Here is a 57,671-nt window from a genome sequence, read left to right as displayed (position 1 = left end):
ACGGTCCTGCAACTTTCAGGTGTTCCGAACCCGTATGAACTCGCCTTGATGACACATCTCTTTAAATACACCTTTGCCTTCTTAGCGCCGGTTTATGTGCTCCTCCGGCACTTTGCAATCGTTCATTTACTGTTCACCCAGTTCAAGAAGCACAACACGAAAGGATGACCATCATGAAAAGTGCTTCCCGTTTTGAGAAAATCGCCGCACGGATGTGGAACTTATTGAATGAAGGCAAACCCTTCACACCGATTTTTACCGTCGGTGTTTTTCTGAGTTATCTCGTCTTGACTCAAAGCTCGTTCAGCAGTGCCGGGTTCGGTTTCCTGATGACCGTGCCGCTGTTCGTTTTATATTGGAAATTCGACTTTCCGCTGTTTTTACGGAACTATCTGTGGCTTCCGTTGATCGTTTGGTTCTTTATAGAAGGAACCGATTCCCGCCTGTTACCGTTGTTCGCTTACGGAGCCGGGCTGTATTTCTTCTTTACCGTCTTTTTCTGGGGGACGATTTATTACCATCTCCGCATCGGAACGGACTGGCTCAACTTCACACGCTTTTGGAAACTTGTGCTGAAGAACAGTGACTCGACAAGTGGAAACGCGCAGGAACAACTGCCAAAAGTCGGGCTGTTGCTCGCCTACTGGCAAACGGCTTCCATCGAACCGACACTCGACTGGTCGTACCTATGGTTTCCGCTCGGTCTGCTCCTGTTCGCCTGGATCCTGCATCACTACCTGTTTGACTGGAAACCAAAACTGCCAACGGAACCGACCGTCGACGCACCGATTCCGACGTCTGGAAAAGTCTACGTCCTGATTGTCGACGGCATGCGGAAAGACCGTTATATGGCAGCAAATACGCCTTTCCTTGAGCGATTGCGCCAAGAAGGAACGGAGTACACGAACATGGAGACGGTCTATCCGGCCCGAACGGTCGTCTGCTTCAGCTCGATGTTCACAGGTGCGCGTCCGGAAGAACACGGCATTCATTCGAACATGGTCTGGAACACGACCGGTGTCAAAACAGACACCGTCTTCGACCGGTTGCGTGATGTCGGCAAAACCGGCAAGATTCTCGGAATTGCCCATCTTGTCGACGCCTTCGGTGCAACAGATGTTCATACCGTGACGGCAGTCATGCATAACGATGTCGCCGATCGGAACATCATCGACCGGGCCAAACAAATCGTCCGGGACGAGGATCCTGACTTACTGGCGATTCAGCTGATTGGAACCGATCAGACCGGTCACAGCCGCGGGACGCTCTACTCCGAATATGTTCAAAAAATCGAAGAGGCCGACGCTTTGCTGGCTGAATTTTGTGATGAGCTTGATCGTCTCGGGAAACTCGATGATGCGACACTGATCGTCATGGCCGATCACGGTCAGGCCGACGGCATCGGCGGTCACGGACATCTCGATGAAGGCGAACGGTTCGTCCCGTTCTGGATGTACGGGAAACAGATCCATGCGGGACGGAAAGTCGACACACACCGTCATATTCTGTCACTCGGACCAACCGTTGCGAAGCAGCTCGGGGCTGAAATTCCGCAGGACAGCCGGGGTGTCTTATTGACTGAAGCGTTTGAGGAGGAATCGTCATGAAAAAAGTCGTCGTTTTTCTGCCGGCCCATAACGAAGAAGTATCCTTACCCCTCGTCTTAAAACGGATTCCGGCTGAAATTGACGGACTTCCCGTCGAGACGATTGTCATTGATGACGGATCGACCGATACGACTTCGGACATTGCAAAACGCCACGGCGCACATGTCTATCGCTTCTCTGAAAATCAAGGGCTTGGTGCCGCTGTCCGTGAAGGGCTGCTCCGATCTTACGAACACGGAGCGACGGTTGCGGTCATGATTGATGCGGACAATGAGTATCCGGCCGATCAGATTCCGGATGTCGTCCGGCCGATTCTTGCAGATGAAGCGGATTATGTCTTCGGTTCCCGTTTCTTAGGCACCGTTGACGGAATGCGTTTGTACCGCTATATTGGAAATCATGTTTTTACGTGGTTGCAGTGTCTGTTGCTGAAACAACGGATTCACGACGGCCAAAGCGGAATGCGGGCCTTCTCCCGTGCCGCCTGTAAACATGCGGAGATCATCCACGATTATAACTATGCTCAAGTCCTGACCTTGAATCTTGTCCGGAAGGGATTCCGGCTGCACGAAGTTCCGATCCGTTACCGCGTGCGGGAAGCCGGCAAGTCCTTTATCCGTTTGAATTATGTCCAGCGCGTCCTGCCTGCGATTTACCGGGAATGGCGCCGTCCCATCAGCCGCTTATCCGCTGAAGAACGTCTTGAACGAAAGGAGCACCTTGGATGAGAAAACCACTTGTATTGACCCTCATCGCCTTCCTCTTCCTGCTGACCGCACCGCTGTCGGCATCCGCGTACAGTTACGGGGATCCGGGAAAAGAGGCGTTTGCGGAAGCCTATAAACAGTTTGAGGAACAACTCAATCAAAAGGACTACAAACTGGCCCGGGAAACGATTGATGCCTATGATAAAGAGTTCACCCTCTACTTCCCGGAAGCTAAAGAAAAAATCGATGCTGCTTTAGCAGATCAGGATGCAGCGGCGGCCAAACAGGCCTATCGCGTGGCGTTACGTCAAAATATCGAACGCCGTCTGCATTTCGCACAGGAACAATTCGATGATTTCGGTCAGGCTAAGCTGCTGCTCGCAAAAGCACGCGGCACATATGACGTCCTCGCTCCTTACGTCAAGGAAAGTGAGGATGCAAAGACGAGCGATTCCTTGTATACTGCATTTGATGAATCGCTTGCCGCTCTCGGGAATCCCGGATTGTTCGGAGTCGGGAAGAAAGCCAGCGACCGTGAAGCATTTGATCAAAACATCAAACAGATTGAAGATACGATCACCCCGTTATTCGTTTTACCCGGCGAGGAAAAGACCGGTGTCTTCGATGAAGAAGACTCGATATTCGGTCAGTCTTTCGGAACGGATGATATTTGGAAAACGGTCGCCATCAGTCTGGTCATCATCTTAATCGTCATCGTCATCATCGGTCAGCGTAAGAAACGACGCGCTCAATAAGGAGGAAGACACATGGATTTTCAGGCGTTTTTAATCACCCTTCGCGAATGTCTCGAAGCCGTCCTGATCGTCGGCTTGATTCTCGGTTATCTCGATCGACTGAATGCACCACAATATAAAAAATGGGTTTATGCCGGCGTCGGTTTGGCATTACTCGCGAGTTTAGGTGTCGCCTTCTTGTTCCAGGTCGTCTTTACGAGTTTCGCAAGCTTCGGCAGCGATACGTATCTGCGTCTCGGTATCATGATTATCTCCGTCTTCCTCCTGACGCACATGGTCCTGTGGATGGGCAAGGAAGCGAAAGAAAATCAGCAGGCCTCCCAGGCGAAGGTCGCAGCCGCTGTTTCAACCGGCAGTGCGATCACGATGATCGTCCATTCCTTCCTCGTCATCGTCCGGGAAGGGATCGAAACGGTGTTCTTTTTCGCCGCGATTTCCGGCGGTGAAATCGAAAAAGTCCTGACGAGCTACGGTGCTGTCTCCGGTCTTCTGCTCGCCTTAATTTTCGGTTACCTGTTCGTTTCCGGGACGATGAAGATTCCCGTCAAACGCTTTTTCCAAGTGACCGGCGTCTTGATTTTGTTCATCGCGGCCGGAATGCTTGTGCAAACGATCGGTCGGTTCCAGGATCTCGGTTTGCTCGGCAGTCTGTTGACGAATGCGGACGGAACACCGGCTGCGCTTTACAATATCGTCGCTTTCATGCCGGAACACTACATCGATCAAGTCCAGTATTTGCGGGACACGGGCAATACGACCTTGATCAGCGGACAAATCGGGACGTTCATGGGCGCGATGTTCGGCTACAGCCACAATCCATCCCTGGAACAAGTCATCGCCTGGTGGGGATACTTTGCTTTCGCTGGTTTCATGCTGACGCGTCAAAATCGGACGTCAAAAACCGCCAAGAAACTGCAGGAGGTTTCTTGACGGTTCAGAGCGGTCATCCACAACGACGTGGACGATCGCTTTTTTTCATCGTTTGCTTGCTGATGCTCGGTTTTATCGGCATCCGTCTCGCATTCGTCAGCCCTTATGTCGCAAGTTACGATATCGCGAACTTCACGCTTGCTGTCGGACAATATGATTTAGCCAATCTGCAACCGCACTTCCCGGGATATCCGTTTTTCATCCTGCTCGCAACCGGTCTCGCCCGGCTCGGTCTCGATCCGGTCCGGGCACTCGGCATGGTCTCGACACTCGGACTCGCAAGCGGTGTAATACCGCTTTATCTCGTATTCAAACGGTATTCTTTTGATACCGTCCGGTTGCTCGGTGCGTTTACGGTCGTCTCGACGGCTTCGCTCGTTACCTTGGCTGCGACCGGTATGTCGGATGGTCTCGCGCTTGGTGTCCTCTGCTGGTTCATGTGGAGTGTCGAACAGGCCCGGTACAATCGTTTCCGCCTTTTGCCGTACCTCCTGTTCGGACTGTTAATGGCAACCAGGCTGTCCTATGCACCGTTCGGCATCATTCTATTGTTTTTACTCTGGCAGGTCCGGCGCGATTCGTGGCAATGGGTGTCAGAAATCGCCGTATTGTTGCTGGCTCAACTCGCCTGGTTGTTACCGGTGGCATTCTCCGTCGGCGGACCGGCGTCCTTCGCCCGGTTATCGCTCAGTTTCGTGAGCGGACACTTTTCAGATTGGGGCGGTACAGCACAAACGGATGATGCCTCGCTGCTCGAACGGCTTGGGTTAACACTGAAACAAATCTTCTGGCACGGATTCGGATTGGCGACATGGCTCGGTCTCGCTTCTGTTTTATTCTTGTGCGCTCAGCGGATCCGTCCGCTTCCACTTTGGTGGTCCGGAACCGGTTATTTCCTGTGGGTCTGGTTCGCACAAAACATCGATAAGCCGCGGCATACATTACCGCTTATCCTGCTGCTCGTCATTCTGCTCGTCCGCCGACTGTCAGTCCGTTGGCTCGTTCCGTTTTTATGTCTTCAGCTCATAATCGGCAGTATAGCCTTGTATCGACAAGCCCATACTGAACCGGCAACACTTCAGCTGGCAGAAGCCGTCGCCGATTTACCGGCGTCAGCAACGGTCTTTACGGATGAAGAAGACCGGCAATTTTTAATGAAACGACCTGCCGCCACTATCGTTCCGATCGGCTCCGTCAGCAAGTGGCGGGCAGAGCCGAAATCAAAAGAGGTTTACCTGACCGGCCGACTGCTCGATCGGTTACGGGCGGCCGATGTGTCGATTGAAGCGAATGAAGTTTTCCGTTTTACGAGTGATCCTCGATTTGAACCGGAGGATGCAGATGCAAGATTGTATCGGTTGATTTTACATTAAGGAGCGGATTTTGATGGGTGTGATTGGAAGTGGAAACACGGCAATGATTCAGAAAGAAACAGAGACGATTGTTCGAAAACAATTTCACGATTCTATTCCGCTTGCTGCCATTCAACGGGAATTTCAAAATCATCAACGAATTCACCAGGATTTTCCGATGACACCTCAAGTCTATGACTGCGTCGATCAATCCATTCGCATGGAGTATCTGCAAGGAGAATCGCTCGGCGATTTGATGCAACGTCATCCGCTTCGGATTTGGGGTTATATGACAACAATGGTCACGCTGCAAAAACACCTTCATGCCTTACCTATTGACGGTTTGCCGCTTTTGCAAGAACGGTATCCTGGTCATACTGCACGGGTAACAGGACGTTCTTTATGTCACGGTGACTTTCATCCGTACAATTTGTTGCTCGTAAAAAAAGAACTGTATGTCATTGACTGGATGGATGCTTCAATCGGTAATCCAATGATGGACGTAGCTCGTACCTTTTTGTTAATACGATATGGTGGACGAACGTCTTCAGGAAACCCGATAGAGTTTGTTCCCCGATTCATCCTTAGTCATTTATACCGTACCTGTTATTTCAGACGCGTCGGTAAAGTGACCGGATTTAAAGCTTGTTTACAGCTTTGTGCAACTTTCCGCTTGCAAGAGCAGATTACGCCTGTCGAAACAGCTTTGTTACAACGCTTTTTAATCTGATGGATCCCCTTTTTGACTTCAAACGAGTTAAAACTCATCCTTTTATGAAAGCAAATATAAAAAATCACCTGCTTCACGCGCTTTCCTGTAGGAGTCGCGTGAGGCGAGTGATTTTTTGAATCAAGATTCTTAGTGTATCGATCTTAACAGCTCAATAAAACGTCGTTGAGAAGCAGACAAAACGAAGACTCCTGCGGGAAAAGCGGAAAGCGAAGTCTTGTCTGCGTATCAACAAATCTTGAAACGAATTCGAAGTACTTCCCTCATCATTCAAGTTGCATACGATCGTTCCATATAATCAAATTGTCCGCCACTGATTTCAATCGTCTTGACCGGGACGAATCCAAGACGCCGGTACAGGCGTTGCGCACCCGCATTGGTCTGATCCGCATTTAACGTAAACGCCCGTAATCCACGCCGCTCCCCTTCGTCCGCCGCTGCCTGCAACAGCTCAGATCCAATTCCTTTTCCACCGTATGCCGCATCCACCGACAACGTATCCAGATAAAAGACGTTCCCTTCCGTCTCTTGATCAATCTGAATCTCTTGTCCTGTCCACTCGAGCAGCTGGCGTTTAATCGGTTCATCCAACTGTGCCGCATCCATACCTGCGTATGCGATGACGATGCCGACGACATGCCCGTCGAGCTCCTTGACGAGAATGTTCTCGTGACTTAACCGGTTCCCCGTTTGCGTAACAAACTGCGCGAGCCTCTCCAAAATTAATTCCTTCTCCTGTGTTCCGGTCAACGTCTCCGCGATTTCATGAATCGCCTGTTCAATTAACGGTGCGATTTGCTCCGCATCCTTCGCCGTTGCTTGTCTGATCATTGATTAATCTCCCTTCTACTGCTTCTTACTCTATTCTATCGTAAAACAAAATCCCTTCTGATATCAGAAGGGATTTTGTTCATTTCAGTTCAGCTACCGCAGCAGCCGGTGCAGTCACCGGTTCACGTGTCATGACCGAGACGACACGTCCTGCAATCGCGACGGCAAGTAAGGTATACAATGTTAAGCTCAACGGCAAGTAGACGAGTGAAATGAGAAGGACGACGGCATCGAGACCAAATAAAATCGTCCCGATTGATAAGCCGGTCAGCTTACTGAGTCCCATCGATAACAGATCGTCGCCGCCTGTTGCGGCACCGCTTTTCAAGACAAGTCCGAGACCGTAGCCGGTCACGATCCCGCTTGCGATCGCTGCAATCAAGGTTGCCGGCCAAGCCTGCTCCGGAAAATGAAACAGATCCAACCGGTACCACATTTCATAAAATAGTGACAACGCGCCGGCTGAGATCAATGCTTCGCCGACAAACCGTTTGCCTTTAAAATAAAGTGCTCCGATAAAAAACGGAATATCGAGTACAATCATCGAAATCGATGGATTGATGTCAAAAAAGTAGCGTCCGAGCAACGATAAGCCGATAAATCCGCCTTCCGCCAAACCAAACTGTTCATTCAAGGTATAGTAGCCGAACGCCATAAGCAGCGTTCCGGCCAAGATGGTCATAATTCGTTTCATGTGTTGTCCTCTCCCGTATCTTCCATGGGAGAGGGTCTAATTGTCCCGTTTGGGTATTCATCTATTTTCGCTCTCCCTGATTTTTTTCAAGCCATTACCTTCCTGTTCAATGAAGATTGGCGCTGCTAAAAATCAGGTAAGCTGAATAGATGATCGGTCCTCTCGGTATCCATCGGTTTCCACCCTTTCACGTTTTGTCTTTCTTATTATAACCCGAACTTCACAAACTGAAACAGTTTTACGTGTTTTTTACACAAACGACACAGTGCATACCTCATTTGCTCACTTATTCACAGATTAGACAAATCTATGCTCAATAGTGAACAAAGTACTTGAAAATGACTTTGTGAAGTAATACACTAAGAATATCAAATGAATGTGATATTTATCACAAACAAAACAAAAAGGGGACTTTACTCATGAAAGTAGCAGTCATCGGTTGTACACACGCAGGAACAGCAGCAGTTAAAGAATTAACTTCACAGCACGAGCAATTGGATATCACCGTTTACGAACGAAACGATAACGTCTCTTTCCTCTCTTGCGGCATCGCGCTTCACGTCGGTGGCGTCGTCGAGCATGCTGAGTCGCTGTTTTATTCTTCACCGGATGAACTGGCTGAGCTTGGTGCAAACATGCGCTTAAAACATGATGTTCTCGAAATCGACAGCACGAATCAAACGATTGTTGCCAAAAACCTCGTAACGGGTGAAACCGTTTATGATACGTACGATAAATTGATCATGACGACGGGTTCATGGCCGATCATCCCGATGTTACCGGGAATTGAACTCAATCAAATCGAGCTCTGTAAAAACTATCACCATGCACAAACAATCATTAAAAAAGCGACAGATGCAGAGCGGATTACAGTCGTCGGTGCCGGCTACATCGGTGCTGAACTGGTCGAAGCCTTTGAAGCCTACGGTAAAGATGTCACGTTCATCGACAGTGCCGACCGGATTTTAAATAAATACCTGGATCGTTCCTTCACCGACATCATCGAACAGGAACTCACGGACCGCGGTATTCATCTCGAATTGAACCAGACTGTTCAAAGCTTTACCGGTGTTGACGGAAACGTCACACAAGTCGTCACGGATAAAGGAACGTTTGAAACGGATCTCGTCATTCTCTGTGTCGGTTTCCGACCAAGCACGGAACTGTTAAAAGGACAAATCGACATGTTACCGAACGGTGCCATCATCGTCGATGACTATATGCGGACAAGTAATCCGAACATTTTTGCCGCCGGCGACAGCTGTGCTGTCTACTACAATCCGGCCCGGACACACGCGTACATTCCGCTCGCAACGAATGCCGTCCGCATGGGAACACTCGTCGGGAAAAACCTGCTTGCTCCGAAAATCCGTTATCAAGGAACGCAAGGAACATCCGGTCTGCGGTTATACGACTTGAATATCGCGTCAACCGGTCTGACAGAAGATGCCGCGCCATTCTTCGGTTTGGAAGTAGCGAGCACGACGGTTCAGGATGCCTACCGTCCTGAGTTTATGCCGACAGCTGAAAATGTCCAATTGAAACTCGTTTATGAAACAACGACTCACCGTCTTGTCGGAGCGCAAATCATCTCAAAAGTTGATTTGACACAAGCCATGAATACGTTATCGGTGGCCATTCAAAACGACATGACGCTCGAAGAATTGGCGTTCGTCGACTTCTTCTTCCAACCGCATTACAACAAACCATGGAACCTGCTGAACCAAGCAGCTTTACAAGGCATGAATGAACTGACATCGGAACGCGTTTAATGCATCACCTTCCCCTTCTCTCTTCAAATCGGAGTCCACATCCGTGGATTCCGATTTTTTTATTTTTCATCTAATCAATTCCGATAATCTGTTGCGGCTGCTTTGCCCGGTCTCCTTCCACAGCTGCTAAAAACTTCACTCGGTTAATCAATTGACGTTTAGACGTGAAGTGACAGGGAACATACTTCTTATGCAAACGAAACCACTATCACAGGAGGAATCAATTCATGTCACAGTCTAACAATCCACTTACACAATATTTCAATGATGACTTCCCGAAACAATATCAGGAGGCACCGGCTGTCCAGGCAAAAATGGAACCCGTCCCCGATTGTGGTGAAGAAAGCTACAAAGGATCCGGTAAATTAAAAGGCAAAAAAGCTTTGATCACAGGAGGCGATTCCGGAATCGGTCGCGCCGCTGCCATCGCTTATGCCCGTGAAGGTGCCGATGTGTTCCTCAATTATCTTCCGGAAGAACAGCAAGACGCGGAAGAAGTCAAAGCACTCGTCGAAGCAGCCGGACAAAAGGCATACTTACTTGCCGGTGACCTCAGTGACGAAACGTTCTGTCAACAACTCGTCAAAGAAGCACATGATTCACTAGGCGGAATTGATATTTTGGCACTCGTCGCCGGTAAACAACAAGCTGTCGAGGACATCATGGACCTGTCGACGGAACAACTCCGCAAAACATATGAAATCAACGTCTTTTCATTGTTCTGGGTCGTCAAAGCGGCTCTTCCGCTGTTAAAAGAAGGAGCTTCCATCATCACGACGACTTCGGTTCAAGGATACAATCCAAGTGCGAACCTGCTTGACTACGCGTCAACAAAATTTGCCATCAATGGTTTCACACGCGGACTTGCGAAACAAGTCGCGCCAAAAGGCATCCGCGTCAACTCGATTGCACCGGGTCCAATCTGGACACCACTTCAGATTTCAGGAGGACAACCAAGCGAAAACATTCCAGAATTCGGACAGGAAACACCGCTTAAACGAAGCGGTCAACCGGTCGAACTCTCGAGCGTCTATGTCTTCCTCGCTTCGGATGACGCCAGTTATGTAACAGCTCAAATTTATGGTGTCACAGGCGGAATCGAACTCGCTTAATTCAATTTTTTTCAACCAGGCAGCTTTGATGGCGACATCAAAGCTGCTTTTTTGGTTATGAGTTGCTTCTCCCTGCCCGGTTTAGTCTAATGAAGGTATACATATGACAGGAGATGATTCACATGACGGAAAAAGAAAAAATGATTCAAGGTCAATTGTATTTAGCCGGAGATGCGGAACTGGTCGCTGATCGAAAGCGGGCTCAGATGCTTTGTCATCAATTTAATCAACTCAGCATCAACGAGTTACCTGCCCGAAAGTCGCTCCTGCAGGAACTGTTCCAAATCGAGCAGACCGATTTTTACATCGAACCATCTTTTAAATGTGATTACGGCTACAACATTACATTCGGCGCACGGTTTTATGCCAATTACGATTGTGTACTGCTCGACATTTGTCCGATTACGATCGGCGACAACTGTATGCTCGCTCCGGGTGTCCATATATATACGGCGACGCATCCGCTCGATCCGGTCGAACGCAACAGCGGTTATGAATTCGGGAAACCGGTTGTCATCGGGGACAACGTCTGGATCGGCGGACGTGCCGTCATCGCACCGGGCGTAACGATCGGTGACAATGCTGTCATCGCAGCCGGAAGTGTCGTCGTCAAAGATGTTGCTCCGAATACGGTGGTCGGAGGAAATCCGGCCCGCTTCATCAAATCGATTTAATTTCTCATCAAATTTTAATCTAATCCTCAGTCTCCTCTCACGTACGGGCGCTATTCTAAGAATAAGAAAAGCAGCTACCACTACGGAGGAGGAATTATCATGACAAACGAAAAACGTACGGACAAACCTAAAAAAAATATGGTGAAACGCGGGCTCGCTTCAATCGCTATCACAGGGACCGTTTTGACAGGCGCAGGCGCCTTCTTGCTGTTCACCGGTCCAGGACATTCGCTTATCAATTCAACGGTTACGACGTCAGAACAAGTGGAACAAAAAGTCGAAGCCGCTTCAACAAAAGTATCAAGTAACGTCAAACAGTCGCTTCCAAGCTCATTCCGGGATGATGATCAGGAAATGGAAGGAACGTTAAAAGAAGTAACCGACAATTCTGTTACGATTACCCGCAACGGATCGGATCAATCTTATCCGTTCGCTTCATCCGCTGAAATCGAACAGGCACAAGCCGGCGACTGGATTAAAATCGAACTCAATCAGGACGGTCTTGTCCGGGAACTCGAACGCGAAGATGACCGCAACGACCGGGATGGTCGAGAGGATGATTCCGCCGATGACCGCAATGAAGTGAACGGTGTCGTCAAAGAATTATCGAATGAACAAATCGTTTTGACGCAAAACGGTTCCGATCAAACGTACCGCTTCATCGAGCAGGCAGAACTTGAACAGGCGCAAGCCGGGGACCGCGTGAAACTGGAATTGAACGCGGACGGTCTCGTCCGGGAACTCGACCGGGAAGATGCGGATGACCAGGACGCTCGAAGCGATGACCGTCAAGACGATGCGACGGATGACCGAGATATCCGCGGTTCATTGGTTCGTGTGACCGACTCACAAGTCGTCATTGAACAAAACGGTAAAAATGTGACGTTTGAACGGGCACAAAACATGGAACAGGATAATGATGTGCAGATTGATTCACCCGTCGAACTGGAATTGAACGGTTCACAACAAGTGACAGAAATCGACGAACAGTCGTAAGGAGGACAATGTATGACACCTACTATCTTAATCGTCGAGGACGATTCGAAAATCGCCCGATTGCTCGAACTGGAATTAAACCATGCCGGATACGCGACGCAGGTCGCCTTCAACGGTAAAGATGGCTTAGCAGCTGCTGAGACTGACATCGATCTCGTCTTACTCGACGTGATGATGCCGGAGCTCAGCGGCTTCGAGGTGCTTCGCCGGCTCCGAGCAAACGGTAATCCGGTTCCGGTAATCCTGTTGACGGCACGAGGCGAAGTCTATGATAAGGTCGCCGGGCTTGATCTCGGGGCCAATGATTACGTGACGAAACCGTTTGAAATCGAGGAACTGTTGGCACGGATCCGCGGGTTACTCCGTTTGACGATCCGTACAGCGGTCGAAACCAATCAGCTACACTACGCCGATCTCTTACTCGATTTGGACCGGCATGAAGCGTTTCGAAGCGATGTTCCGCTCGATTTGACGCCACGTGAATTCGATTTGTTGTCTTATCTGATGGAAAACAAGGAGCACGTTTTGACCCGTGAGCAAATTCTCAATCGGGTCTGGGGTTATGATTACTTCGGGGAAACGAATATCGTCGATGTTTACATCCGGTATTTACGCAAAAAAATGGACCGCCATCAGCCTTCCCTTATCCAGACGGTTCGGGGAATCGGTTATGTTTTAAGGGAGGAGAAAGGATGAAGTTACGGACGAAACTCGCCTTATCCGTCACATTGTTCACGACCCTTTTATTGCTGTTGTCTTTTTTAGTCGTCACGTATGTCGTCCGTGATCATTTGATTGAATCCCGCTTCACGCAACTCGAACAAGCGGAAGAACTGATGGAGGATGATTCGACGACACGGGCGTTATTGACACTTCATGAAGATTCTGTTGTTCTTTCCCGTAACGACGGACGCTGGGTCATCACGAACGATGAAGAGGAGGATGATTCCGCTACTGTCAACGGTGATGTCCGGGCACGCGATCTTCCCGGTATCCCGACGACCCGCGACGAACCGTTCAAATCCGGCAACTGGTTTGGTGTCGTCCATCAAGATCAGGCGTATCTGTTTGAAGACGATACGGTGGATGATACGGTCTCGACGCTGATTTTCGCCTTTTCGATCGTCCTGATCGCCGCCGTCATCATTGCCTTTCTCAGCAGTTTTTTCATCGCCTATCAAACGTTGCGTCCACTCCGTCAACTCGGTCAGACGATGGAACGGATTTCCGACTCCGGCACACTTGAAACCGTTCCGGAACAGCAAAATGATGAAATCGGACAACTCGGAAAAGTCTTTAACCGGATGATCGGCCGTGTCGATCAAACAATGGAACAGCAACGGCAGTTCGTCGCCGATGTTTCACATGAGATGAAGACACCACTGACCGTCATCGAAGGGTATGCAAAGCTCCTGAAACGCTGGGGTAAAACAAATCCTGACGTCCTTGAAGAATCGATCAGCAATATTCTGAACGAAACGCATACGATGCGGAGTGGACTGATTGAACCGATGCTCGAATTATCACGGCTCGGCTACGGCGAAACGACGACAGAAACCATCGATTTGAAACAGCTCGGCGCCGAGGTCGCGGACCGGATGCACCATGCCTATGCCATCACGATTCCCGTGGATGCGACCGGTACCGTTACGGCCAATCACGAGGCACTCGTCCGGATTTTGACGATTTTCATCGATAATGCGATCAAATACGCCAAAGATCCGGAAATCCGTCTCCGACCGGACCGGCTTGAGGTCCTGGACCGCGGCACCCACTTATCTGACGCGCAGCGCGCTCGTTTGTTTGATCGGTTTTACCGGCTCGATGAAGCACGTGACCGGTCCGGCAGCGGTCTGGGTCTGTCGATTGCGGCCGCTTTGGCGGAACATCATCAGCTGTCGGTCGGCAGTGAGGCCCGCCCGGACGGCGGCAGCTGTTTTTACATCACCTGTCGCTGAACACTCGGAATGAAACCTTCCCTCGTCTTTTGGCGTACACTAGAGACAAGAGTCAGATGAGGAAAGAAGGTTATGAACAATGGCTAAAAAACGTTGGGGAGGCTTAGCCGTCGCCGGAGCATTTCTGCTCTCAAAAGGTAAAGTGCTGCTCGCTCTCTTAAAATTCTCTAAATTTGGCGGAACGTTAATCTCGTTCGGAATTTCGTTATTGTTTTACGCACAAATTTTCGGCGTCTGGTTTGGCGTCGGCTTATTGTATCTGTTGTTCATTCACGAAATGGGGCATCTCGCAGCCGCCAAACGGCTAGGCTTCAAGACAGGGCCGGCCATCTTTGTGCCGTTCATGGGAGCTGTCATCGGAATCAAGGATACATTCCGGACACCGAAACAAGAAGCGATTTTGGCTTACGGGGGACCGTTTGCCGGATTACTTTCCCTCATTCCGCTTTTAATCGGATATGCGGTGACCGGAAACGATTTTTGGCTTGTCATCTTCCACTTGGGTGCCTTGCTGAACCTGTTTAATCTGCTGCCGGTCAGCCCGCTTGACGGCGGACGGATTTTAGCCGGTCTGCCGATTGTCGTCTGGATCGCCGGTCTCGCGGCCTTGATTGCCTATGGTATCACCCATTTCAGCATTATTCTGTTGTTGATTGCTTTCCTTGGCGGAAGTGCAGTCTGGAAACGATATCAGTTCGCTAAACAATACGAGAACAACAAATCGGTTCTGATGTTATACCGGGCAGCCCGCAGCCGTGTTCTGCAGGCGAAAGTCGAGCAGGAACACGCGACCGCAACAGAAACCGGTTCGGACGAAATGATTGATGAAACGGACGACACAACGGTTTCCACTTATGATCCGATTGCCTGGTCACTCCGGCACGACCTCCAGGATTTACGGAGCGCCAGTCCGGAAGACGCAAAAAGTGCCGCCGATGAGTTGCTCCGCTATCAATATGACTCGGCCAATGATTATGATGCTTTGATCCGTCGACTTGACCAACGGATTGAACCGTTACTCGAGGCTGAAAAATCAGTTGAATACCATCAGATGCCAAAGAAACAACAGACGGTTACGCTGTTTGCTTACCTGGCTCTCGGTGCGATTCTCTTCATTGCATTTGAATACTCAAAAGGATATCTTCCGACGCCATCCTAAGCGGTCGCGACATTTAAACAGACACTCCGTCGTTCATATCCGGAGTGTCTGTTAATCGTTTTGCACATTGCTTGATTCGATTACTTGCATCCGTCTGTCGAAGCGACTAATCTGAATGAAAATCCATGTCCCTGTTTCGAAAAAAAGGAGGCTCTCCTGATGATGAATAAAAATACGGCTCGATTGGGAGAAGCACCCATTAACAAACTCCTGATCGGCCTGTCGCTCCCGGCGATGATCGGGATGCTCGTGACCGCTCTCTACAATATTGTCGATACAATCTTTGTCGCCCAGGGAATCGGAACGGTTGCCGTCGCTGCTGTCGGTATCGCTTTTCCCGTCCAGCTTGTCTTGATGGCCATCTCGAACTCGGTCGGAATCGGCGGTGCTGCCATTGCTTCTCAGCGGCTCGGTCAAAAAAATCTGGCAGGTGCCAGTCGGGCCTATGCGAATGTCCTGATGACGGTCTTTGTTGTCAGTATGCTCGCCATTATCACAGCGTTCATCTTCGTCGAACCGTTGTTGCGTGTGTTCGGTGCGACACCGGAGATCATGCCGTACAGTATTGATTTCCTCCGTGTCCTGTTGCTCGGTTCCCCGTTCTTCATGTTGACGATGGCTTCCAGTGCCATGCTTCGGGCAGAAGGACGGGCCAGTTATCAAATGCGGGTCATGCTGACGACGGTCGCGATCAACATCGTCCTGACTCCGCTGTTTATTTTCGGACTCGACTGGGGCATTCAAGGTGCCGCTCTCGGGACAGTTGTTGCACAAATCGTCGGATCCGTCCTGATTTTCCGATTCTTTTTTACGAAATCAAAAAAGACGAGTCTAGTCCTTGACCGGGAAGCGTTCCGGTTTGATCCGAAACTGGTCGGCCGGATGGGACAAATCGGCTCTTCTTCTTTTATCATGCAAGTATCACAGTCGATTTTGTTCATCACCGTCAATCATATGCTCGTCCGTTACGGTGGTACGACAGAACTCGCAACCTTTGCCGTCATCAATAAGTTCATGGCACTCGTCGGAATGCCGATCATGGGCATCGTCCAAGGCATGCAACCGATTGTCGGGTATAATTTCGGATCGAAACAGTTTGACCGGATGTCACAAGCCATCAAACTGGCCATTCGTTACGGCTTGACGTTATCCATCACCCTATGGCTGTTGATTCAGCTGTTTCCCCGTTTTTGGGTCGGGATGTTTACGGAAGACGCGACGTTACTTAACGAAGGTTCGACTGCGATGCGGATTTTATTCGCCATTTCATTCGTGTATGGCATTCAGATGATTGTCAACGGTATGTATCAATCGCTCGCCAAGGCACGGATCGCCCTGTTCCTGTCGCTCTCACGGCAGACCTTATATACGATTCCGCTCGTTCTGATCTTACCGATGTTCTTCGGCGTACAAGGAGTTTGGTTCGCCTTTCCGATCGCCGATTTGATGGCGGTTTTAACGGCAGTTGTCTTTGCCTACCGTGACCGGATCATGCTCTTTAAGCCGGATGAGTATGCAGCACCGGAAGAACAGGAAAAATCGGCACAAGCCAAATAACCAAAAAGTCCGTTCTGTCTTAAAGGCAGACGGACTTTTTGGTTAAAAGAAAAAGACGAACATGCATTCTAAATCAAAATACGGTATGCTGTTTAAAAAGGAGAGATGACATGCCACCTTATACCTTAGCGATTGATTTTGAAACCGCGAACCGAAACAGCCGCAGCATCTGTGCCTTCGGCTGGTCTGTTTTATCCGAAGGACGCGTCGTGACGAGCGAGCAGGTTCTGATTAATCCGGAAGAAGATTTTGATGCCGGCAACATCCGTGTCCACGGCATTCGCCCGAGTGACGTCTGGGATGCACCGGCCTTACCGGAAGCAATGGAAGCACACGGATTGTTTAAGTTAATCGAGAAGGCCGAACTTGTCATTGCCCATAATGCGGCTTTTGATATGGGAGCGCTCCAAAAAGCCGTTCAAAAATATGACTTATATCAAATGCCGACGTTTCAATATGGCTGTACGGTTAAACTGTCACGCAAGCTGTATCCATGGTTACCGAACCATAAGTTAAATACGATGGCGAAATTTTTAAATGTTTCGTTTAAGCACCATGATGCGAAAGAAGATGCCTACATCTGTGCTTTATTACTACAGGATATGTTTGACCGGACGAATATCGAACATCCGGTCGAACTACACCGTTTTTGTGGCGTTCGGATGGGTGAAGTCGCTTACTGATGCTAAAAAAGGAGCCACTCAAAATTCTGAGTGGCTCCTTTTCGTATTTCTTATTTCGTTGTTTGTTTAATCGGGAACCAGCCTGGACGGCTCGTGATTCCCTGCCATAGTGCATCCGGTACGACGAGTTCCGCCTGTGCCGACGGATCGAGTTCTGTCCGGATCGATTCCGTTTCACCAGTTTCGACTTTTTCGACCCATTTCGGTTCCATGATTAACTCACGGCCCAGGGCGACGAGTGGCACGACTTCAAGCGAACGCTCGACTTCTTCCGGTGTATGGAGTGAACCGACACCGATAACTGGAACCTGTTGACCGACACGCTCTTGAACTAAGCTGATTGGCGAACGTGTTTCGTTTTGATCACGAATTGATCCGGCAAAGAAGTCCATCACAGAAACGTGCAGGTAGTCGAGATCTTTTTTCGCAAGTGCATCAACGAGTTGCATCGTATCGTCGAGTGTAATTCCCGGATTTTCAACTTCTTCCGGTGAGAAACGGTAACCGACGATGAACGAAGGATCTTGTTTTGCAACGGCTTCGACCGCATCGACGACGGCTAGTGGGAAAGCAAGACGTTTTTCAAGACTGCCGCCCCATTTGTCCTCACGACGGTTCGAATGCGGAGAAACGAATTGTTGAATTAAGTACGTGTTCGCACCATGAATCTCCACTCCATCAAATCCGGCTTCCATTGCCCGGCGTGTCGCTTGACCGAACGCTTCGATGATCGCTTCGACTTCTGCTTCTTCCAGTGCACGTGGTGTCATTGCGCCTTCACGTTCTGGTGCTACTGCACTTGCGCTGACGGTTTGTCCGCCGACGAGTTCCGGTGGTGCCATACGACCTGCGTGGAAAATTTGCAGAATCGCTTTTGCGCCTTGATCTTGGATCGTTGTCGCGAGACGTTTCAGGCTCGGAATCAATTCATCGCGTTCAGCGCCAAACTCATTCGGAAACCCTTGACCGTCTGCCGTGACATTGGCACAGGCTGTGATGACTGCACCGACTCCACCTGAACGTGCTGCGTAGTAGGCAAGCTCCGCTTCTGAAACTTCACCGTTTTCTTCCGCCGCGTAGTTTGTCATCGGCGCCATCATAATCCGGTTTTTAAGTGTCACTCCGTTTGGAAGTGTAAACGTATCAAACATCTTTTCATTAGCCATTGAAGCATATCCTCCTCTGAAATCTTAACTTGAATATCGTCAGTATACGCCCGCTCTGCTTTAAATGACTAATGATGTGCTTCACTGATGTTCTGTCTGCTGAATGGGGTATCAAATCCGGTACTTCCGTTTCCGCCGTCCGCCCGGCCACCACCAGTTCCAATGTCCGAACAGCTTCATCAACGCCGGAACAAGAAACATCCGGACAATCGTCGCATCAATGAAAATCGCCAAAGCAATTCCGACGCCAAGCTGTTTAATTGGACTAACGCCCGTAAACGCGAAAGCCCCGGTGACGACAATCATGATCAAGGCGGCTGAGGTGATGATTTTACTCGTCTTCGCCAGTCCCATTTCCGTTGCGAGGTCATTATCCCCGGTCTCATCGTAGTATTCTTCCATTCGTGAGACGAGAAATACTTCGTAGTCCATCGACAATCCGAACACAAGCGAGAAGATGAAGACCGGTGTTAAAATACCGATGGTTTCGGCCGGAAAAACCCAACCGGACTCAAACAAAATGACAAGCAACCCGAATGTGGCACCGAGGCTGAGCAGGTTCATCAAAATCGCTTTGATCGGAATCAGGATGGACTGGAATGCAAACAACAGGATGATGAATGTCGCAAGTAAGACAAGGCCTAACGCGAGCGGCATCTTCGAATAGATTTCATCATAAATTTCCTGATTGAAGGCCGCCGGTCCTCCGACCTGATAGCCCTGGTCCCGCACGTCGCGGACCCATTTTTGTGAACTCTTGTCTCCCGGATCTCCCGTCAACTTGACGTTAACCCGGGCAATTCCTGAATCAAAAGCAATCAACGATGCCAACTGTTGTTTCCCTTGTTCACTTGCGGCAATCTGAGTCACGGTCTGTCCGTTCGCTTCCGCCAGTGACGTCGCTGAGATAACGCTGCTGACCCCGGCATCTGCTTCAAGTCGTGTCGTCAATGCTTCCAGTTTTTCGACACCCTGTTCCGTTTGAAAATCAGCTTTCAGCAAGACGACGGCATCGGTCCCGTCGTCCCCGAAGGTTTTTTCCCACGCTTCAAAGGCAAGGCGCGATTCATAATCTTCCGGCAAAGCACTTGCCTGCGGAATATTCAGTTCCAAATCACGCAACGGAATTAAACACGGCAACAGCAATAGAAGCGAAAAGATGGTGATAGCGACCGGACGTTTCATGACGAACCGGGCGAGCTTACGCCACCTGACTTCTCCCTGCTCCGAATCCGCTTTGAAAATCCGGCCCTTTTCCAGACTCCCGCCCAGTAATGCCAGCAAAGCCGGAAGTAAGGTTACGGCGCTGATGACAGCACCAAGCACCGAGACCAATGTTCCGATCGCAACTGCTTGAAAGACGTCGACGTCAATGACAAGTAATCCCGCCAATCCGACAAAAACACAAATCCCGGAAAATAAAATGGATCGTCCAGCCGTCGCCACCGAAACTTCCGCCGTTTCCGTAATCGATCGTCCGGCTGTCCGTTCTTCCCGGAACCGATTGACATACAGCAGGGAAAAATCAATTCCGAGGGCAAGTGAAATCATCGCTACGGCATTTAAGACAAAGATGGATAATTCCTGTTGTCCGGCGATGAAATACAGTGTTCCGGCCCCGAAGATGAATGTGACGAGTCCCATGATGAGCGGCAAGATAGCCGCGAGCGGTGTACCGAAAACGAGAAACAGGACCAGTAAGGCTGCCGGGACGCCAATCAATTCAGCACGGACCAAATCATTTTTGGACGCTGTATTCAAATCGTCAACGATCAACGGCTCCCCTGTCAGTCGAATCGTACTGCCGTCCTGCGGATCGAGTTTTTGTTGTACTGTCTTGACCCAAGAGGAATCAATGTCCGGTATCCCGATCGAGACATATCCTTTCCCGTCTTTGAATGCTTCCGGATTTTCCTGCGGACCGACGACCTGTCCGACACCTTGAATCGTCCGAAACGCTTTGACGTGGCGTTCCATTTCCTGCCGGATGCTTTCTTTTTCCCCTTCAAACAACACGATAATTTGGTGGGGATCCTGCTTGAATTCCTTTTCTAACGTGCGTTCGACTTGTTGAAATTCCCCGTCCCGGGTAAAGCCGTTTCCTTTCAGCTGATCCGGCAGCTGCACTGCAAAATAACCGAGGATCAGCAACAATACCACCCAAGTCACGCTGATGCCTTTTCGAAAACGGACTACGTATCGACCAAAACGTTCCATCTGTCATCTTCCTCCCTGTATACAAGAAACACATCCTTCGCCTGCTGCGACAAAGGATGTGTTTACGTCTTCTGAAAAATTTGGAGCCACGTATTTCCGAAATTTGCCGACGTCGAGACGATGGCCAGTCGTTGCGCCGATTCATCCAGTAAGATCGTCTTTAACAGGATAGATGACTGGCATCCATCAAATTTAAATTTCAGTTGCTCTTTTTCGTACAGATAAAATCGATTGGCATCCGTTACAGAAAACAGATGTTCCCGGCTGTCGACCAGCAAATAATCATCGTACTCGGAAAACGGAATCAATTGTTCCTGTTCCGTAAACGCATCCCAAATGACATAACGCGCTTGATTCACATCATAGGAAATCATCGTTCCCGGTGCCAGCAGACGTTCAAACGCATACTGCGGGTCATACCCCCGTTCAATCAAACGTCCTAATAAAGGAGCTTCGTCATAATCCGAAAAAGTTCCTTCCTGTTTTTCAAAATCATAACGTACGACATCGGTTTCAGCCGAATACATAAAAATTTGTTTGCCTCGCCATTCATAAAGATTACTGAACCAAGCGTCCGTAAAGTGGCTGGGACGATTCATATATTGGAGACGTCCGTCTCTTAAATCGAGTAAACCAAACAATGAAGTTTCTTCAAAAACGATGAACACACGGTATCCGTCCGGTTCAAAGAACCAGGTAAACGGAACATACGCACATGCTGTCTCCCACCGTATTCTCAAATCCAAATCACATTTTGTAAATCCGCCTTGATCCCGGTATAAAACCAGATCATCACCGAATCGGTCAAAAAGTGAAACAGATTCATGGAACAACAGCTCAGCGGCTGGTTTATACATACGCATCACTTCCTACTCCCTACGGTATCAACCTTCTTCATTTCTAGCTACTGTCGATGCGCTCGAAGAGCATGTCCTGTATACTTAAAGGAAACAAAAAGGAGGTCTACACACAATGAAACCCCTACAACTGTCTGCTGATACAGCTGTTGAACTTTCGAAACGTCTCAATGTGCCGCTCGAACAGTTAATGCATATGCCGCGGCATATTTTAATACAAAAACTGGTCGAATTAGAAGCGGAACAATCCGACTCTTCTTCTGTAGATGATACATCTTCAGAAGATAAATGATACAAATATGCCCTTCTTTCGTGCGCTGGCCGCATAAAAGAAGGGCATTGTTCTTTATAGAATCAAGATTGTGGATTATATTCGGACTTTCCATAACGGAAAACATTAACAATCGCTTTTCCATCACTCGGATAACCGTTCGGATGATCGATCGGAAATAACGAGAAGAAAATGAAATAGAACGAGAAATAGGCGAATTGATACGTAAAGATTGAAGCCTCGAAAACACCCGCATAAATCAGACCGTTTACGATCAGGATACTCGCCAGATTGAAGATGGCTCCACCGGCGTAAACCATGATGTTCGTAAACTTATTTTCGTGACGAAGCGCCTCGTACTGACACCACCCGTCCCAGAAATAAACGCGGTTCAAGCGGATGGGACCGACGCGTAACAAGGATTTTCCCGATCCGATATTGATTTCCATGTTACCGCCAAACAGACGTGCGAAAAAGTAATGACCCATCTCATGAATTAACGTGACGATTGGTAAGAGTAAAAAAAACGAGAAGAAAAATTTCCAGATATCATTGAAGCCAAACATACGATACATCCTTTCAAAAAACCAGCACTCTAAATACTACTTATAGTATGTTCCCGGAAGTCATGAATTAAAACAGTAAACTTAGAAATTCATTAAGTCATTCTGATGACACCGCAACACGACTGTCACGTCATGCACTACGGCTAAATCAAAAAAAGAATCGGCGTCCACATCAGTGAACCCCGATTCTTCCAAGCGTCTTATACATCATTTATTATTTTTACGTCGTTTGTTCGCTGCATAGAGCAAACCAAGAATCGTCAGTGCGGCACCGCCTGCCACTGCATATTTCTTATAGTCTGCTTTTCGTTCGGCAATCACCGTCGTCGATAAGGCTTTCACGACAAGTTGTTTTTCTTCGTGTAAACGGGGGGCGTGGATTTTTACGACCCCTTCTTCGACAAGAATTTCGAACTCGCCGCTCGGTAACTCGATTGTCACATCATGGTCCGTCGCATTGTGATACACCCGCTGACGCTCCACATATCCTTCGTACGTCCGCTTCAATTCATACGCAATGATACCTTCCTCTTCCTCGAGGAAGCGGAGATGTTTCCGGATCATTGCTGTATTTTCCAGACGGAACATCGGATACTGGCGCCGCAGGGCAATCAATCCTTTGACATATTCGACGCCGGCACGGAATTGTTCCGCGCGCTCATAATCCAATTGATTCACGACTTCTCCGGAATTAAAACTGTCCCGAATCCCGTTTTTCGTCCGGAAAAACTCCTGCCCTGCATGTAAAAACGGAATACCTTGGCCGGTTAAGATAATCGCATTCGCTAGCATTTGCCGCTTTCGACGGATTTCATCCGTATCTTCCGGTTTTGACACGGACAATTTGTCCCAAATCGTTAAATCATCATGGGCTTCAACGTACGAAACGACCTGATTCGGTTCCTCCGCAAAGCCTTGCGAAGAGACGTTTCCGGCGATTCCCCGTTTGACTTCATTCGTCCGCTCGAACGCCCCGCTGATGAATCCCCGGTCAGCCGGTGTTTGAACGTCACCTTTGACACCGTCACGTAATCCGTTGTTGAAATGAGCGATTCCCGGCATCTGCGGCGCATTAAAGTAGTTGGCCTTTTGATCGGCTGCGAGTGGTGTGTCAAGATCCCACCCTTCCCCGATAATTAAAATCGACGGGTCAATCCGGTCAAGGGCATGACGAACCTGATTCATCGTTTCGACGTCATGTAAGCCCATCAAATCGAACCGGAATCCGTCCAGATGATACTCTTTCGCCCAATAAGTCACACAATCAAGAATGAATTTCCGCATCATAAAGCGTTCTGATGCTGTGTCGTTCCCGCAGAAACTTCCGTTTGAAAGTGTTCCGTCCGCTGCCTGCCGGAAAAAGTAACCCGGAACGAATTGTCCAAGTGGTGCCGTTTCCGCATCATAGACATGATTAAAAACGACGTCCATTACAACGCGAATGCCTCGATCGTGTAAGGCTTGAATCAAGGCTTTTAATTCCCGGATCCGTGCTGCCGGATCATCCGGGTTCGACGAATAGGAACCTTCCGGCGCAAAGTAATTGACGGGATCATATCCCCAGTTGTAGTTATCCGGATCATTTGGTGCCGCCTCATTGACTGAACCGAAATCATAAATGGGAAGAAGTTGGACATGCGTCACACCTAGGTCCGTCAGATAATCAAGACCCGTCAATCCGCCTGCCGGTGTCCGTGTTCCCGCTTCCGTTAATCCGCGGAATGTGCCCCGCTCGATGACCCCACTCGCCGGATGGCTCGTCGCGTCCCGAACATGCAATTCATAGATGACAGCGTCTTGTGACGAATGGAACAAAGGACGTTCCTCAATCCAACGTTCCGGGTGAATCGCCGACGGATCGATTAATGCCCCCCGTTTGCCGTTCGTCCCGACTGCTTTCGCGTACGGATCGACTGCTTCGACTTTCTGTCCGTTGATGCTGGCTTGAAACGTATAAAAGTAACCTTCATACACAGCGCGATCCAGTTCGACGACGAATGTCCCCTGCTGATCTGCCGTCAATTCAAGTTCTTCAACTTTCCTTGCCCGCAATGTCCGGTACAAACGAATTACGACACGTTCCGCCGTCGGTGCCCATAAACGGACACGTATCGTATGCTCATCAAACGTCGCTCCTAAATCCGATCCTTTATAGGCATAGCGCTCATCCAACTCTTCCGGTGTGAGCGTCAACATATCTGCTGTTTGTTTCAAAGCCATGCACCCCTTTCATTTCATGGTTTTCATTATAACAAAATTTCATCCGGATGAACGATTCGACTCTCTTCCTTGTTTTTTCTTTGCCGAAAATTCAACCTGAAGTCAAAGCATTTCCGAGCAAATATGCTAAAATGGTTGTGGAACGAAAGGGGAGATTCTTATGGCAGCAAAAGACAATTCATTTGATATCGTGTCACAAATCAACATCGAAGAAGTTAAAAACGCGATGCAGGTTGCACTAAAGGAAATTACGAACCGCTTTGATTTCAAAGGATCAAAAAGCGACATGAAACTCGAGAAAGAAGATTTGATTCTGATCTCAGATGACGACTTTAAACTCGATCAAGTCAAAGATGTCCTGACAGCTAAACTCATCAAACGGGAAGTCCCGACGAAAAACCTGCAATACGAAAAAGTCGAGCAGGCAGCCGGAAATACTGTCCGTCAACGCGTTATTCTCAAAAGCGGAATCGATCGTGATGATGCTAAAAAAATCAATAACGCCGTCAAGGAATCAAAACTCAAGGTGAAAACTCAGATTCAAGACGATCAAATCCGTGTTACGGGAAAATCGCGCGATGACTTACAGCAAGTTATGCAAATCGTCCGTGAGTTGCCGTTATCGGTCGACGTCCAGTTCATTAATTTCCGTTAAGCATAAAAAATCCCTTGCTCCGGTTGGAGGAAGGGATTTTTTATGCTTATTGAGCGGTATATCCGCCGTCAAGAACGACCGCTTGACCGGTGACACCGGCTGCTTTGTCACTTGCGAGGAAGATCGCGTAGTCGGCAATCTCTTTGACTTGCAGTAAGCGATGTTGCGGAACGAGCGGGTAGATGACTTCTTCAAGTACCCGGTCGAGCGGCACATTCCGTGTTTCGGCAAGCGAAGACAATTGTTTTTGGACAAGCGGTGTATCAACATAACCCGGACAAATCGCATTGACGGTAATACCGGACGTTGCCCCTTCTAGTGCGGCAACTTTCGTCAAACCGATGACACCGTGTTTCGCACTGTTGTAAGCGGCTTTACCGGCAAATCCGATCAAACCGTTAATGGATGACATGTTCAGGATACGACCGAATCCTTGTTTTTTCATGATCGGGAACACGTATTTCGTATAGAGGAACGGTGCCCGTAACATGATGCTTTGAAGTAAATCAAATTTTTCAGTCGAGAACTCTTCGATTGGTGAAACATGTTGCATGCCGGCATTGTTGATGACGATATCGATCCGTCCGTAGTGACTCATCGTTTGTTCAATGCTTGACTGAATCGCCGCTTCACTTGTGACGTCCCCTGCGACAGCAAAGGCTTCGAATCCTTTACTTTGAAGTGTTTCCGCCGCCTGCTTGGCTGCATTCTCCTGTAAATCGACGATGACGACTTTTGCGCCTTCCTGTGCGAACTCTTCTGCAATTTCGAGACCGATTCCGCTTGCTGCTCCGGTAATTAATGCGACTTTTCCTTCAAGTTGTTTCATCTTCATCTACTCCTCTTTACTCGTTTGTTTCTTTTACTGTACGCTTAGGCAATAAATAATAAAAATGAATACTTGTTATGATAGATATAACAAAAACGAATAGGAGTGAATCAGATGGATTTTCGCCAGTTGGAATATTTTACGGAAGTCGCCCGCTTCAAAAGCTTTACAAAGGCGGCGGATCACCTGCACGTCACTCAGCCGACCCTCAGTAAGATGGTCCGCCATTTGGAAGAAGAACTCGATATTGAACTGTTCGATCGAAGTAAACGGCAAATCGTCTTAACGGATGCCGGCGAAACGTTACTTATCGAAGGCGAAAAGATACTCAATCAGCTCGCTGATCTGCCGTCTCATCTTTACGACGTCATGCACTTGACGAAAGGAACACTCCGAATCGGTGTCCCACCTTTGATCGGTTCCTTGTTTTTCCCGCGTCTGCTCCGTCTGTTCCGTGAACGGTATCCGATGGTGACGATTAACATTACGGAAGCCGGCGGACATGCACTTGAAAAGGCCGTCGTTGCCGGCGAAGTTGATTTGATTGCGACAGTCTTTCCAGCCGATGAACATTTGACGGTGTATCCCTTTATTGAAGAAGAACTACATTTGTTCTTACCGGAACACCATCCCCTCGCTGAGCAGTCATCGATTGCACTGGCGGATGTTGCCGACATGCCGTTCGTTCTTTTTAATGAAACGTTCTCTCTTCACGACGTCGTTTTACAGGCCTGTGACACAGCAGGATTTCAGCCGGCCGTCGCCCATGTCAGCTCGCAGTGGGACTTCTTGTGTCTGCTCGTCGCGGAAGGAAATGCCGTGACTGTTCTTCCGCGGTCTTTGGCACAGCAAATGACGATCAAAGGTGTGAAAACCATTCCGCTCGATGTCCGTGTACCGTGGCAGATCGGTGTCGCTGTCCCGACCGGACGCTATCAGTCTTATGTGACACGTGAATGGATTCGCTTCATTCAAGAAAATCATTCTTAAAATGAATGACACATATAAAAACCATGTATTTGTAGCATGAGTATTCTTCCTTTAAGATAAACCGTATCGTTCATAACAGAAAGGAAGTTATTCATCATGGCTACACACTTAAACAACCGACACGAAGTAGGACTTAAAAAATTAAACGAATTTACCGATACGAATTCTGCGCAATCAACACACGAAAAAATCGCCGAATCGTTAAAAGATATCGCTCCGGCAGTTGGTGAATGGATCACCGATTTTGCTTACGGGGAAGTATACAGCCGCAATGGGCTCGTCAATCGCGACCGCGCGATCGTCACGATCGCAACACTTGTCACCCAAGGAACTGAACCACAACTCGCGCTTCATATTAATACCGGATTAACGGCCGGATTAACAGGAAACGAAATCGTCGAAGCCATCATGCACCTTGTTCCTTATACCGGCTTCCCGCGTGTCCTTAACGCACTCGAAGTCGCAAAAGTTGTTTTCGCTGAACGCGGCGTGACCGTCGACCCGGCTTAATTAAAAACAGGATGAGCCGCATGAAACGCGGGGTATACTCTTATTACAAGGGAGCGATGCCACATGCAGTATGCACTCATCACCGATCTGCACAGTTCATTATCCGATACACGTGCTGTGTTGACAGCTATTCAACGGACGGCTCCGCAAGCAATTGTTTTTTCGCTCGGAGACGTCCACGAATGTCATATCGGAAAAAAACGGGCCAAGCGGTATACGTTTGAAGAAATCGAACAAGTCGTGACGCTTGATCCGGATTTTTTGAAGCTGCTGTTTTTTGAAACGTTGCTCGGAAATCAGGAAGAACGGTTGTTTTCATTGATTCCGACAGGCGTATCCCATTATCTCGATCAGCTGCGCTCATCGGATCGGACAAAACAAACGGATTCTGCTTTGTTCATTCATGGTGATCAATTGAAATGGAGTTATGATTTGACGCCCGACACCTCTTCTTATCCGGACCGGCTCTTATTTTTCGGTCACAGTCATGTACGCGGATTGTTTAAAGAGGGCAAACGATTAACCGTTCATCATGATATTCCGATTTCGATCAAACGCGGCCGTTACGCCATCAACGTCGGACCGGTTCTGGTCGAACGGGAATGGTTGCTGTACGATACGACGACCGAAACCATCACGTTTTATCGAGCCAAATGACTGCCTGACATGAAAAATCCCCCGTTCCTTCACAATTCGTGAAGGAACGGGGGATTTTGAGTTATCCGCTGTTACAGATAACGGACAAGAGAAGCACGAACTAAATCCACTTGTGTGAACTCTGTCTTATCGGCAAACTGGTTGACGACGTGACGGACTTCACCTTGACGACGGACGAAGCTTGTCGGAACCGGTGTTTTCCGGACCAATTGTTCGTATAACGTCGTCAACTGATGATCATCGATGACCGTCGTCATCTGATCAAGGAATAACAGGACATGGAGACGGTTCAAATAGTCCCACGGCTTGTCTTCCGAACGAAATTCATTGCGGGCCAACCATTTCTTCAAACCGATCGCATCAATCTGGTTCAACGTCTCTTTTGTACGGGGTGCTTTCCATAACGCCAGCAACTCACCGAGTTTTTTGCGTGTCTGCTTTTTCGTCATGAAGAACTCAAAGTTGGTTTTCGTATCGAGTGCGTCACCGCTGATTGGAGCAATTTGATCAGCTCCTGGTGCTGTCACGAAATCGAATACGAAATCAACTGATTCGCCCGGAAGCCATGCAGCGACTTTTCCGTGAAAGTCAGCAATAAAAGCGATCGATGCAGCTAAGTCTTCCTGGTTCATTTGTGTAGATGCGTGCTGTAACCGTTCCATTGTCTCTTTGTTCATATGATAACCCCATCTTTAATCTGATTTATTTTACATTTCTTCCGGAGCGCCGACGCCAAGCAGGCGTAATCCTTCCGTCAATACAATCGTAACCGATTTTACGAGTGCGAGGCGAGATTGTTTTTCCGCATCGTCTTCGAGGACACGAACCTGTCCGTAGTATTTATTGAAGCTTTGAGCCAAATCAAGGACATAACGGCTGATGATCGACGGTTCGCGGCGTGTAAACGCCCGGTCAATGACAGCCGAGAACTGGTTCAGCATCGATACGACACCCCATGAATAATCATCCGCACTTCCGTTGAACGCTGATCCGTCATAAGCACCTTTACGAAGCAGTGAATTTGCCCGTGCATTCGTATATTGGACGTATGGACCGGTTTCTCCTTCAAATTTCAACATCTGCTCGAGATCAAACTCAATGTTGTTCATGCGTTCATTTTTTAAATCATGGAAAATGACGGCGCCGACACCGACTTCGCGTGCTGTCTGTTCTGCATTGGCAAGGTTCGGATTTTTTTCAGCGATGTTTTGTTTGGCAACGTTAATTGCATCTTGAAGCACTTCTTCAAGCAGAACAATCCGTCCTTTACGTGTCGACATCTTTTTCCCGTCTTTCATGATTAAACCAAACGGAACATGGTGCATGCCGTCAACATTTTCAAATCCGAGTTTCTTCAGGACAGCAAACAGTTGTTTGAAGTGAAGGGCTTGTTCGCCGCCGACCACATAAAACGCCTGTTCGAAGCCGTAAGTCTCAAGACGATACACGGCAGCCGCCAAATCACGTGTCGCATACAGTGTCGCACCGTCTTTTTTCTTGATCAAGGCAGGAGGCATGCCTTCTGCTTCAAGGTCGACGACCATTGCGCCTTCCGACTCGACGAGCAAATCTTTTTCTTCCAATAAGTCGATGACGTGTTGCATTTTATCATTATAGAAGGCTTCTCCGTTTAAGCTGTCAAAGCTGACACCAAGCATTTCATATACACGGCTGAACTCGACGAGTGAGACTTCACGGAACCATGTCCAAAGTGCTGTCGCCTGTTCGTCCCCCTGCTCGAGTTTTTTGAACCAAGCCCGACCTTCGTCTTCTAAGCCTGGGTTTTCTTCCGCTTCTTCGTGGAAACGAACGTACAGTTTCAGCAATTCTTTGATCGGCTCAGAGCGGACATCTTCTTCTTTCCCCCACATATTGTAGGCAACCATCAATTTACCGAACTGAGTTCCCCAGTCTCCTAAATGGTTGATGCCGACGACCTCATATCCTTTTTTCCGTGAAATCTGGTTCAATGCATTTCCGATGACCGTCGAACGCAAATGTCCCATCGAGAATGGTTTTGCGATGTTCGGAGATGAGAAATCCGTGACGATCGTTTTTCCGTTCGGTTCGCTTGATCCGTATGCCTGTTGTTCTTCTAAGACACGTTTAATGATTTCACGCGAAACCACTTCCCGGTTCAGAAAGACGTTTACATACGGTCCGGCTGCCTGGACGTTTGAAAACAGCGGGTTATCGATTTTTTCAGCCAGTTCCGTCGCAATCATCATTGGAGCTTTGCGGAAGGCTTTTGCGAGTTGGAAACATGGGAAAGCCAGGTCTCCGTGATCCTCGTGCTTCGGCTGTTCGATCAGTTGTTCAATCTCTTCTTGTGACAGGGCGTCACCGATCACATCGTGTAATACTTGGGCATACTGTTGCTTGTAACTCATTTTATTTCCTCCAAACAATTATTTTTTCCAATAAAAAACGCCCTTTGCGCAACACGCAAAGAGACGGAAAGACCGCGGTACCACTCTTCTTGGTGTCGACGGTACGACACCCACTTTGACGGGGATAACGGGGTTCCCCCGGCTAGGCCTGATCACATGGATTCGGATAGCATCTCGGAAGTGCGTTTCACGATGGTCTAATCTGTTCAGGCTTCCACCATTCCCTGATTCGCTGGTCGATTACATCCTATCGTTACTTTCTTCGTCATCGATTGTCTGATATCTTTCACATTATACGCAATTCACCCCATTCTCTCAACCTTATTTTTTTGTAAATCTCTTATCATAATTTCCACAAAACGGGTATAAGTAGGGAAGGACTGTTAAAGGAGGGGGACGCACCATGGTCTACTATCAAAAAGTGGCACGAAACAGTTGGCTCGTCTTGTGTCTCGTCGCCAGCCTGCTTACCTTCACTTTACTTACACATCCGACACTCATTGACTTCCCACTCTCACTTGGCAATGCCGCCTACCTTCTCGCACTCATCATCCTGTTTCAGTTCGACAACATCCGGCGGGGAGGCATTTATTATACGTTTCAGGAAGGAATCATCTTATTCATCTTCCTTAACTACGGATTAGCGCCGTCTATCCTTCTCAGTCAGATTGGTATCATCATTTTTCAATATTTTTCTCACAAAAAAGAAATTCGCCGTCAACGCTTTTTATACTTGTATCCAATCAACGTTCTGTTTGATTTGGTTTATCTCGCCTGTCCATCCCTTGTCTATTTAGCACTCGGTGGACCGATTGGGACCGGTTTTACTTACTCGAAAGCGCTCCTTCCGCTTCTCGGATATTTAACGACCGTGATGCTCGTTTCCTATCTCCAGTGCCGGTTCGTCAATCGGATCCTCTACTTAAAATATGATTGGGTCCGCCTTGTCCGCCTGCAGACGCTGGTCTACGGTATCAGCATCTTATGTGCCCTGCTCGGAATCTGGTTTTACGATGAGAATCCGCTCATCGCCGCATCTGTCTCGACACTGATTTTATTTTTATTCAAACGTTTGCTCCAACAACGCGTGGAGACGATTGAAGCGAATGAGAAAGCCAAACGGTTTGATGACGCAAAAGAACACCTGCTGATTTCCCGGTTTGAACAAGAAACGATTGATTCCTTATTATGCGACTTGCCACACCTGATTGATTTCTCAGAAGGATGGATATCGATTCAGCAACAGCGTAAGCAAACGATCTACAACATACGAACGAAGACAATCATTGACGTGTTGCCTCTATTCCATTCCCTGTCGGCCGAACAGTTACACACCCCAATCATCCACGGTCTCCGATGCGATTGGGGCTCGGATATTCAAATCGATTTACCCGTTGACCGTCATTCGATGATTGCCATTCCGTCGATTACGAACGAAGATGTCGATGTATCGATCGTTCTGTTCCATCAAATTGCCGATGCCTATGATGCGACAAGTGCAGACGAGCTTTCGCGTTTGTTACGCATTTTTTGCCGGGTGGTGCACCGTTCACGGGAAACGTATCAACTGTACGCCGAAAGCCGGACGGATGCCTTGACGGAACTCGCCAACAGCCGTGCTTTTTATGAGGAAGGGGCCCAACAGTTTGCTTCCGACCGTTATCCGTTGTCGATTGTTTTATTTGATATCGACCACTTTAAGTATGTCAACGATACGTACGGGCATAAGGTCGGTGACCTCGTCCTGCGTGAACTCGGTCGCAGAATCCGGTCCATCCAGCAGAAAAAGCACAATGTCTTCGCAGCACGGTACGGCGGGGAGGAATTTGTCCTGTTACTTCATCAGTCTCCACAGAATCAGGCCATCGATGTCGCAGAAGAGGTCCGGCATGCTGTACTCGATCGACCGTTCGTCGTCGACGGACATCGTTTATCCATCACCATCAGCCTCGGCGTCGATACCGTCGAATATCAGTCGGAACGATCGTTTGAAGAATCGCTTCGTCAAGCGGATCATGCCCTTTATGTCGGAGGCAAACACAACGGTCGCAATTGTACTGCTCATTACGCTAATCTTTGAAAGGTCGTGACTATCTTGTCGATTACTGAAATTGAACGATTGGTTCCTACACTTGAAATGCCCCGAACGATCCGAATTTATCGTCCGACTGAACTCCCGGCCGATGAAGCACTCCCGGTCATCTATATGCACGATGGACAAAATGTATTCAGCGGTGAAACCGCCTCTTTCGGAAAAGGCTGGGAAGTCCATCATGCTTTACACACCGTTCAGTTACACGCGATGATCGTCGCCATCGACAGTCCGGATGACGGGATGGACCGTTACGATGAATATGCCCCCTGGACAGATGAAGCCCTTTTGATGCGCACTGCATATCCGTCTCATCGCAAGACGATCGGCGGTAACGGAAAACAATACATGCACTGGATTGTTCATGAATTAAAACCGTATATCGATGCGCAGTATGCGACGATTCCGACGGATACGACCATGATCGGCAGTTCCATGGGAGGTGTCATTTCACTGTACGGCCTATTTGCTTATCCGGAAGTCTTCACACGTGTGGCTGCTTTATCGACGGCCGGTTGGGCGAATTTTTCTTCTTTACTGGAATTCATCGAGCGCAGTCCGGGTTTATCAGAGGACCATCGTTGTTACATGGACGTCGGTACGAAGGAAGTCAGCGGACCGATGACAGAAAATGACTATCTGCATACGAACGAGGTTTTGGCGAAAGCGGTGCAGAAAAAAGTTCAACAAGCGGCTTATGAAATCATTCCGGGTGCCGTCCATCATGAAACCGAATGGGCAAAACGGATGCCGGATATTCTCCGCTTCTTATTTTCATCCTAAAAAAACAGGCTGACAAAATCCAGAATCCGGATTTTGTCAGCCTGTTTTATTTATACGCCGTCACTTTACCAATTCTTCCATCTGCTCTTTCACATAACGGTTGCGCGGGTGTTCCCGGCATTCGTCTGAACAAGATCGCATGACTTTCGGTTCACACTCTTCACAGCAGAAGTGTTGACGATTACATTCCGGATTTGCACAATTCACGTAACGTGTTTCGTCTTTCCCACAGTAATAGCATGTTGAGACGACGGTTGGATTCACTTCGTTGACCGGTACTTGGATGCGTTCGTCGAACACATACAATTCCCCTTCCCAGTCTTCTCCGCGTGTCGCTTCATCTTTCCCGTACATGACGACGCCGCCTTTAAGGTGGAAGATGTCATCACTGTTTTGACGTTTACGGAAATACGCTGTGAATTTCTCACAACGAACACCACCCGTGCAGTACGTCAGGACTTTTTTTCCTTCAAACAAGTGTTCATTTTCATCGAGCCATTGCGGAAACTCACGTGACGCATCGACATCGACCTTGACGGCATTTTTAAAATGACCGAGATCGTATTCGTAGTTGTTCCGAACATCGAGAATGACGACATCTTCATTTTGCATCATGTTTTTCCATTCGGCCGGTTCAAGATACGCGGCATGTTCTTCCGGGACGTTGAACTCGTCTTCAAAACGCCATGTGACCAGTTCGCTTTTATAACGAACGAAGATTTTTTTGAAGGCATGTTCGTCGACCTCATCGATTTTAAATTCGATATCATTAAACCGTGGGTCGGCAAGCAGGTCTTGCATGTATTGATCGGTTTGTTCGACTGTTCCGGATAAAGTACCGTTGATTCCTTCCGGAGCAATCAAGATTCTTCCTTTGATGCCGAGCTCTTTGCAATAAGCAAGGTGCTCTTTTGTTAATTGTTCCGCATTGTCGATCGGAACATACTTATAAAATAATAGTACGCGATAAGGTTTCATAATCCTCATTGGCCCCCATGTCAGTTTTTTGCAGTAAAACGAACGTTGGCGAACGAAGCGTCATAGCTATAAGCTAGCTGGGAACGCCTGCAAAACGCACCCATTTAAGTATAATACCAACTTCATTTGAAATGCACAATTACTAGTTTCAGAAGAAGCTCCGGACAAACTTTCTCCCTTTCTGGCGGGGAAAGAGTTAAAATAGAAATTAGCAGTTTATATTGTAAGGAGGATTCCGAATGCTCCAAACCGTCCGTCAGTGGATTGAACAGATGATTACGTTTCTCCAGGATCTTCCGGGTGGTGCTGCGACCGGATTGATCGCACCCTTTTTGGAATCACTTTTTCCGTTCCTCCCACTTGTTCTGATCATTTCCGCCAATGCCGCCACTTATGGATTTTGGATGGGTGTGCTCGTCTCTTGGGTCGGAAGCATGCTCGGCTCACTTGTTGTCTTTGCCTGTATCCGTTATTTATTCCGTCGCCCTGTCACGAGGTGGCTTGAACAACATAAAGCCGCTCAACAGTGGATTGAACGGGTTCGCCATATGAGTCCGATTTCGCTCGGTTTTTTCTTTTCCCTTCCGTTCATGCCGGCGTTCATCATTACAGCCATCTCCGCCATGATTCAACTGTCGCTTCGGACGTATTTGATTGCTGCCGGAGCAGGACGACTGATCGTCGTCATCATCTTCTCCTTAATCGGTAAAGAATGGTCGACATTTTTGGAACGGCCGATCCGGCTTGTTTTTCTGTTCCTGATTTTACTCGCCATCTGGGGAGTCAGCCGCGGCGTCGAAGAAATCATCAAGCGCCGTGCCTTGGCACGACGTTCGAAGTCATTACGTGAGCTTGAACAAGAAATCGAGCACAATAACAAATGATTTACCTCTAAAGATACATCCTGATGAAGGGTGTGTCTTTTAATTATGCTGTTTCATCACGCTTTTCTAAGGTTTGAATCCATTTTCCAGAGCAGGACTTTTGAATCATTTTTTGAAATCAATATGTTATTAAAATAACGTTCACATTTTGTTCACCATTGAAAACGCTTACAATTAATTGGTAAGACCAATACTAGTATAATATCTCTGTTTCCCCCTTCTAAATTAGGATAGATTTTCCAAAGTAAGTGTCTCTATAATGAATTTAAATTCATTTTCAAAGGAGGCGTCCCATGCATCAGGTATCCGAAACAGCTAAGACGGAAACAACACGCTCTGCTGAAGCGATTGTCGAAAGTCCATCATTTAAACAATTGATGCGAGAAAAAAAGGCATTCATCTTACCTGCTATTCTATTTTGTCTCATTTTTTATTTTACGTTGCCTATCATGACCAGCTATTTTACCTTCTTGAATCGGCCGTTGCTTGGTGATATTACAGGAGCTTGGGTATTCGCTTTCCTGCAGTTCATCATGACGTGGACGTTCTGTACCCTTTACAGCAAAAAAGCGCGTTCGTTTGATCGGTTGGTCGAACAAATCAAGGAGGAATCGAAATGAACTATACAGCTGTCGCCCTATTCGCCGCGATTGTCGGGTTGACACTCGTCATTACATACTTCGCCGCCCGTAAAACGAAGACGGCAAACGATTTTTATACCGCGGACGGTGGTTTGACCGGTGCCCAAAACGGAATTGCCATTGCCGGCGACTATATGTCAGCTGCTTCTTTCCTTGGAATTGCCGGAATGATTGCCTTGGCCGGATTTGACGGATTCTTTTATTCGATCGGTTTCCTGGTCGCCTACCTCGTCGTTCTTTACCTTGTCGCCGAACCGTTGCGTAATTTAGGAAAATATACGATGGCAGATATGATTGCTGCCCGCTTTAATGCCTCGAAAGTTCGGGGTGTCGCAGCGATGAACTCCATCGTCATCTCCATTTTCTATATGATTGCCCAGTTGGTCGGAGCCGGTGCCCTCATTGAGTTATTACTCGGGATTCCTTATACGACAAGTGTCATCATCGTCGGTATTTTGATGACGGTGTACGTTGTGTTCGGCGGGATGACGGCCACTTCCTGGGTGCAAATCATCAAAGCCATTCTGTTGATGGCCGGAACAGCTGTTATTTCCTTTATGGTATTTGCTAAATTCGACTTCTCAGTCATGAAGATGTTTTCGGAAGTGAAACAAGCAACGCCGCTCGGTGATTCATTCCTGAACCCCGGTAATAAGTTTAAGTTGCCGCTCGATACGATTTCCTTAAACTTGGCACTTGTTCTCGGAACAGCCGGCTTGCCGCATATCTTAATCCGCTTCTTTACGGTTAAAGATGCACCGACTGCCCGGAAATCAGTAGTGTATGCGACCTGGATCATCGGTGCGTTTTATATCTTAACGATTTTCCTCGGCTTTGGAGCCGCAGCTTTCGTCGGAGCAGATGACATCATTGCTGCGAATGCTGCCGGTAACATGGCGGCCCCTCTCCTTGCGCAGGCGCTTGGCGGAGACTTACTGTTCGCCTTTGTTGCAGCTGTTGCTTTTGCGACCATCCTTGCCGTCGTCGCCGGACTCGTTTTATCGGCTGCTTCCGCCTTTGCCCATGATTTCTACAGTCACATCCTGCGCAAAGGACAAGCGACGGAAAAAGAACAAATGACGGCTGCCCGTCTCGCCTCCATTGCCGTCGCACTCGTTTCGATGGTACTGGCATTATTCGCGCAATCGATGAATGTCGCGTTCCTCGTTTCACTGGCCTTTGCAGTTGCAGCCAGTGCTAACCTGCCCGTCATTTTGCTGACGATTTTCTGGCGCCGTTTCAATACTGGCGGAGCTGTCACAGGTATGGTCGTCGGTCTTTTCTCTTCACTGCTTCTAGTCGCGCTCAGTCCTAACATCTGGGCAGTCGACGGTTCAGCCTTATTCGTCGGGGAAGCGTTATTCCCACTGTCGAATCCGGGAATTGTTTCGATTCCACTTGGTTTTCTAGGTGCGATCATCGGAACACTTGTTACGAAATCGGACGAAGTGGCCGGTAACTTCGAACGTATTCTTGTCAAAGCCAATACCGGTATTGATACCGCAACTGAAGTTGCGGCATCAAAAGAATAATCCCCTTAACGGCTCCTTCAACCCCCTTGAAGGAGCCGTTCCCTTTTACATTTTGCGAAGGGATTGCCATACTAACCGTATGAAAGAACGTGAAAGGAATGTCTCAAATGGAATTTTATTATTTTTTACCGCTCGGCTTTTTCATTGGTATCATCTCCGGTTTCTTCGGAATCGGCGGCGGCATCATCTTAACACCGCTTTTGCTGATTCTCGGTTTTGCCCCGAGCGTCGCCATCGCGACCAGCTTAATGTTGACGCTCGGCTCGACCGTATCTGGTACGCTCTCACACTTGCGCCTTAAAAATGTGGTCTGGCGTGACAGTCTGGTCGTCGGTCTCGTCGGGATCATCGGTTCTACCATCGCAACGCCGATCGTTCTCCGCTTGGAAGAAGTGAACGGTGCCCATCTCGTCATCTCGATCGTCTATATTGGTTTGCTGCTGTATTTCGCCAATAAATTTTTACGTCCCAAAACAACGACCGGATCACAGACCGGTTGGAAAAACCGTTACCTGGCGCTTGGATTCATCGGATTGTTTGCCGGATTCATCTCGTCGTTACTCGGTGTCAGCGGCGGTTTCATCATCACGCCGCTCCTCGTCGGTATCGCCGGATATGAGTTGAAGCGTGCAGTCGGAACAAGTATTGCTTCCGCTTTACTGATCGTCCTGTCCGGTCTCGTCAACTATACGGTCGCAAGTACCGATGTCGATCTGCTCGTCGGAGTTATGCTGATCATCGGAGCGTTACTCGGTGCACCGATCGGGGCCAAACAATTGGCGCATTTCGACAGCCCGTTCGTCAAAAAATATCTCGGTATTTTTTATCTGACCGTTGCAACAAGCGTTCTTCTTGAGGTCCTTCATTTCAATACGGCTTCACTGATTGTCTTGATTGTCCTCAGTCTTGTCTTCTTGCTGACACTTGTCGTCTACAGTCGTAAACGCTCTGTCCGCCGCTGATTCTTTGTATAATCTCGCCTTCCGACAGTTCCCCGGTAAATCCGGTTAACTGTCGGGAGGTTTTTTGTGTCTGATTTTGACGTGGAGTCGTTTTGTATTTTGTTAAAATTTACAACTTACAGGAATTTCTTTGTGCTTGTACACAACCAAAGATATACTTACTTCAATAGGATTTTTTAAATAGAGAAAGAAGGTCTGATTTTTATGTTGGAAGCGACGTATCATTCCCTTGAGGATTTAGCCGAAGCGATTGGTGTCGCACTGAGTGCTCCCATTACGATCGAGGACCGGAATCACCGGTTACTTGCCTACAGCACACACACAGCTGATACGGATCCGGCCCGGATTGCAACGATTATCGGGCGGCGCGTCCCCGAATCGGTCATCGATCAACTGTGGAAAGACGAAGTCATCCAGAATCTTGCTGCGCAAGACGAACCTTTAATCATTTCAGCCCGGACGGGTGTCGGATTGAATGACCGCGTCGCGATTGCAATCAAACAGGACACAGAAATTTTAGGGTATATTTGGTCGATTGCCCGCAGCACTCCCTTTTCGGAAACGGAGTTATCCGATTTAAAAAAAGGAGCGTTGCTTGCCCAGCGCCAGTTGCTCGCGATCGACATGCAAAAGAAACGCCAGGAAGAAAAAACGGAACAATTCTTTTTTGAACTACTGCATGAAGACATGCCCGAATCGGAAATTTTAAAGACCTTCTCTAAGTTACATGTTGCGCCACCCGGAATCAGCCGTCTGATGGTGATCCGGTTTTCAGAAGCCATCACGCCGCGACTCGCGGATCGTTTACGCTATTTGCTGACTATCCAGCAAACCGTCCGACCGCTTTTGTACGCATATGATGAAACTGATTTTATTTTGTGGATCAGCACAAACGATCAAGATGCCCATCATGAACGACTCCAGTTCGATGCGTTCATCCAGTCATTCCGACAGATGCTCGCGGAACGGTTTAATTATACGAACTTCATCTCTGCCAGCAGCGAAGTGTTTACCGGCGTCCAATCGATTCCGGAACGGTACGAGGAAACCGGCATCGTTCTGCGGTTAAAAGATGCTTTTCCGTTTGAACTCAGTACGGTTACACGATATGAACGTCTTGGTCTGTTTCAACTCTTGCCGATTTTTTCCGAACGGTTGCGCAGAAGAACTGTCCGCTTGGAAGAAATCGAACGCTTGCGTTCCTATGACGAGAAGCATGCCGCTTCACTTTGCGAGACGTTGGAATGGTTCCTTCATTATGACGGAAACGTCAAACAGGTCGCTTCCCATCTTCATGTCCACCCGAACACGATTTTATACCGGATGCGAAGAATCGAAGAAGAAGCCGGTATTCGGATGGAGTCGCTTCCGGAACGGGCCCTTCTCTACCTATACCTAAAAGCAGACCGTTATCCTTTGTGATTTTTCACAAAGGATTGCTTGTATTTTTGAAATCGCCGATAAAGTAGAACGCTTTCATTTCTCGTATACTGAAGAAGAAGTGACACACTGTTTGTTTATTCGCGAAAGGGGATCGCATTTATGATCATCGGAGTATTAAAGGAAATCAAAAACAATGAAAACCGTGTCGCGTTAACGCCTGCTGGGGTAGCAGCATTAACGGGTCAAGGACATACGGTCATCGTCGAAACAACTGCTGGTATGGGGAGCGGCTTTACAAACGAAGAGTACACGCAAGCAGGGGCACAAATCATCGAGACAGCGGCTGAAGTTTGGGCGACTGCAGAACTCGCACTGAAAGTGAAAGAACCGGTTGCTTCAGAATATCAATACTTCCGTCCGGAACTGACACTGTTCACATATCTTCACCTGGCTGCAGAACCTGAATTGACACGCGCACTCGTCGATTCAAAAATTACAGCTATCGCATACGAAACGGTCGAAAAAAACCGGACATTACCACTCTTGACACCAATGAGCGAAGTCGCCGGCCGGATGGCATCACAAATCGGAGCGCAGTTCCTCGAAAAACCACACGGCGGCATGGGAATCCTGCTCGCAGGTGTTCCGGGTGTCCGTCGCGGTAAAGTAACGGTCATCGGCGGTGGTGTCGTTGGAACAAACGCAGCGAAACTTGCGGTTGGTCTCGGTGCAGACGTAACAATCATCGATGTCAGTCCGGAACGTCTTCGTCAACTCGATGATATTTTCGGTAATTCCATCAACACATTGATTTCAAACCCGTATACGATCGCAGAAGCTGTCGCTGAAAGTGATCTCGTTGTCGGTGCCGTCTTGATTCCTGGAGCAAAAGCTCCGAAACTTGTCACGGCTGAAATGGTCGAGCGGATGAAACCGGGTTCTGTCATCGTTGACGTAGCGATCGACCAAGGTGGAATCTTCGAAACAGTCGATCGTATTTCGACACACGATGATCCGACATATGAGAAGTTCGGTGTCGTTCACTATGCGGTCGCCAACATGCCAGGTGCAGTTCCACGCACATCGACACTCGCTTTGACGAACGCGACACTTCCTTATGTATTAGAGCTTGCGAACAAAGGCACGCATCGCGCGCTGGCTGAAAACGCCGCTCTTGAAAAAGGTCTGAACGTTGCCCAAGGATTCGTCACGTACGAAGCAGTTGCACGCGATCTTGGATACACGTACAAATCGGTGGAAGATGTGCTTCATCTACACGCTTAAGCCTATCTGATAAAGACAAGAAACAGCCCGTTGCTGAAGCAATGGGCTGTTTCTTGTCTTCTCTTTCCATTATCATGAAGATATCACATGACATAAGGTGGTCTTCACATGATCCATACGTTACAAGCACAATCAAATGAGATTACAATCCCTTTCGCAGAGCTTGATCTGTTGTCGCATTTGACGTCTGAATTTGAACCCAAGCTGTTTCAGCAAAAAATTGAACGCCTGCACCAGTTGGACCCTGGGCATCCGCTTCCCGGGATTGCCAAAGCCTATGCTTTCTTTCACGAACAAAACTTTTCAGCCGCACGTCGACAACTTGAACAGGCACGTTCCGAAACCGGTGATCATGTCCGGGCGCACCTGCTGCTCGGTTTGATGAGTGAAGTCGAAAACTTTCAACATGAGGCCGAACGGCATTTCCTGGATGCGTTGTCGCTTTTTCCGGAGGAGCCGAGTGTGCATCGTCATTTAGCCGTTCATTATCACGAACGGGAATTTTTCGGCGAGGCCGCGTCTCATGCACTCCAATACCTGAAAAAAATCGGTCCCGGTGGAGAAGGGACCTTGATGACCATCGATATGATGCAGTCGATGCCGGGGCATGATGAACATGTGCTGGAGTCTCTTTACTCATTGCTGTTCGAAATTCCGGAACACCACCACGATATGGTGTTCCATTCGATTGCCGCCAACAATGCGGAAATGCGTTATGAGTTATTCCATCAGGCACTGGACGGCGAACCGGATGAAGCAACCGTCTTTCGGCTCGATTCCATGCTTTCCCTGATGGTCGAACACAGCATGTGGGCAGCCGTCTACGATCAGACGAAAGACCGGATGTGTCGGACCGTTTTTGATACGCTTTGCCGTGACTTGACGTATCGCCATGCCGGAATCCGGTCCATTCCGCTCTACCTGACGATCCGGTCCCGGTATTTCATGCGTTGTCTGTTGCACCGTTCGTAATTCACAGGGCGAATGCGACAAGAGCTCCGATCGTCAGCGGAATCAACAGGTTATCGGTATCCCGGTAAGAGACCGCTTCGATCAAGGCCGCAATGTTGGCCAGTAAAAAACCGTAACTGACGGCAAGCCAAGCCGGTTCTTCATACAATAGGAAGGTCACTGTCAACACAAGAAACGAGGCGAGAAACATCGCGATGCTACCTTCGAACGAACGACGGATTTTTCCGCGGGTGTAGAATGTTTTCCCAAAGCGTTTTCCGACGAGGGCGGCTAATCCGTCTCCCCAGGCAAGGACCATACTTCCTGCGACAAGCGCCATCGGTTCCTGTTCGAAAAAGAACAGAACCAGCAGGGCCAAGGCCATCGGGTAATACACTGTTCCATACGAAACCCGTTCCACCTGATTCATCCGCCCGGTCCCTCGTTTCAATGTAATCCAATTGATCAGTGTGAAAAAAAGCAGCGGTGTGATGGCGACATACCAATGCTCCATCCAAGCGAGGGCTAAAAACACCCAGTGCCCGACCGCGATATGAATCCACTTCCGTATCGTCTCGGGTTGCATCTGCAATTTTTTTCCCGTCCATTCGAGAAGGGCTAAGACGATTCCAACGATGACGATTGTTCCGACTGCAGCAATCCACTCCATACGAATCCCCCTTTTTTGATAGTTTCATTGTACTTCGTTCAATTGGCGTTTGCTCTTTCGAACCTTCATTTGTTAACATAAGGTCAAATGACGTTCTAGAGAGGAAGTATTCTGCATGTATGATGCTCAAGCAGTACAAACGTTATCCAGTTGCCTGCTTCGTTTAAAAGAAGGCAAAGGAATCGGGACACTTGTGTCAGAAGATGAGGCCGATCTGCCGAAAGTAATGACCCGTCTCAAACAGTTCGATCCTTCCAAAAACGGTTTATCCATTAATGAAATCGTTCACCTTGCCAATGCATTGATCGGGGAACATATGTCAGCAACGACGATTCAAAATTGGACGAAGCGCGAAGTCCGTGACATCATCGGCGTTCCGCACCGGGGTAAGAAGTATTCCATTAACCAGGCTGCCATCATTTACTTACTGGATGATTTAAAGCATTTGTTTTCCCTGGAGGAAACACGTGAATTATTGACGATTGTCTTCAAAAATCCAAACATTGATGAAGATGATTTAATCAGTCCGCTTGACTTCTATCTTGTGTATACACAACATGCGGAAACAAGCGGTCCGATCGAGTTGACGGAAAAACGCTTGAGACGGTCCTTAGAGCGCATCAACGCCTACCGCCCTGAAACTGTCCACGTTCTCCAACTGTGCCTCTATGCGCGCCGTATATCGCATCTGACGCACGAAGCGAAGCAACGTCTTCAACATGTCTTACAAACTTAATAAAAAAGATGTCCGGTCATCATCGATGGCCGGACATCTTTTTTATTTTAGACTGCTGTAAGTGACTTGTAGTTGACGTTATTCGTCAGGCTCTTTAGAACCGAGAGTAATTCGTACATCGAAAGCTTATCCGCATCTTTGACGAGACGGTATTCATCGCCGTCTTGCAGCAATTCTGCGACGACTTCTCCCGCTGAACTCCGTACTGAGAATTTTCCTTTTGTCAGGTCGAAGGAAATGGTGTACGTACCTCGTTCGTAAACGTTGTACTCACATTTCTTCGAGAAGAGTGAAAATTTCTCACGCATTTGACCTACTTCTTGACCATCGTGGTTCATCACGACCCATTTCTTGCATGTCGGGATGAACTTACCAAACGCTACCCCTCTACCTTCACCATTCATTACTTGAACACGACCTGTATCGTCGTGTTGAACCGCCCCAATCATTTGGTGGGATTCATCATAAATCGCGGCATGACCTTGCGAAAAAACGCAACCCTGCACATAGACAACTTTGCGCAACAGAAATTCTCCTCTCACTGCTAAAAAGTGCTGGTATTTCGTCCCCAGTATATTTAGACATTCCGTATAATTTTGATTTTCTTTATCTGACTGATATTTCGTTAACGAAAATGATTATTGCACCGTTTGAACAAATTGACAACCCCCTTTTGTCGACAATCATTCGACAACATTAGCGAAAGCCAATTTCATGAGCAAATTCCAGTAATTCGTTCCGATCAATCAACCGAACCTGATTCGGTTCTGCCAGACGATACGCGGCTTCCGTATAGGTCGAGTTCGTCACGACCCATCCTTCATCCATACCGTAAAACGGGACGGCCGCCGCCACTTGTTGAACGGCTTCGAGTCCTACGACCGAACCATATCGTTTCGCTTGAATCGCAATCCTATACCCTTGTGCGTCTTCAATCAATAAATCTGCTCCGAAATCACGTGAGGCCGGTGTCAACTCGACACGATACCCGGCTTTTTCAAAAAGCTCGACCAACCATTCCTCAAACTCTCGTCCTTCCATCCGGTCCAGCCGATTGGCGAGTGACGGTGTCAGGAAGGAAAGGATTAAAAAGAGTGTACACCCTACTATACTGACAATCAAGATTAAAGGTTCCCAAGAACTCGAAAAAAAATAAGCAGCGGCTCCCCCGCCTCCTGCAAATAAGAAGGCAATCATTCTTCGTTTCGTATGTGTTTGCATCGTTTTGTTCCGCCCTTCCGAGTCCGCTCGTCGGTTTACGTGTCACACCCGTCCGTAGTCGGATTCGTTCTCTATATTCATCATACTAAATTCGTGCCTGTCTTGCGTAAGTGATAGGAACGACGTCATGGGATGGAGAATATATAGAGAATACGTCACCTTACTGACTTTTTTGTACACATTCGTCTACCGCTCATTTCTTTTAAGGAGGCAGCTCATGGCAGAACATTCATCTCCTTCTTCCAGCAGAGTCATCCATGCAACGTTGCGCGCTCTCGAAGAGCCTGTCGTGTTAGTGGATCGACTTGGTATCATCGACTTTGCGAACCCTGCATTTCATAATCAGTTCCAGCTGTCATCAGCTGATACATCGCTTTCTTCATTCTTCTTACTGGAGGATACACTTTTCCCGATTTCAAGCCGGATTCAAGTCGTCTCGCTTCCATACACGTTGACGATTTCTCCGGTCGAGCAGACGGATTTCTTTTTAGTCACGATCAAGTCACTTGATCTCCACCAACTATTGAATTCAACGATTGATGCCGCGATTCTCGTGACAGATCCGGATTTCCGCATCACCGCCATCAACGAGACAGCCGGCACGATGTTCGGCGTCGATCCCGCTGCGCTGCCTCAGGAGATGACACCGATCTCGATTCATGATCCGGAAGAATTCCAACTCCGGAAACAACATCTTGAACAGTTAAATCTAAAAAACTTGTCCGATGAAGATATTCTCTTGTTACACGGACGGGATACAGAAAATGACTGGACGTATCACCGGACAGACGGTTCTTATTTTTACGGCCGCCTGTATATGACGCGTCTCCAAAATGGCGGTTTCTTTTTATTCATCACGGATATCAGTTCTCAAAAGCAAGTCGAGCTGCATCTCGCGAAAAGTGAACGGCGTTTCCGTCTGATTGCCGAATCGGTTCTTGAAGCCGTCATCTTTCATGATAACGGCGTCATTCTCGATGCGAACCGGGCGGCGGAAATTATTTTCCGGACCCGACTCGAACTGATGAAAGGTCATCAGATTCTCGACTTTATCCAACCCGAGTTTCAGAACTCCGTCACTCAGCGAATCATGAAGCATCATGAAGAACCGTATGAAGTCATCGGGCGGCGGGCGGACGGCACTTCTGTCGAAATTGAAGTCTTTCCCCGTGAAATCACCTACGAAAAGACCCGCATGCGCGTCGCCGTCGTTCGCGACATGACCGAACAAAAGAAAATCGAAAAGATGTTAGAACGTGAAAAAAATGCCATCATGCGCCAACGCGATATCACACAGTCGATTCTCCAAGCTTCCAATGAAGGTTTTTTACTGACCGGGGAAGACGGCAGTTTTACCTATATGAACGTCAAAGCACGCAAGCTGCTGGATGTACCGGGTATCGCGCCAAGTAAAATCCAGGAACGGATCAGCATGATTCCGAATCTCGATTTAGCGACACGGTACGCCATGCTGCAGCAGGTCGAGGAATTGTTGGCAGGGAAACATTCCGAGATCTCCTTCCGCTTCACCTTGCAGCAACCGGATGAATCCGGTCATCATTACTTTGAATTTTATGCGACCTCGATCAAAAAAGAACGGAGCCGCTTTTCACGACACGGCTTCCTGTTCGTCTTCCGTGACCGGACGGAAGAACAGAAAATGGATCACGTCAAAGATGAACTGATCAGCACCGTCTCACATGAATTACGGACACCGCTCTCATCTATCCTTGGTTTCATGGAACTGTTGCGTTACCGGCAACCGACACCTGAAAAAACGACGCGGTATGTGGAAATCGTCCATGAAGAAGCGAAACGCCTGACGAATCTTCTCAATGATTTCTTAGACATCCAACGCATGGAAGGCGGCAAACAGGATTATGCCTTTAAACCATTTTCGTTACGCCAATTGTTGGAAGAAACGATCGAAACCTTCGGGGAGACAGCAGAGACTCATACGATCCATGCTGTGACGGATGATGACCCGATCCTTATTTTTGCCGATGAAGACAAGGTCAAACAAGTCATCATCAACCTGTTGTCCAATGCCATTAAGTATTCCCCTGCCGCTGATCATATTGATGTCCGTTTGGAAAAAACAGCAGATCAGGCCATCTTAAGCGTGACAGATTACGGCATCGGCATTCCGCCCACCGCTTTTGATAAATTATTCACGAAATTTTATCGCGTCGATAACTCCGCCGTCCGAAAAATCGGCGGAACCGGCTTAGGACTAGCTATTTGTAAAGAAATCATCGAATCTCACGGAGGCGCCATCTCCGTCGAATCGGAGTTAAATCAAGGATCGACGTTCACGATTGTATTGGAGCTGGATCCACGAAAGGATTTTGAGAAAAAATGACGCGAACTTATCTGATGACAGGATTCCCCGGATTTTTGGCAACGAAGCTGATCGAACGTTTAGCTTTGGTTCCTGAACAAATCGACTGCTTTTATCTGTTGCATCTTAAACATGAATACGCGAGCGCCGTCTCGCAGAAGGAACAGTTTTTACAGACGACGTCGCTCAAGGAAGAACAGCTGATTTTAATTGAAGGCGACATTACGAAAGAGGGGTTGGGTTTGCCCGAGTCCATCCGGAAGGAGCTGGTAAGTCGCGTCACTCATCTCTTCCATCTGGCTGCTCTTTATGACTTGGCGACTGCTTACGCTGCTGCCTTTCGGATTAACGTCACCGGCACCTCGAATGTGACGCGCCTTGCCCATACATTCGTCCACCTGGAACGTTATGTCTATTTCAGTACGGCTTATGTTTCCGGTCTCCGGATCGGAACGATTTCTGAAAACGAGTTAACACATCAGGTCGACTTTAAAAATGCCTATGAAGAAACGAAATATTTGGCAGAAGTACGATTCCGTGAAGAAGTCGGAACCTTACCCTATACGATCATCCGGCCCGGAATCGTCGTCGGACATTCCCAGACCGGTGAAACCCCGAAGTGGGATGGTGTGTATTTTGTTCTGAATGCGCTACGGCTGCTCCGTCCTTTTGCCCCGTTACCGTATGCCGGACGAGCAAACGCACTCGTCAATCTTGTTCCGTATGATTACGTCGTCAATGCGACGACGTATCTCAGTCATGCGCCAGCCGGCATCCGGACGACGTATCACCTGACCGATCCGTTCCCGCATGGTGCCCGCGCGATTTACGAGATGCTGCACGTCGTCTATTACGGTTCATATCCGAGAGGTACTGTTCCGTTTCGACTGGTCACGTCTCTTCTCACACCGCGGATCGCGAAACGCCTGCAGATGCAACGGCAGACACTCGATTACTTCGTCCATCCGGCCCGATATGATACGAGTAACGCCTTACGTGATTTGGACGGAACGGGTATCATCTGTCCGGATTTAGCGGAACTGATTCCCCGCCTTGTCACCTATTACAAAACAAAACATCCGCAGACAGGAGAACCCGTATGAATGTTTTAATAACAGGTATGAACGGAACGGTCGCGCCCGTTCTCGCAGACGTCTTCCGTTCCCATCACTACGATATCACCGCCTGGGACCGGTCCGTCGTCTCTACGACTGATTCTGCCGTCATGGAAGCGTTCATCGATCGTGTTCAACCCGACCTCTTGCTGCATATCGGGATGGGTCCGGCTGAATTCGCCGAAACACTTGCACGACTGTCGTTCGAACGAAACATTCCGTTTCTTTTTACAAGCACGGCTTCCGTCTATTCCGACGAACAAAAAGGACCTCATGATCCTGCAATCGTCCCTGCAGCAACGGATGAGTACGGAGCTTACAAACGAACGTGCGAACGGCTGATTCAAGCGGTCAATCCCGATGCCTACATCGTCCGGATTGGTTGGCAGATTGGGCAGGCAGCCGGCTCCAATAATATGATTGATTATTTGGAACGCCATGCTATCGCAGGTCCAATTCCCGCCAGCACACAGTGGTATCCTTCCTGTGCTTTTCTAGAGGATACGGCCCAGACGCTTTATACGATCGTCACGACGTATACTCCCGGTCTCTATTTGGCAAACGGAAATGCAAGTCATTCCTTTTTTGACATCGTGACCGCTTTGAACATCCTGCATGGGTCGAAGTGGCACATTACTGAAGATAACAGTATGACGCGCGACGATCGGATGACCGACTCACGGGTTGTCATCCGACCAATTTCAGAACACCTGTCCTTCGTTCATTAAAAAAGTGTCGTCCGTCCCATAAAAAATGGGAGAGACGACACTTTTTTAACCATTCCCGGAAAATCAGCCAATCAGCATATTTTCTTTCGGATAACGAATCAAACGATCGTGTTGAGCGGCAAACGTAAACAGAATCGTTAACGATCCGACACGTCCGAGTAACATCATAAACATGATCAAGGCTTTCCCGAAGTCGTTTAATTCCGCCGTGACATTCAACGACAGACCAACTGTCCCGAATGCGGACACCGTCTCGAAAAACAGACCGACAAAGGAGAGATTCGGTTGGGACAAAGCAAGCAACGTCGTCACGAGAGCGATGAACAACAGACTGAACACGGCGATGGCGTAAGCTTTTTGAATTGCCTGCGGCCGGACAGTTCGCCGCATCAAGACGGTTTCCCGTTGTCCGCGCAGGTACGTCCAGACATTTTTCAAGATGACCGCTGCCGTCGTGACCTTGATTCCGGATCCTGTCGAAGCAGAACCTGCCCCGATATACATCAAGACCATCATCAAGCCGATTGATAACGGGACCATCGTCGTTAAATCGATCGTTTGGAACCCTGCCGTCCGCGTCGTAACGACTTGGAAGAAGACGATGTGCAATGCTGCAAAAAAAGATTTATCGTGAAGCGATCCGAGATGTGATACCCACTCATAAATCATCATCGCAAGAACCCCAAGACCGTTGATGACGACAAGTGATAAGAGCATCAATTTCGAATGTAAGGAGATCTTCTTGAAATTCCGTTTAGCCGATATATCCGCGATGACGGTAAAACCGAGTCCACCGATCATCAGTAATGCTGAAATCGTCAGGATGAACGTCGTATCCTGTTGAAAACCGACCAGATTATCGCCCCATAACGCAAAGCCCGCATTATTGAAGGCCGATACAGCATGGAACAATCCGTAATACAAGGACTTACCGAACGTGTACTTATATTGAATGAACAGATCAAGCGCAATCAACAGCATCCCGATCAATTCGACGACGACAGTCGTCAGAATAATGTTCCGGGCCAGACGGATCGTACCGCCCGGACTGTCGAGATTAAACATCTCTTGAATGATGATGCGTTGCCGGATTCCGATCTTCCGTCCTGTTACGCTCAACAGGACAAGCGCAATCGTCATGAATCCGAGTCCCCCGACCTGAATCAGCAGCATCATAATGATTTGTCCCAACAGATTAAAGGATTCGGCAATATTGACCGTCGAAAGACCGGTGACCGTCCCGGCCGAAGTCGCGACAAACAAACAGTCGATGAACGGTATGTCCTGACCGTCCTGTTGAGCAATCGGTAACCACAGTAAAAATCCACCCAATAAGATGGTCAACGTAAAACCGGTCGCGATAAAACGGGCCGGTTTATCGAATAACTGATGATAAATCAGTTCCCCGAACCGTCCGAACTTCGCGAGCCGCGAACGTCTTTTATGAGAAAACATATTCGTACTCCTCCTAGATGAAATGACCCAATTGCATCTATCATACTCCCTCAAAAACATTTGTTCTATTTAAATTTTGAATCTGCTAAACGTTTTCGTTTTTTTTTGGTAAAATAGATAAAAGTCGACGTTTAATCATAAAAGGAGGTTGAGGGAAACAGTGGACCCTAGGACGGCTGACCATTCGATTGAAGATGTCTCGCGAAGGCTTGAACGCCAATCGCAATGGATGCCCGCACAGTTATATTATCAATTCGAGGAGTTATTATCGCTGCATGTGGATCAATCAATTCTAAACGAATTGTATATTGCATTAAAAAAATACGATGTATTAACCGATATAGAGCGTGACGAACGAAACGAAAGCATTCAATTGCTGATCGACGAAAACGGCGCGTGATTCTCGGTTTTTGGATTTCCGAGCAGAAGACGCCTCTTCTGCTCTTTTTATTTTTCGTTCACGATTGGACAACATGAGGAAAGGTGGCACAACTGAAATGGATATCGTGTCGATTATTGGTATTATACTGGGGCTCATCACCTTAGTCGGAGGAATGATTTTAAAAGGGGCCTCCCCGATTGCATTGCTGAACCCTGCAGCACTCGTCATCATTTTTGTCGGTACAGCGGCAGCAATCATGATCTCATTTCCAAAGGAACGTTTAAAGATCATCCCGGCTTTATTTAAAGTCATTTTCTTTGAACAACAACTGATGACGAAACAAACATTGCTCCAACAATTCCTGACCCTTTCGACCCAAGCCCGAAAAGAAGGATTGCTGTCGCTTGAGACGGCACTCGAAGAAGTCGATAATGCGTTCATGCGCCGCGGCGTCATGATGGTCATCGACGGTCAGCCGTCGGAGTATGTCGAAGATGTCATGACGCGCGACCTTGAAAACATGACCGAACGGCACCATGCGAATGCCAATATCTTCACGCAGGCCGGTACATATGCCCCAACGCTCGGGGTACTCGGAGCCGTCGTCGGACTTGTCGCCGCGCTGTCTGATTTATCCGATATCGAAAAGCTCGGGCATGCGATTTCCGGTGCCTTCATCGCAACGCTGTTCGGGATTTTTACAGGATACGTCCTCTGGTTCCCGTTCGCGACAAAATTAAAGCAAAAATCAGCGACTGAAATTCAACTGTATGAAATGATGATTGAAGGGATTTTATCGATCCAGAACGGAGAATCGCCTAAAAACCTGGAGGATAAGTTACTTGTCTATCTGACACCGAAGGAGCGTGCGACGTATGAAACGGAAAAAGAAGCCGCATGACGAACATATTTCCGAAGGCTGGCTGATTCCTTACGCCGATCTCCTGACGCTGTTACTGGCCTTATTCATTGTCCTGTTCGCTTCGAGTAACGTCGATGCCGTCAAGCTGAAAGCGATGTCCCAATCGTTCAGCTCCGTCTTTAACGGCGGCTCCGGCATGATTACGAACAGTTCCTTATCGACCTCACAAGAAGAAGAGGACTCGAAAAAGACGGATGCCCGGACGAAAGCACAAAGCTATGAAATTGCTGAACTTGAAAAAATCAAGGAAGAAGCCAATGACTACATCAAACAACAGAAGCTTGAGAAGGACATCAAAGTCGAGGTTACGAATGAAGGGCTTGTCTTCACCATTCGCGACCGGGCTCTCTTCTCCCCTGCCCAAGCAGATGTCAAAGGTGACGCGATTCAAATTGCCCAAGGCATGAGTAATCTGCTCGTCAAAGCGGGACAGCGTCAAATTCAGGTGTCGGGTCATACCGATAATATTCCGATCAATACCGTTCAATATCCATCGAACTGGGAACTCAGTACAGAACGCGCCATCAGTTTCATGCGTGCTCTTCAGCGGAATCCGAAACTGGCCCCTAAACGATTTACAGTCAGCGGCTACGGCGAGTATCAACCGATTGCTTCGAATGATACAGAAAATGGCCGCAGTCAAAATCGCCGGGTCGAAGTTTTGATCCGTCCGCTGATTGATATCAAGGCACAAAATGTCCTCGATGAGACAAAGGTCAAACCATAATATCCACTTACTAATCAAAACAGGCCCACTCCGAAAAAAATCGGAATGGGCCTGTTTTAACGTGCCGTTTAATAATATGGACGAATCATCACATACACGATGACACCCGTCAGACTGACATATAACCAAAGCGGCATTGTAAAACGGGTCCACTTTTTATGTTTCTCAAAGTTTTGATTCAAGGCATGAGCGAGTGACATCAAGACGAGCGGGACGATAATCGCCGCCAAAATGATATGCGAAATGAGAATAAAGAAGTAGACGGGACGGACAAATCCTTCGCCGCCGAATTTCGTTGATTCACTGACCGCATGATACGTCACGTACGAAATCAAGAATAACGTCGTCGTCGTCATGGCACCGCCGATGAAACGACGGTGATTGATCCGGTTGCCCCGGCGGATCGAAATCCAGGCACCGAGCAACAGCATAAAGGTAAAGCTGTTAAAGATCGCGTTTAAAAAAGGAAGCAGCGTCCAGTCAAACCCGTCACCGACCTGAACAGGCGGTGCAAAAAACAACAGTGCGACCAACAGATTGATGACGAGCGTCAAGAGGATAACGACCGGAACGAAATTACGTTTTTTAGCAGATTGTTGCATGTATTATTCTCCTTGTTTCCAATCAAAGTATCGTTTTAACCATTTTGGCAATGGACCGTCAAACAGACGTTCACGCCAGTAAAGATCGGCGGCACGCTGGACGGCTGCTCCCCGGATCGGGTACGGATGCACGACACGTGACAGCTGACCGACTTTATCTTTGCGAGCCATCGCATACACGACTTCCTGCATCCATTCACCGGCCTGTTCGCCGATGGCATGGGCACCAATCAATTTCCCGCGTTTATCGGCAATCAGTTTGACACGGCCTTCTGTCCGGCCGTTGATGACAAACCGGTCGACTTCATCCAGTCCGGTTTCGTAGACTTTGATGTCGCTGTACTTTTGACGGGCTTCTTCTTCCGTCAGTCCGAGGTGGAACAGTTCCGGTGTCGTAAACGTCACCCACGGAACGGCACGGTAATCCGGTTTGGTCCGTAAACCGAACAGAGCGTTTGTGACGACGGTTTTTCCTTCAAGACCTGCGACATGCGTAAACGGTAACGATTGAATCGTATCACCGACCGCAAAGATATGACGTTGATTCGTCCGAAGTGAACCGTCAACTTGAACATAACCTTTTTCAACATGGACGCCGGCACGGTCGAGACGTAACGCATCAATCCGCGGCTTGCGACCGACCGCAACGAGGACGGCATCCGTTTCAATGACACGGGACTCTTCACCGGTTTTGACCGTAACTTCGATTCCTTTTGCCGCTTTACGGACACTTGTCACCGTCGTATCCAAATGGAGCGTCAATTCCTGTTCAATTTGCCGTTGTAACACTTCGACCATACTGCGGTCTTCTTTCGGCATCAGTGATTTGGCACCTTCAATCACGGTTACTTCCGTTCCGAGATGCGCATAAGCTTGCGATAATTCAAGGCCAATCGCACCGCCGCCGATAACGAGTAATCGTTCCGGACGTTCCGTTTGTTCAAAAATCGTCTCATTCGTTAAGTACGGAATCGTATCGAGACCCTCAATCGGTGGAATAATCGGCTGTGATCCGGTCGAAATCGCGAATTTCTCTCCGACGACCAACTGCCCCGCCACTTCCACTTCATTGGCACTCAAGAAACTGGCTTCACCGATATAGACATCCACGCCTAAATCCTTAAACCGTTTTGTTCCGTCATGCGACTGGATGATGTTCCGGGCACGGTCAACGCTTGCTTTCGTTTTGCTGTAGACCGCTTCCCCGTTCAACGTCACATTGTATTTGGCGGCTGTCTGCTTCATGACATGAACATCGTGTGCCGCTTCAATCAATGCTTTTGACGGGACACAACCGTAATGCAGGCAATCACCGCCGAGATGCGTATGTTTTTCAATCAATGCGACGTGTGCGCCGAGACTGGCAGCCCCTGCTGCAATCGTCATTCCGGCTGCTCCGCCGCCGATTACGACTAACTGATAACTTTTCATCGGGAAGCCTCCTTATAGCGTGCCGAGATGTCTTCCATTCGTTTGCGGTTGACGCCCCAGTCGGAATAGCCGACGCGGGAAGCTGAACGGAAATGGATTTGTTGAGAAGACTCGTCGAAGTAAAATTCAACATCATCTTTAAAACGAAACACTTTACTCGAGAAGATGGCATGAATGTACGTCGGATCTTCTTTGACTACCTTCACCCGGTCAAGACTTTGAAGAATCCGCATGATTTGAAATTTTGATTCTGCTAGATTTCCGTGAAAAGGTAAAGGTGTCATCTTCAACGCTTCTTTATCCGTCTGTGTCGATACCGCGTTCGGTTTCCCTGTGAGCGGACTTAATTTGCCGTTCGATACGCCAAGTGCCATGACTGATTCCTCCATTCGTTTCGTCTTGCTGTGAATCATGATTCTGATTTTACTTTACCAGTTCAGTTTCGAAAGCGCTTCTCATTTGACTTTCCCGTTATGCTTTCGTGACCGGCAACAGGATGGTCGCAATGGCTCCGCCTTCCGGTTGGTTATCGATGAACAATTTCCCTTCATGGGCTTCCACCAGTTCCCGGCAAATCGCCAGTCCGAGTCCTGTTCCACCTTTCCCTTTTTGGACCTGATAAAACTTCTCCGTCACGTGGCGGAGATGATTTTTCGGAATCCCGGGACCTTCATCGCTGAAGGATAAAAAGAGGACGCGTTCGGAACGGACAAGACGGATCGTAATTTCACCGTCAACCGGCGAAAAGCGGATCGCATTGTCGAGCAAATTCAAAAAGACCTGTTTCAAACGGTTCTCATCATATAAACCGACGACCTGTGCCGGTAATTTCCGGATGATCCGGATGTTTTTCTCCTCCAGCTTTTGCCGGAGTTGCGCCGTCACCGTCTCGATGACTTCCGTCAGATTCACTTCCTGCCGGTACAGGACTAAACGACTCGTTTCGAGCTTTGAAAAATCCAGTAACTGTTCGACGAGGGAAATCAGGCGTTCGGTTTCGGAATGGATGATCCCCATTCCGAGCGAGGCTTCTTCCGGCAATCGTTCCGGCTCTGCGAGCAACGTTTCACTCCACCCTTTGATCGAGGTCAAAGGTGTTCGCAACTCATGCGAAATACCGGAAATGAACTCATCTTTTAACGTTTCCTGTTGTTTGATCTGTTGTCCCATATAGTTGATCGTCCGGGCCAGCTCCCCCAGTTCAAACGTATACTCTTCATTGACTTTGACATCATAATGCTGTTTGGCAATTTGATCGGACGCACCGATGACTTCCTGAATCGGACGAACGATCGACGATACGAGACGGGACGAATAAATGTAGGCCAGTCCCCAAATGACGACACCTAACAGGAGAATCGCCAAACAAATTTCAATGACCCGCTGATCGATTTTCGCAAGCGACGTCGTATAACGCAGTGCTCCCGTCGTCTGTCCGAAAGAAACAATCGGTTCCGTCACTTCAAGCAGATGTTCCCCTGTCGTCGGATCATCATAACGTTTCGTGATTGTTCCCCCGCTCAACAGACGGGTCACTTCCTGTTTCGTCATGTTTCGTTTTGAGACGAATCCCGTCGACGAATAGCGGGGAATCCCCTTCGCATCTAGGACTTCGATTTCTGCATCCGTGTAGGCATAGGAATTGAGTACGTCATGAATCGTCGCCTCTGAATCTTGAAAATCATAGGCAAGACCGCTGTTCGCAAATAAGACGGCACTGGCATTCGCATGTCGTTTCAAGACATCGGTCGCCGTCACATAATAATAGTTATACGTCACGAAGGATAAGATTCCGATGACGAGCAGCACCGTCACCGTGATGATCGTCATGAACCGCATCAAAATCTGTCGTTTCATTTTTCGTTACGCCACTTATAGCCATGACCCCACAACGTCTCGATGAATTGGGGTTCCGCTGGATTTTCTTCGATTTTCTGACGCAACCGGCGAATGTTGACGTCGACCGTCTTACGATCTCCGAAATAATTTTCGCCCCACACCGCATCGAGCAACTCATCCCGCGACATGACTTGATCTTCATTTTTGATGAAATGGCACAACAAATCATATTCCGTCGGTGTGACTTCGACATCGACTCCTGCTTTTTGCACCCGCTTCGCTCCGAGATCAATCCGAAATGGTCCGGAGACCAGTTCACGCGGTTGTTTCCGGCGGCGGAGCGTCTCGACCCGGCGGAGCAGGGATTGAATACGTGCCAACAGTTCAGCCGGACTGAACGGCTTCGCAATATAATCATCCGCCCCGACGCTGAGTCCCATGACTTTATCTTCTTCGCGCGTTCGCGCAGTCAGCATGATGATGCCGACAACTTCATCTTTCGAGCGGGCCTGTTCGCAGACCGCGAATCCGTCGACTTCGGGCATCATGATGTCGAGCAGCAGGATATCGAACGTCTGCTGTTCAAAATAGTCCAGTGCTTCCCGTCCGTTCTCCGCTTCAATCACTTCATATCCTGCACGTTTTAAATTAATGACGATGAAACTGCGAATCGCATGTTCATCCTCGGCCACTAATATTTTAGTCATCTTATTTTCCTCCTGCTTTTTCCTTTATTCCACGAGTGCTACGTTGGCAGCGTACTCTTCATAGGATTGATTGGTCGAGATGACATACACGTAATCAATGCCTTCTTTGATTTTTTTCTTGCGATGACTGGCGATGTATTGCGTCTTCGGAATGATTTCGAGCTCAAAATCAATCGTCCCGGTATCCCGGTTGATGAACCGGACCCGGTTGTCCTTTTTCTCAATCGTTTCACGCGTCGCCCAGTTTGCCGGGAAACGCATCACGAAATTGTATTCGAGATCGATGTATTGCTCTTCCCGAAGTTCAAAGCCGCTTTCGAGAAATGGTTGCACGTCGGCGCCATTCCAAGCGTAATATGCCGTAATCCGCGGTTTTTCTTCGGCCGCGCGTCCGATGCTTCCGTCAGGCGTATATTGATGCGCAAATTCGATGACACCGTCCTGATCGACATCTTTCGGG

General features: G+C 48.3%; 58 protein-coding genes and 1 other annotated feature (2 of these 59 cut by a window edge). Of the genes, 37 read left to right on the top strand and 21 right to left on the bottom strand.

Features of this window, described 5'->3' with window-relative positions; all coding sequences use genetic code 11:
* The 7 genes in view from N7U64_RS10875 to N7U64_RS10845 are tightly spaced (at most 13 nt apart) and all read left to right on the top strand, a layout consistent with a single transcriptional unit that may run on beyond the window.
* Positions 1-168: the 3' portion of a lysylphosphatidylglycerol synthase domain-containing protein gene (locus N7U64_RS10875; RefSeq protein ID WP_318929790.1), read on the top strand. It extends 690 nt beyond the left edge of the window; 168 of the gene's 858 nt are visible here — the last part of the coding sequence; its start codon lies off the left edge, out of view; it ends in the stop codon at positions 166-168.
* 5 nt (positions 169-173) lie between these two features.
* Positions 174-1,607 (top strand): alkaline phosphatase family protein, encoded by a 1,434-nt coding sequence (locus tag N7U64_RS10870; protein ID WP_318929789.1) that lies wholly within the window; start codon positions 174-176, stop codon positions 1,605-1,607.
* The gene (locus N7U64_RS10865; RefSeq protein ID WP_318929788.1) at positions 1,604-2,335 is read left to right on the top strand and encodes a glycosyltransferase family 2 protein; all 732 of its coding nucleotides are present in this window, start codon (positions 1,604-1,606) and stop codon (positions 2,333-2,335) included. Before N7U64_RS10870 ends, N7U64_RS10865 begins: the two co-directional genes overlap by 4 nt.
* Positions 2,332-3,069 carry a hypothetical protein gene (locus tag N7U64_RS10860; protein WP_318929787.1) on the top strand — a complete coding sequence of 246 codons (738 nt, stop codon included), beginning with the start codon at positions 2,332-2,334 and terminating at the stop codon, positions 3,067-3,069. Before N7U64_RS10865 ends, N7U64_RS10860 begins: the two co-directional genes overlap by 4 nt.
* Before the next feature lie 12 nt (positions 3,070-3,081).
* Complete coding sequence (locus tag N7U64_RS10855) at positions 3,082-3,999, top strand: FTR1 family iron permease (protein WP_012371697.1); 918 nt, start codon at positions 3,082-3,084, stop codon at positions 3,997-3,999.
* Entirely contained in the window at positions 3,996-5,372 is a 1,377-nt protein-coding gene (locus N7U64_RS10850; RefSeq protein WP_318929786.1) for a hypothetical protein, read from the top strand. The genes N7U64_RS10855 and N7U64_RS10850 overlap by 4 nt, the downstream gene beginning before the upstream one ends.
* 13 nt (positions 5,373-5,385) lie before the next feature.
* Complete coding sequence (locus N7U64_RS10845; RefSeq protein ID WP_318929785.1) at positions 5,386-6,081, top strand: aminoglycoside phosphotransferase family protein; 696 nt, start codon at positions 5,386-5,388, stop codon at positions 6,079-6,081.
* A 270-nt stretch (positions 6,082-6,351) separates the two neighbouring features.
* Here the strand turns inward: N7U64_RS10845 and N7U64_RS10840 are convergent, their stop codons facing one another.
* The gene (locus tag N7U64_RS10840; RefSeq protein WP_318929784.1) at positions 6,352-6,912 is read right to left on the bottom strand and encodes a GNAT family N-acetyltransferase; all 561 of its coding nucleotides are present in this window, start codon (positions 6,910-6,912) and stop codon (positions 6,352-6,354) included.
* Between the two features lie 79 nt (positions 6,913-6,991).
* On the bottom strand, positions 6,992-7,606 hold the full coding sequence (locus tag N7U64_RS10835) for a YitT family protein (RefSeq protein WP_290828186.1): 615 nt from the start codon (positions 7,604-7,606) through the stop codon (positions 6,992-6,994).
* A 419-nt stretch (positions 7,607-8,025) separates the two neighbouring features.
* Here N7U64_RS10835 and N7U64_RS10830 point away from each other — a divergent pair, with 419 nt between their 5' ends.
* From N7U64_RS10830 to N7U64_RS10790, 9 genes are all read left to right on the top strand, one after another.
* Positions 8,026-9,378 carry an FAD-dependent oxidoreductase gene (locus N7U64_RS10830; protein WP_318929783.1) on the top strand — a complete coding sequence of 451 codons (1,353 nt, stop codon included), beginning with the start codon at positions 8,026-8,028 and terminating at the stop codon, positions 9,376-9,378.
* A 227-nt stretch (positions 9,379-9,605) separates the two neighbouring features.
* Positions 9,606-10,490 (top strand): SDR family oxidoreductase, encoded by an 885-nt coding sequence (locus N7U64_RS10825; protein WP_318929782.1) that lies wholly within the window; start codon positions 9,606-9,608, stop codon positions 10,488-10,490.
* A 122-nt stretch (positions 10,491-10,612) separates the two neighbouring features.
* Positions 10,613-11,164, top strand: coding sequence for a maltose acetyltransferase domain-containing protein (locus N7U64_RS10820; RefSeq protein ID WP_131503468.1), 552 nt, complete (start codon positions 10,613-10,615; stop codon positions 11,162-11,164).
* Positions 11,165-11,263: 99 nt separating this feature from the next.
* The gene (locus N7U64_RS10815; protein ID WP_318929781.1) at positions 11,264-12,160 is read left to right on the top strand and encodes a hypothetical protein; all 897 of its coding nucleotides are present in this window, start codon (positions 11,264-11,266) and stop codon (positions 12,158-12,160) included.
* A gap of 12 nt (positions 12,161-12,172) precedes the next feature.
* Positions 12,173-12,856 (top strand): response regulator transcription factor, encoded by a 684-nt coding sequence (locus N7U64_RS10810; RefSeq protein WP_318094064.1) that lies wholly within the window; start codon positions 12,173-12,175, stop codon positions 12,854-12,856.
* Positions 12,853-14,118 (top strand): HAMP domain-containing sensor histidine kinase, encoded by a 1,266-nt coding sequence (locus N7U64_RS10805; protein ID WP_318929780.1) that lies wholly within the window; start codon positions 12,853-12,855, stop codon positions 14,116-14,118. The genes N7U64_RS10810 and N7U64_RS10805 overlap by 4 nt, the downstream gene beginning before the upstream one ends.
* A gap of 79 nt (positions 14,119-14,197) precedes the next feature.
* Positions 14,198-15,277: a site-2 protease family protein gene (locus N7U64_RS10800; protein ID WP_318929779.1), complete on the top strand. Its 1,080-nt coding sequence runs from the start codon at positions 14,198-14,200 to the stop codon at positions 15,275-15,277.
* Positions 15,278-15,436: 159 nt separating this feature from the next.
* Positions 15,437-16,834, top strand: coding sequence for an MATE family efflux transporter (locus N7U64_RS10795; protein ID WP_318929778.1), 1,398 nt, complete (start codon positions 15,437-15,439; stop codon positions 16,832-16,834).
* 110 nt (positions 16,835-16,944) lie between these two features.
* On the top strand, positions 16,945-17,517 hold the full coding sequence (locus tag N7U64_RS10790; protein WP_318929777.1) for a 3'-5' exonuclease: 573 nt from the start codon (positions 16,945-16,947) through the stop codon (positions 17,515-17,517).
* A 50-nt stretch (positions 17,518-17,567) separates the two neighbouring features.
* Here N7U64_RS10790 and N7U64_RS10785 read toward each other — a convergent pair whose 3' ends face one another.
* The 3 genes from N7U64_RS10785 to N7U64_RS10775 all read right to left on the bottom strand — a co-directional run bounded on the left by N7U64_RS10785 (position 17,568) and on the right by N7U64_RS10775 (position 21,757).
* A complete protein-coding gene (locus N7U64_RS10785; protein WP_318929776.1) occupies positions 17,568-18,683 on the bottom strand; it encodes an NADH-dependent flavin oxidoreductase in 1,116 nt (371 codons plus the stop codon).
* A gap of 111 nt (positions 18,684-18,794) precedes the next feature.
* Positions 18,795-20,900 carry an MMPL family transporter gene (locus tag N7U64_RS10780; protein WP_318929775.1) on the bottom strand — a complete coding sequence of 702 codons (2,106 nt, stop codon included), beginning with the start codon at positions 20,898-20,900 and terminating at the stop codon, positions 18,795-18,797.
* A gap of 62 nt (positions 20,901-20,962) precedes the next feature.
* Positions 20,963-21,757 carry a hypothetical protein gene (locus N7U64_RS10775; protein WP_318929774.1) on the bottom strand — a complete coding sequence of 265 codons (795 nt, stop codon included), beginning with the start codon at positions 21,755-21,757 and terminating at the stop codon, positions 20,963-20,965.
* Between the two features lie 115 nt (positions 21,758-21,872).
* Here N7U64_RS10775 and N7U64_RS10770 point away from each other — a divergent pair, with 115 nt between their 5' ends.
* On the top strand, positions 21,873-22,049 hold the full coding sequence (locus N7U64_RS10770; RefSeq protein ID WP_318929773.1) for a YycC family protein: 177 nt from the start codon (positions 21,873-21,875) through the stop codon (positions 22,047-22,049).
* A gap of 62 nt (positions 22,050-22,111) precedes the next feature.
* Here the strand turns inward: N7U64_RS10770 and N7U64_RS10765 are convergent, their stop codons facing one another.
* Positions 22,112-22,594, bottom strand: a complete 483-nt coding sequence (locus N7U64_RS10765; RefSeq protein ID WP_012371714.1) for a hypothetical protein — start codon at positions 22,592-22,594, stop codon at positions 22,112-22,114.
* A 207-nt stretch (positions 22,595-22,801) separates the two neighbouring features.
* Positions 22,802-24,814: a type I pullulanase gene (gene pulA / locus N7U64_RS10760; RefSeq protein WP_318929772.1), complete on the bottom strand. Its 2,013-nt coding sequence runs from the start codon at positions 24,812-24,814 to the stop codon at positions 22,802-22,804.
* Between the two features lie 160 nt (positions 24,815-24,974).
* Between pulA and N7U64_RS10755 the strand changes: the two genes are divergently transcribed.
* The gene (locus tag N7U64_RS10755; protein WP_012371716.1) at positions 24,975-25,469 is read left to right on the top strand and encodes a YajQ family cyclic di-GMP-binding protein; all 495 of its coding nucleotides are present in this window, start codon (positions 24,975-24,977) and stop codon (positions 25,467-25,469) included.
* 46 nt (positions 25,470-25,515) lie between these two features.
* On the opposite strand, the gene N7U64_RS10750 is transcribed toward N7U64_RS10755, so the two are convergent.
* Entirely contained in the window at positions 25,516-26,298 is a 783-nt protein-coding gene (locus tag N7U64_RS10750; protein ID WP_290828159.1) for a 3-hydroxybutyrate dehydrogenase, read from the bottom strand.
* Positions 26,299-26,412: 114 nt separating this feature from the next.
* Between N7U64_RS10750 and N7U64_RS10745 the strand changes: the two genes are divergently transcribed.
* The 3 genes from N7U64_RS10745 (at position 26,413) to N7U64_RS10735 (ending at position 28,455) form a co-directional block, all read left to right on the top strand.
* Positions 26,413-27,288: a LysR family transcriptional regulator gene (locus N7U64_RS10745; protein WP_318929771.1), complete on the top strand. Its 876-nt coding sequence runs from the start codon at positions 26,413-26,415 to the stop codon at positions 27,286-27,288.
* A 96-nt stretch (positions 27,289-27,384) separates the two neighbouring features.
* On the top strand, positions 27,385-27,798 hold the full coding sequence (locus N7U64_RS10740) for a carboxymuconolactone decarboxylase family protein (protein WP_290828155.1): 414 nt from the start codon (positions 27,385-27,387) through the stop codon (positions 27,796-27,798).
* 63 nt (positions 27,799-27,861) lie between these two features.
* Positions 27,862-28,455, top strand: a complete 594-nt coding sequence (locus N7U64_RS10735) for a metallophosphoesterase family protein (RefSeq protein WP_012371720.1) — start codon at positions 27,862-27,864, stop codon at positions 28,453-28,455.
* Between the two features lie 71 nt (positions 28,456-28,526).
* Here the strand turns inward: N7U64_RS10735 and N7U64_RS10730 are convergent, their stop codons facing one another.
* Positions 28,527-29,132, bottom strand: a complete 606-nt coding sequence (locus tag N7U64_RS10730; protein WP_214766471.1) for a hypothetical protein — start codon at positions 29,130-29,132, stop codon at positions 28,527-28,529.
* A gap of 30 nt (positions 29,133-29,162) precedes the next feature.
* Positions 29,163-30,845, bottom strand: coding sequence for an arginine--tRNA ligase (gene argS, locus N7U64_RS10725; protein ID WP_318929770.1), 1,683 nt, complete (start codon positions 30,843-30,845; stop codon positions 29,163-29,165).
* Between the two features lie 56 nt (positions 30,846-30,901).
* Positions 30,902-31,123: a binding site (T-box leader), on the bottom strand.
* Positions 31,124-31,248: 125 nt separating this feature from the next.
* Between argS and N7U64_RS10720 the strand changes: the two genes are divergently transcribed.
* On the top strand, positions 31,249-32,925 hold the full coding sequence (locus N7U64_RS10720) for a GGDEF domain-containing protein (protein ID WP_318929769.1): 1,677 nt from the start codon (positions 31,249-31,251) through the stop codon (positions 32,923-32,925).
* A 15-nt stretch (positions 32,926-32,940) separates the two neighbouring features.
* Positions 32,941-33,720: an alpha/beta hydrolase gene (locus N7U64_RS10715; RefSeq protein ID WP_012371724.1), complete on the top strand. Its 780-nt coding sequence runs from the start codon at positions 32,941-32,943 to the stop codon at positions 33,718-33,720.
* A 60-nt stretch (positions 33,721-33,780) separates the two neighbouring features.
* Here N7U64_RS10715 and N7U64_RS10710 read toward each other — a convergent pair whose 3' ends face one another.
* A complete protein-coding gene (locus N7U64_RS10710; RefSeq protein ID WP_012371725.1) occupies positions 33,781-34,698 on the bottom strand; it encodes a rhodanese-related sulfurtransferase in 918 nt (305 codons plus the stop codon).
* 239 nt (positions 34,699-34,937) lie between these two features.
* Here N7U64_RS10710 and N7U64_RS10705 point away from each other — a divergent pair, with 239 nt between their 5' ends.
* From N7U64_RS10705 to N7U64_RS10675, 7 genes are all read left to right on the top strand, one after another.
* Complete coding sequence (locus N7U64_RS10705; protein ID WP_131503486.1) at positions 34,938-35,582, top strand: TVP38/TMEM64 family protein; 645 nt, start codon at positions 34,938-34,940, stop codon at positions 35,580-35,582.
* A gap of 293 nt (positions 35,583-35,875) precedes the next feature.
* On the top strand, positions 35,876-36,202 hold the full coding sequence (locus tag N7U64_RS10700) for a DUF485 domain-containing protein (protein ID WP_318929768.1): 327 nt from the start codon (positions 35,876-35,878) through the stop codon (positions 36,200-36,202).
* Positions 36,199-37,755: a cation acetate symporter gene (locus N7U64_RS10695; protein WP_012371728.1), complete on the top strand. Its 1,557-nt coding sequence runs from the start codon at positions 36,199-36,201 to the stop codon at positions 37,753-37,755. The genes N7U64_RS10700 and N7U64_RS10695 overlap by 4 nt, the downstream gene beginning before the upstream one ends.
* A gap of 107 nt (positions 37,756-37,862) precedes the next feature.
* Positions 37,863-38,717 carry a sulfite exporter TauE/SafE family protein gene (locus N7U64_RS10690; protein ID WP_318929767.1) on the top strand — a complete coding sequence of 285 codons (855 nt, stop codon included), beginning with the start codon at positions 37,863-37,865 and terminating at the stop codon, positions 38,715-38,717.
* 204 nt (positions 38,718-38,921) lie between these two features.
* Positions 38,922-40,139 carry a PucR family transcriptional regulator gene (locus N7U64_RS10685; protein ID WP_114596638.1) on the top strand — a complete coding sequence of 406 codons (1,218 nt, stop codon included), beginning with the start codon at positions 38,922-38,924 and terminating at the stop codon, positions 40,137-40,139.
* Between the two features lie 120 nt (positions 40,140-40,259).
* Positions 40,260-41,384: an alanine dehydrogenase gene (gene ald / locus N7U64_RS10680; protein ID WP_026827186.1), complete on the top strand. Its 1,125-nt coding sequence runs from the start codon at positions 40,260-40,262 to the stop codon at positions 41,382-41,384.
* Between the two features lie 108 nt (positions 41,385-41,492).
* Positions 41,493-42,356 (top strand): tetratricopeptide repeat protein, encoded by an 864-nt coding sequence (locus N7U64_RS10675; RefSeq protein ID WP_012371732.1) that lies wholly within the window; start codon positions 41,493-41,495, stop codon positions 42,354-42,356.
* Between the two features lies 1 nt (position 42,357).
* On the opposite strand, the gene N7U64_RS10670 is transcribed toward N7U64_RS10675, so the two are convergent.
* On the bottom strand, positions 42,358-43,005 hold the full coding sequence (locus tag N7U64_RS10670) for a diacylglycerol/polyprenol kinase family protein (protein ID WP_131503489.1): 648 nt from the start codon (positions 43,003-43,005) through the stop codon (positions 42,358-42,360).
* A 115-nt stretch (positions 43,006-43,120) separates the two neighbouring features.
* On the opposite strand from N7U64_RS10670, the gene N7U64_RS10665 reads away from it, so the two are divergent.
* Entirely contained in the window at positions 43,121-43,741 is a 621-nt protein-coding gene (locus N7U64_RS10665; RefSeq protein ID WP_012371734.1) for a DUF1836 domain-containing protein, read from the top strand.
* 47 nt (positions 43,742-43,788) lie between these two features.
* On the opposite strand, the gene N7U64_RS10660 is transcribed toward N7U64_RS10665, so the two are convergent.
* Entirely contained in the window at positions 43,789-44,265 is a 477-nt protein-coding gene (locus tag N7U64_RS10660) for a hypothetical protein (protein ID WP_012371735.1), read from the bottom strand.
* A gap of 172 nt (positions 44,266-44,437) precedes the next feature.
* Positions 44,438-44,962 carry a restriction endonuclease gene (locus tag N7U64_RS10655; protein ID WP_012371736.1) on the bottom strand — a complete coding sequence of 175 codons (525 nt, stop codon included), beginning with the start codon at positions 44,960-44,962 and terminating at the stop codon, positions 44,438-44,440.
* 217 nt (positions 44,963-45,179) lie between these two features.
* Here N7U64_RS10655 and N7U64_RS10650 point away from each other — a divergent pair, with 217 nt between their 5' ends.
* Genes N7U64_RS10650 through N7U64_RS10640 form a run of 3 tightly spaced genes read left to right on the top strand, consistent with a single transcriptional unit; the run spans position 45,180 to position 49,146 of the window.
* Positions 45,180-47,324 (top strand): ATP-binding protein, encoded by a 2,145-nt coding sequence (locus N7U64_RS10650; RefSeq protein ID WP_290828132.1) that lies wholly within the window; start codon positions 45,180-45,182, stop codon positions 47,322-47,324.
* A complete protein-coding gene (locus N7U64_RS10645) occupies positions 47,321-48,406 on the top strand; it encodes an SDR family oxidoreductase (RefSeq protein ID WP_318929766.1) in 1,086 nt (361 codons plus the stop codon). Before N7U64_RS10650 ends, N7U64_RS10645 begins: the two co-directional genes overlap by 4 nt.
* Positions 48,403-49,146, top strand: a complete 744-nt coding sequence (locus N7U64_RS10640) for a sugar nucleotide-binding protein (RefSeq protein ID WP_012371739.1) — start codon at positions 48,403-48,405, stop codon at positions 49,144-49,146. The genes N7U64_RS10645 and N7U64_RS10640 overlap by 4 nt, the downstream gene beginning before the upstream one ends.
* Positions 49,147-49,209: 63 nt before the next feature.
* On the opposite strand, the gene N7U64_RS10635 is transcribed toward N7U64_RS10640, so the two are convergent.
* The gene (locus tag N7U64_RS10635; RefSeq protein WP_012371740.1) at positions 49,210-50,601 is read right to left on the bottom strand and encodes a TrkH family potassium uptake protein; all 1,392 of its coding nucleotides are present in this window, start codon (positions 50,599-50,601) and stop codon (positions 49,210-49,212) included.
* Between the two features lie 160 nt (positions 50,602-50,761).
* Here N7U64_RS10635 and N7U64_RS10630 point away from each other — a divergent pair, with 160 nt between their 5' ends.
* From N7U64_RS10630 to motB, 3 genes are all read left to right on the top strand, one after another.
* A complete protein-coding gene (locus tag N7U64_RS10630; protein WP_012371741.1) occupies positions 50,762-51,001 on the top strand; it encodes a hypothetical protein in 240 nt (79 codons plus the stop codon).
* A gap of 97 nt (positions 51,002-51,098) precedes the next feature.
* Complete coding sequence (gene motA / locus N7U64_RS10625; RefSeq protein ID WP_012371742.1) at positions 51,099-51,884, top strand: flagellar motor stator protein MotA; 786 nt, start codon at positions 51,099-51,101, stop codon at positions 51,882-51,884.
* On the top strand, positions 51,859-52,632 hold the full coding sequence (gene motB, locus N7U64_RS10620; RefSeq protein ID WP_318929765.1) for a flagellar motor protein MotB: 774 nt from the start codon (positions 51,859-51,861) through the stop codon (positions 52,630-52,632). The genes motA and motB overlap by 26 nt, the downstream gene beginning before the upstream one ends.
* Before the next feature lie 68 nt (positions 52,633-52,700).
* Here motB and N7U64_RS10615 read toward each other — a convergent pair whose 3' ends face one another.
* The 6 genes from N7U64_RS10615 to N7U64_RS10590 all read right to left on the bottom strand — a co-directional run.
* A complete protein-coding gene (locus tag N7U64_RS10615; protein ID WP_290828122.1) occupies positions 52,701-53,234 on the bottom strand; it encodes a DUF420 domain-containing protein in 534 nt (177 codons plus the stop codon).
* Positions 53,235-53,237: 3 nt separating this feature from the next.
* On the bottom strand, positions 53,238-54,665 hold the full coding sequence (locus N7U64_RS10610) for a dihydrolipoyl dehydrogenase family protein (protein WP_214766449.1): 1,428 nt from the start codon (positions 54,663-54,665) through the stop codon (positions 53,238-53,240).
* Entirely contained in the window at positions 54,662-55,039 is a 378-nt protein-coding gene (locus tag N7U64_RS10605; RefSeq protein ID WP_318929764.1) for a DUF1499 domain-containing protein, read from the bottom strand. Before N7U64_RS10605 ends, N7U64_RS10610 begins: the two co-directional genes overlap by 4 nt.
* A gap of 97 nt (positions 55,040-55,136) precedes the next feature.
* Entirely contained in the window at positions 55,137-56,522 is a 1,386-nt protein-coding gene (locus N7U64_RS10600; protein ID WP_318929763.1) for a HAMP domain-containing sensor histidine kinase, read from the bottom strand.
* Positions 56,519-57,211, bottom strand: a complete 693-nt coding sequence (locus N7U64_RS10595) for a response regulator transcription factor (protein ID WP_012371748.1) — start codon at positions 57,209-57,211, stop codon at positions 56,519-56,521. Before N7U64_RS10595 ends, N7U64_RS10600 begins: the two co-directional genes overlap by 4 nt.
* A 24-nt stretch (positions 57,212-57,235) precedes the next feature.
* A protein-coding gene (locus N7U64_RS10590; protein ID WP_318929762.1) for a hypothetical protein crosses the window boundary here: on the bottom strand, positions 57,236-57,671 show its end. The gene runs 827 nt beyond the window's last position; only the last 436 of its 1,263 coding nucleotides appear in the window; its start codon lies beyond the right edge, outside the window — the gene reads right to left on this strand; it ends in the stop codon at positions 57,236-57,238.

The organism is Exiguobacterium sp. K1, assembly GCF_033721435.1.
GTDB classification, from domain to species: Bacteria; Bacillota; Bacilli; order Exiguobacteriales; family Exiguobacteriaceae; genus Exiguobacterium_A; species Exiguobacterium_A artemiae.
This window is presented reverse-complemented; position numbering and strand designations above follow the sequence as displayed.

Coding starts and splice junctions, on each gene's coding strand:
- N7U64_RS10730 (WP_214766471.1), bottom strand. CDS start 29,132: ATGAACAAAGAGACAATGGAACGGTTACAGCACGCATCTACACAAATG.
- N7U64_RS10855 (WP_012371697.1), top strand. CDS start 3,082: ATGGATTTTCAGGCGTTTTTAATCACCCTTCGCGAATGTCTCGAAGCC.
- N7U64_RS10750 (WP_290828159.1), bottom strand. CDS start 26,298: ATGAAACAACTTGAAGGAAAAGTCGCATTAATTACCGGAGCAGCAAGC.
- N7U64_RS10600 (WP_318929763.1), bottom strand. CDS start 56,522: ATGAAACGACAGATTTTGATGCGGTTCATGACGATCATCACGGTGACG.
- N7U64_RS10785 (WP_318929776.1), bottom strand. CDS start 18,683: ATGGCTAATGAAAAGATGTTTGATACGTTTACACTTCCAAACGGAGTG.
- N7U64_RS10610 (WP_214766449.1), bottom strand. CDS start 54,665: ATGAAAAGTTATCAGTTAGTCGTAATCGGCGGCGGAGCAGCCGGAATG.
- N7U64_RS10655 (WP_012371736.1), bottom strand. CDS start 44,962: ATGCAAACACATACGAAACGAAGAATGATTGCCTTCTTATTTGCAGGA.
- N7U64_RS10835 (WP_290828186.1), bottom strand. CDS start 7,606: ATGAAACGAATTATGACCATCTTGGCCGGAACGCTGCTTATGGCGTTC.
- N7U64_RS10800 (WP_318929779.1), top strand. CDS start 14,198: ATGGCTAAAAAACGTTGGGGAGGCTTAGCCGTCGCCGGAGCATTTCTG.
- argS (WP_318929770.1), bottom strand. CDS start 30,845: ATGAGTTACAAGCAACAGTATGCCCAAGTATTACACGATGTGATCGGT.
- N7U64_RS10825 (WP_318929782.1), top strand. CDS start 9,606: ATGTCACAGTCTAACAATCCACTTACACAATATTTCAATGATGACTTC.
- N7U64_RS10705 (WP_131503486.1), top strand. CDS start 34,938: ATGCTCCAAACCGTCCGTCAGTGGATTGAACAGATGATTACGTTTCTC.
- N7U64_RS10675 (WP_012371732.1), top strand. CDS start 41,493: ATGATCCATACGTTACAAGCACAATCAAATGAGATTACAATCCCTTTC.
- N7U64_RS10735 (WP_012371720.1), top strand. CDS start 27,862: ATGCAGTATGCACTCATCACCGATCTGCACAGTTCATTATCCGATACA.
- N7U64_RS10595 (WP_012371748.1), bottom strand. CDS start 57,211: ATGACTAAAATATTAGTGGCCGAGGATGAACATGCGATTCGCAGTTTC.
- motA (WP_012371742.1), top strand. CDS start 51,099: ATGGATATCGTGTCGATTATTGGTATTATACTGGGGCTCATCACCTTA.
- motB (WP_318929765.1), top strand. CDS start 51,859: ATGAAACGGAAAAAGAAGCCGCATGACGAACATATTTCCGAAGGCTGG.
- N7U64_RS10710 (WP_012371725.1), bottom strand. CDS start 34,698: ATGAAACCTTATCGCGTACTATTATTTTATAAGTATGTTCCGATCGAC.
- N7U64_RS10645 (WP_318929766.1), top strand. CDS start 47,321: ATGACGCGAACTTATCTGATGACAGGATTCCCCGGATTTTTGGCAACG.
- N7U64_RS10845 (WP_318929785.1), top strand. CDS start 5,386: ATGGGTGTGATTGGAAGTGGAAACACGGCAATGATTCAGAAAGAAACA.
- N7U64_RS10815 (WP_318929781.1), top strand. CDS start 11,264: ATGACAAACGAAAAACGTACGGACAAACCTAAAAAAAATATGGTGAAA.
- N7U64_RS10745 (WP_318929771.1), top strand. CDS start 26,413: ATGGATTTTCGCCAGTTGGAATATTTTACGGAAGTCGCCCGCTTCAAA.
- N7U64_RS10670 (WP_131503489.1), bottom strand. CDS start 43,005: ATGGAGTGGATTGCTGCAGTCGGAACAATCGTCATCGTTGGAATCGTC.
- N7U64_RS10640 (WP_012371739.1), top strand. CDS start 48,403: ATGAATGTTTTAATAACAGGTATGAACGGAACGGTCGCGCCCGTTCTC.
- N7U64_RS10605 (WP_318929764.1), bottom strand. CDS start 55,039: ATGGCACTTGGCGTATCGAACGGCAAATTAAGTCCGCTCACAGGGAAA.
- N7U64_RS10805 (WP_318929780.1), top strand. CDS start 12,853: ATGAAGTTACGGACGAAACTCGCCTTATCCGTCACATTGTTCACGACC.
- N7U64_RS10700 (WP_318929768.1), top strand. CDS start 35,876: ATGCATCAGGTATCCGAAACAGCTAAGACGGAAACAACACGCTCTGCT.
- N7U64_RS10790 (WP_318929777.1), top strand. CDS start 16,945: ATGCCACCTTATACCTTAGCGATTGATTTTGAAACCGCGAACCGAAAC.
- N7U64_RS10695 (WP_012371728.1), top strand. CDS start 36,199: ATGAACTATACAGCTGTCGCCCTATTCGCCGCGATTGTCGGGTTGACA.
- N7U64_RS10685 (WP_114596638.1), top strand. CDS start 38,922: ATGTTGGAAGCGACGTATCATTCCCTTGAGGATTTAGCCGAAGCGATT.
- N7U64_RS10720 (WP_318929769.1), top strand. CDS start 31,249: ATGGTCTACTATCAAAAAGTGGCACGAAACAGTTGGCTCGTCTTGTGT.
- N7U64_RS10615 (WP_290828122.1), bottom strand. CDS start 53,234: ATGCAACAATCTGCTAAAAAACGTAATTTCGTTCCGGTCGTTATCCTC.
- N7U64_RS10795 (WP_318929778.1), top strand. CDS start 15,437: ATGATGAATAAAAATACGGCTCGATTGGGAGAAGCACCCATTAACAAA.
- N7U64_RS10780 (WP_318929775.1), bottom strand. CDS start 20,900: ATGGAACGTTTTGGTCGATACGTAGTCCGTTTTCGAAAAGGCATCAGC.
- N7U64_RS10810 (WP_318094064.1), top strand. CDS start 12,173: ATGACACCTACTATCTTAATCGTCGAGGACGATTCGAAAATCGCCCGA.
- N7U64_RS10755 (WP_012371716.1), top strand. CDS start 24,975: ATGGCAGCAAAAGACAATTCATTTGATATCGTGTCACAAATCAACATC.
- N7U64_RS10635 (WP_012371740.1), bottom strand. CDS start 50,601: ATGTTTTCTCATAAAAGACGTTCGCGGCTCGCGAAGTTCGGACGGTTC.
- N7U64_RS10840 (WP_318929784.1), bottom strand. CDS start 6,912: ATGATCAGACAAGCAACGGCGAAGGATGCGGAGCAAATCGCACCGTTA.
- N7U64_RS10870 (WP_318929789.1), top strand. CDS start 174: ATGAAAAGTGCTTCCCGTTTTGAGAAAATCGCCGCACGGATGTGGAAC.
- N7U64_RS10665 (WP_012371734.1), top strand. CDS start 43,121: ATGTATGATGCTCAAGCAGTACAAACGTTATCCAGTTGCCTGCTTCGT.
- N7U64_RS10765 (WP_012371714.1), bottom strand. CDS start 22,594: ATGTTTGGCTTCAATGATATCTGGAAATTTTTCTTCTCGTTTTTTTTA.
- N7U64_RS10650 (WP_290828132.1), top strand. CDS start 45,180: ATGGCAGAACATTCATCTCCTTCTTCCAGCAGAGTCATCCATGCAACG.
- N7U64_RS10740 (WP_290828155.1), top strand. CDS start 27,385: ATGGCTACACACTTAAACAACCGACACGAAGTAGGACTTAAAAAATTA.
- N7U64_RS10690 (WP_318929767.1), top strand. CDS start 37,863: ATGGAATTTTATTATTTTTTACCGCTCGGCTTTTTCATTGGTATCATC.
- N7U64_RS10830 (WP_318929783.1), top strand. CDS start 8,026: ATGAAAGTAGCAGTCATCGGTTGTACACACGCAGGAACAGCAGCAGTT.
- N7U64_RS10820 (WP_131503468.1), top strand. CDS start 10,613: ATGACGGAAAAAGAAAAAATGATTCAAGGTCAATTGTATTTAGCCGGA.
- N7U64_RS10860 (WP_318929787.1), top strand. CDS start 2,332: ATGAGAAAACCACTTGTATTGACCCTCATCGCCTTCCTCTTCCTGCTG.
- N7U64_RS10775 (WP_318929774.1), bottom strand. CDS start 21,757: ATGTATAAACCAGCCGCTGAGCTGTTGTTCCATGAATCTGTTTCACTT.
- pulA (WP_318929772.1), bottom strand. CDS start 24,814: ATGGCTTTGAAACAAACAGCAGATATGTTGACGCTCACACCGGAAGAG.
- ald (WP_026827186.1), top strand. CDS start 40,260: ATGATCATCGGAGTATTAAAGGAAATCAAAAACAATGAAAACCGTGTC.
- N7U64_RS10770 (WP_318929773.1), top strand. CDS start 21,873: ATGAAACCCCTACAACTGTCTGCTGATACAGCTGTTGAACTTTCGAAA.
- N7U64_RS10865 (WP_318929788.1), top strand. CDS start 1,604: ATGAAAAAAGTCGTCGTTTTTCTGCCGGCCCATAACGAAGAAGTATCC.